This is a genomic window from Streptomyces yerevanensis (assembly GCF_000716805.1).
Classification (GTDB): domain Bacteria; phylum Actinomycetota; class Actinomycetes; order Streptomycetales; family Streptomycetaceae; genus Streptomyces; species Streptomyces flaveus.
This window is the reverse complement of record NZ_JNWJ01000012.1, coordinates 1-54,958: the sequence shown is the minus strand read 5'-3', so window position 1 is coordinate 54,958 and position 54,958 is coordinate 1. Positions and strand designations below refer to the sequence as shown.

Annotated in this window: 59 protein-coding genes and 1 tRNA gene (1 of these 60 cut by a window edge); 34 read left to right on the top strand and 26 right to left on the bottom strand. The window is 69.3% G+C overall.

From position 1 onward, the window contains the following. The 6 genes from OP79_RS14905 to OP79_RS14880 form a co-directional block, all read left to right on the top strand. Window positions 1–410: the 3' portion of a DUF3052 domain-containing protein gene (locus tag OP79_RS14905; protein ID WP_033320667.1), read on the top strand. 28 nt of this gene lie to the left of the window's left edge; 410 of the gene's 438 nt are visible here — the last part of the coding sequence; its start codon lies beyond the left edge, outside the window; it ends in the stop codon at window positions 408–410. Window positions 411–788: 378 nt separating this feature from the next. Further along, the gene (locus OP79_RS14900) at window positions 789–1,247 is read left to right on the top strand and encodes a peroxiredoxin (RefSeq protein WP_033320666.1); all 459 of its coding nucleotides are present in this window, start codon (window positions 789–791) and stop codon (window positions 1,245–1,247) included. 113 nt (window positions 1,248–1,360) lie between these two features. After that, window positions 1,361–1,936, top strand: coding sequence for a TerD family protein (locus OP79_RS14895; RefSeq protein ID WP_033320773.1), 576 nt, complete (start codon window positions 1,361–1,363; stop codon window positions 1,934–1,936). 125 nt (window positions 1,937–2,061) lie between these two features. Then, window positions 2,062–2,637 carry a TerD family protein gene (locus OP79_RS14890; protein WP_033320665.1) on the top strand — a complete coding sequence of 192 codons (576 nt, stop codon included), beginning with the start codon at window positions 2,062–2,064 and terminating at the stop codon, window positions 2,635–2,637. Between the two features lie 49 nt (window positions 2,638–2,686). Further along, window positions 2,687–3,832 (top strand): DUF475 domain-containing protein, encoded by a 1,146-nt coding sequence (locus tag OP79_RS14885; protein WP_033320664.1) that lies wholly within the window; start codon window positions 2,687–2,689, stop codon window positions 3,830–3,832. A gap of 127 nt (window positions 3,833–3,959) precedes the next feature. Beyond that, window positions 3,960–4,700 (top strand): TerD family protein, encoded by a 741-nt coding sequence (locus tag OP79_RS14880; protein WP_033320663.1) that lies wholly within the window; start codon window positions 3,960–3,962, stop codon window positions 4,698–4,700. A 43-nt stretch (window positions 4,701–4,743) separates the two neighbouring features. Here OP79_RS14880 and OP79_RS14875 read toward each other — a convergent pair whose 3' ends face one another. Beyond that, window positions 4,744–5,583, bottom strand: coding sequence for a TerD family protein (locus OP79_RS14875; RefSeq protein WP_033320662.1), 840 nt, complete (start codon window positions 5,581–5,583; stop codon window positions 4,744–4,746). A gap of 205 nt (window positions 5,584–5,788) precedes the next feature. Between OP79_RS14875 and OP79_RS14870 the strand changes: the two genes are divergently transcribed. The 3 genes from OP79_RS14870 (at window position 5,789) to OP79_RS14860 (ending at window position 10,300) form a co-directional block, all read left to right on the top strand. Continuing rightward, the gene (locus OP79_RS14870; RefSeq protein ID WP_033320661.1) at window positions 5,789–6,955 is read left to right on the top strand and encodes an HpcH/HpaI aldolase/citrate lyase family protein; all 1,167 of its coding nucleotides are present in this window, start codon (window positions 5,789–5,791) and stop codon (window positions 6,953–6,955) included. A gap of 64 nt (window positions 6,956–7,019) precedes the next feature. Beyond that, window positions 7,020–9,488 (top strand): phosphoribosyltransferase, encoded by a 2,469-nt coding sequence (locus OP79_RS14865; protein WP_033320660.1) that lies wholly within the window; start codon window positions 7,020–7,022, stop codon window positions 9,486–9,488. Then, on the top strand, window positions 9,488–10,300 hold the full coding sequence (locus tag OP79_RS14860; protein WP_033320659.1) for an HAD family hydrolase: 813 nt from the start codon (window positions 9,488–9,490) through the stop codon (window positions 10,298–10,300). The genes OP79_RS14865 and OP79_RS14860 overlap by 1 nt, the downstream gene beginning before the upstream one ends. On the opposite strand, the gene OP79_RS14855 is transcribed toward OP79_RS14860, so the two are convergent. Beyond that, a complete protein-coding gene (locus OP79_RS14855) occupies window positions 10,227–11,003 on the bottom strand; it encodes a DedA family protein (RefSeq protein WP_033320658.1) in 777 nt (258 codons plus the stop codon). The two genes, OP79_RS14860 and OP79_RS14855, sit on opposite strands and share 74 nt — an antisense overlap. Window positions 11,004–11,135: 132 nt before the next feature. On the opposite strand from OP79_RS14855, the gene OP79_RS14850 reads away from it, so the two are divergent. Together OP79_RS14850 and OP79_RS14845 are read left to right on the top strand one after the other, a co-directional pair. Further along, window positions 11,136–12,275 carry a sensor histidine kinase gene (locus OP79_RS14850; protein ID WP_106972394.1) on the top strand — a complete coding sequence of 380 codons (1,140 nt, stop codon included), beginning with the start codon at window positions 11,136–11,138 and terminating at the stop codon, window positions 12,273–12,275. After that, entirely contained in the window at window positions 12,266–12,910 is a 645-nt protein-coding gene (locus OP79_RS14845; RefSeq protein WP_033320656.1) for a response regulator transcription factor, read from the top strand. The genes OP79_RS14850 and OP79_RS14845 overlap by 10 nt, the downstream gene beginning before the upstream one ends. A gap of 20 nt (window positions 12,911–12,930) precedes the next feature. Here the strand turns inward: OP79_RS14845 and OP79_RS14840 are convergent, their stop codons facing one another. From OP79_RS14840 to OP79_RS14830, 3 genes are all read right to left on the bottom strand, one after another. Beyond that, window positions 12,931–13,152, bottom strand: a complete 222-nt coding sequence (locus OP79_RS14840; RefSeq protein ID WP_033320655.1) for an FmdB family zinc ribbon protein — start codon at window positions 13,150–13,152, stop codon at window positions 12,931–12,933. 54 nt (window positions 13,153–13,206) lie between these two features. Continuing rightward, window positions 13,207–14,634, bottom strand: a complete 1,428-nt coding sequence (locus tag OP79_RS14835) for a hypothetical protein (protein ID WP_033320654.1) — start codon at window positions 14,632–14,634, stop codon at window positions 13,207–13,209. 74 nt (window positions 14,635–14,708) lie between these two features. Next, window positions 14,709–15,476 carry a DUF4097 family beta strand repeat-containing protein gene (locus OP79_RS14830; protein ID WP_033320653.1) on the bottom strand — a complete coding sequence of 256 codons (768 nt, stop codon included), beginning with the start codon at window positions 15,474–15,476 and terminating at the stop codon, window positions 14,709–14,711. Window positions 15,477–15,704: 228 nt separating this feature from the next. On the opposite strand from OP79_RS14830, the gene OP79_RS14825 reads away from it, so the two are divergent. Continuing rightward, window positions 15,705–15,776, top strand: a tRNA-Val gene (locus tag OP79_RS14825). A gap of 91 nt (window positions 15,777–15,867) precedes the next feature. On the opposite strand, the gene OP79_RS14820 is transcribed toward OP79_RS14825, so the two are convergent. The 3 genes from OP79_RS14820 to OP79_RS14810 all read right to left on the bottom strand — a co-directional run bounded on the left by OP79_RS14820 (window position 15,868) and on the right by OP79_RS14810 (window position 19,171). After that, window positions 15,868–16,230: a hypothetical protein gene (locus tag OP79_RS14820; protein ID WP_051744665.1), complete on the bottom strand. Its 363-nt coding sequence runs from the start codon at window positions 16,228–16,230 to the stop codon at window positions 15,868–15,870. A gap of 95 nt (window positions 16,231–16,325) precedes the next feature. Further along, window positions 16,326–17,513, bottom strand: coding sequence for a M20 family metallopeptidase (locus tag OP79_RS14815; protein WP_033320652.1), 1,188 nt, complete (start codon window positions 17,511–17,513; stop codon window positions 16,326–16,328). A gap of 104 nt (window positions 17,514–17,617) precedes the next feature. Further along, a complete protein-coding gene (locus OP79_RS14810; RefSeq protein WP_033320771.1) occupies window positions 17,618–19,171 on the bottom strand; it encodes an AbgT family transporter in 1,554 nt (517 codons plus the stop codon). A 115-nt stretch (window positions 19,172–19,286) separates the two neighbouring features. Here OP79_RS14810 and OP79_RS14805 point away from each other — a divergent pair, with 115 nt between their 5' ends. From OP79_RS14805 to OP79_RS14780, 6 genes are all read left to right on the top strand, one after another. Further along, window positions 19,287–20,312, top strand: a complete 1,026-nt coding sequence (locus tag OP79_RS14805) for an Lrp/AsnC family transcriptional regulator (RefSeq protein WP_033320651.1) — start codon at window positions 19,287–19,289, stop codon at window positions 20,310–20,312. 108 nt (window positions 20,313–20,420) lie between these two features. Then, window positions 20,421–20,993 (top strand): GNAT family N-acetyltransferase, encoded by a 573-nt coding sequence (locus tag OP79_RS14800; protein WP_033320650.1) that lies wholly within the window; start codon window positions 20,421–20,423, stop codon window positions 20,991–20,993. Window positions 20,994–21,046: 53 nt separating this feature from the next. After that, window positions 21,047–21,415, top strand: a complete 369-nt coding sequence (locus OP79_RS14795) for an ArsR/SmtB family transcription factor (protein WP_033320649.1) — start codon at window positions 21,047–21,049, stop codon at window positions 21,413–21,415. Further along, entirely contained in the window at window positions 21,412–21,897 is a 486-nt protein-coding gene (locus OP79_RS14790; protein WP_033320648.1) for an SRPBCC family protein, read from the top strand. Before OP79_RS14795 ends, OP79_RS14790 begins: the two co-directional genes overlap by 4 nt. A gap of 157 nt (window positions 21,898–22,054) precedes the next feature. Continuing rightward, window positions 22,055–22,411, top strand: a complete 357-nt coding sequence (locus OP79_RS14785) for a YciI family protein (RefSeq protein ID WP_033320647.1) — start codon at window positions 22,055–22,057, stop codon at window positions 22,409–22,411. A gap of 128 nt (window positions 22,412–22,539) precedes the next feature. Next, window positions 22,540–22,773, top strand: coding sequence for a DUF2277 domain-containing protein (locus OP79_RS14780; protein WP_033320646.1), 234 nt, complete (start codon window positions 22,540–22,542; stop codon window positions 22,771–22,773). A gap of 30 nt (window positions 22,774–22,803) precedes the next feature. On the opposite strand, the gene OP79_RS14775 is transcribed toward OP79_RS14780, so the two are convergent. The 5 genes from OP79_RS14775 to OP79_RS14755 form a co-directional block, all read right to left on the bottom strand. Continuing rightward, window positions 22,804–23,421 (bottom strand): DedA family protein, encoded by a 618-nt coding sequence (locus OP79_RS14775; protein ID WP_033320645.1) that lies wholly within the window; start codon window positions 23,419–23,421, stop codon window positions 22,804–22,806. Between the two features lie 299 nt (window positions 23,422–23,720). Next, on the bottom strand, window positions 23,721–24,173 hold the full coding sequence (locus OP79_RS14770) for a DoxX family protein (RefSeq protein ID WP_033320644.1): 453 nt from the start codon (window positions 24,171–24,173) through the stop codon (window positions 23,721–23,723). 86 nt (window positions 24,174–24,259) lie between these two features. Beyond that, on the bottom strand, window positions 24,260–26,182 hold the full coding sequence (locus tag OP79_RS14765; RefSeq protein WP_051744664.1) for an FAD/NAD(P)-binding protein: 1,923 nt from the start codon (window positions 26,180–26,182) through the stop codon (window positions 24,260–24,262). Window positions 26,183–26,577: 395 nt separating this feature from the next. After that, on the bottom strand, window positions 26,578–28,287 hold the full coding sequence (locus OP79_RS14760) for an alkaline phosphatase D family protein (protein ID WP_033320643.1): 1,710 nt from the start codon (window positions 28,285–28,287) through the stop codon (window positions 26,578–26,580). A 98-nt stretch (window positions 28,288–28,385) separates the two neighbouring features. After that, a complete protein-coding gene (locus OP79_RS14755; RefSeq protein WP_033320642.1) occupies window positions 28,386–29,030 on the bottom strand; it encodes an HNH endonuclease family protein in 645 nt (214 codons plus the stop codon). A gap of 359 nt (window positions 29,031–29,389) precedes the next feature. Between OP79_RS14755 and OP79_RS14750 the strand changes: the two genes are divergently transcribed. Then, the gene (locus OP79_RS14750; RefSeq protein ID WP_033320641.1) at window positions 29,390–30,064 is read left to right on the top strand and encodes an HAD family hydrolase; all 675 of its coding nucleotides are present in this window, start codon (window positions 29,390–29,392) and stop codon (window positions 30,062–30,064) included. Window positions 30,065–30,305: 241 nt separating this feature from the next. Further along, on the top strand, window positions 30,306–30,749 hold the full coding sequence (locus OP79_RS14745; protein ID WP_051744663.1) for a GNAT family N-acetyltransferase: 444 nt from the start codon (window positions 30,306–30,308) through the stop codon (window positions 30,747–30,749). Between the two features lie 137 nt (window positions 30,750–30,886). Here OP79_RS14745 and OP79_RS55265 read toward each other — a convergent pair whose 3' ends face one another. Then, window positions 30,887–31,450, bottom strand: a complete 564-nt coding sequence (locus OP79_RS55265) for a peptidoglycan-binding domain-containing protein (RefSeq protein ID WP_245685337.1) — start codon at window positions 31,448–31,450, stop codon at window positions 30,887–30,889. A gap of 1,062 nt (window positions 31,451–32,512) precedes the next feature. Between OP79_RS55265 and OP79_RS14735 the strand changes: the two genes are divergently transcribed. Next, entirely contained in the window at window positions 32,513–34,618 is a 2,106-nt protein-coding gene (locus OP79_RS14735) for an MDR family MFS transporter (protein WP_051744662.1), read from the top strand. A 275-nt stretch (window positions 34,619–34,893) separates the two neighbouring features. On the opposite strand, the gene OP79_RS14730 is transcribed toward OP79_RS14735, so the two are convergent. Continuing rightward, a complete protein-coding gene (locus OP79_RS14730) occupies window positions 34,894–35,427 on the bottom strand; it encodes a GNAT family N-acetyltransferase (protein ID WP_063741928.1) in 534 nt (177 codons plus the stop codon). Between the two features lie 143 nt (window positions 35,428–35,570). Here OP79_RS14730 and OP79_RS14725 point away from each other — a divergent pair, with 143 nt between their 5' ends. Further along, the gene (locus tag OP79_RS14725) at window positions 35,571–36,248 is read left to right on the top strand and encodes a hypothetical protein (RefSeq protein WP_033320637.1); all 678 of its coding nucleotides are present in this window, start codon (window positions 35,571–35,573) and stop codon (window positions 36,246–36,248) included. Between the two features lie 5 nt (window positions 36,249–36,253). Further along, window positions 36,254–36,649: a hypothetical protein gene (locus OP79_RS49715; protein WP_063741926.1), complete on the top strand. Its 396-nt coding sequence runs from the start codon at window positions 36,254–36,256 to the stop codon at window positions 36,647–36,649. A 63-nt stretch (window positions 36,650–36,712) separates the two neighbouring features. Here OP79_RS49715 and OP79_RS14715 read toward each other — a convergent pair whose 3' ends face one another. Beyond that, complete coding sequence (locus tag OP79_RS14715) at window positions 36,713–37,126, bottom strand: DnaJ family domain-containing protein (RefSeq protein WP_033320768.1); 414 nt, start codon at window positions 37,124–37,126, stop codon at window positions 36,713–36,715. A gap of 125 nt (window positions 37,127–37,251) precedes the next feature. Between OP79_RS14715 and OP79_RS14710 the strand changes: the two genes are divergently transcribed. Further along, entirely contained in the window at window positions 37,252–37,647 is a 396-nt protein-coding gene (locus tag OP79_RS14710) for a hypothetical protein (protein ID WP_033320636.1), read from the top strand. A 120-nt stretch (window positions 37,648–37,767) separates the two neighbouring features. Here the strand turns inward: OP79_RS14710 and OP79_RS14705 are convergent, their stop codons facing one another. Then, window positions 37,768–38,439, bottom strand: a complete 672-nt coding sequence (locus OP79_RS14705) for an O-methyltransferase (protein WP_033320635.1) — start codon at window positions 38,437–38,439, stop codon at window positions 37,768–37,770. 301 nt (window positions 38,440–38,740) lie between these two features. On the opposite strand from OP79_RS14705, the gene OP79_RS14700 reads away from it, so the two are divergent. Then, a complete protein-coding gene (locus OP79_RS14700; protein WP_033320634.1) occupies window positions 38,741–40,792 on the top strand; it encodes a bifunctional glycosyltransferase 87/phosphatase PAP2 family protein in 2,052 nt (683 codons plus the stop codon). On the opposite strand, the gene OP79_RS14695 is transcribed toward OP79_RS14700, so the two are convergent. The 5 genes from OP79_RS14695 to OP79_RS14680 form a co-directional block, all read right to left on the bottom strand. After that, window positions 40,746–42,392 carry a photosynthetic reaction center family protein gene (locus OP79_RS14695; protein WP_106972384.1) on the bottom strand — a complete coding sequence of 549 codons (1,647 nt, stop codon included), beginning with the start codon at window positions 42,390–42,392 and terminating at the stop codon, window positions 40,746–40,748. The genes OP79_RS14700 and OP79_RS14695 overlap by 47 nt on opposite strands. Window positions 42,393–42,592: 200 nt before the next feature. Continuing rightward, a complete protein-coding gene (locus OP79_RS55260; RefSeq protein ID WP_157857315.1) occupies window positions 42,593–42,766 on the bottom strand; it encodes a hypothetical protein in 174 nt (57 codons plus the stop codon). Window positions 42,767–42,899: 133 nt separating this feature from the next. Further along, window positions 42,900–43,430, bottom strand: a complete 531-nt coding sequence (locus OP79_RS50415) for a hypothetical protein (protein WP_051744661.1) — start codon at window positions 43,428–43,430, stop codon at window positions 42,900–42,902. Beyond that, window positions 43,423–43,620: a hypothetical protein gene (locus OP79_RS14685; protein ID WP_033320633.1), complete on the bottom strand. Its 198-nt coding sequence runs from the start codon at window positions 43,618–43,620 to the stop codon at window positions 43,423–43,425. Before OP79_RS14685 ends, OP79_RS50415 begins: the two co-directional genes overlap by 8 nt. 494 nt (window positions 43,621–44,114) lie before the next feature. Next, on the bottom strand, window positions 44,115–45,350 hold the full coding sequence (locus OP79_RS14680; RefSeq protein WP_033320632.1) for a cytochrome P450: 1,236 nt from the start codon (window positions 45,348–45,350) through the stop codon (window positions 44,115–44,117). Window positions 45,351–45,659: 309 nt separating this feature from the next. On the opposite strand from OP79_RS14680, the gene OP79_RS14675 reads away from it, so the two are divergent. Next, window positions 45,660–46,829, top strand: a complete 1,170-nt coding sequence (locus OP79_RS14675) for a steroid 3-ketoacyl-CoA thiolase (protein WP_033320631.1) — start codon at window positions 45,660–45,662, stop codon at window positions 46,827–46,829. 80 nt (window positions 46,830–46,909) lie between these two features. Here the strand turns inward: OP79_RS14675 and OP79_RS14670 are convergent, their stop codons facing one another. The 3 genes from OP79_RS14670 to OP79_RS14660 all read right to left on the bottom strand — a co-directional run bounded on the left by OP79_RS14670 (window position 46,910) and on the right by OP79_RS14660 (window position 49,927). Beyond that, on the bottom strand, window positions 46,910–48,520 hold the full coding sequence (locus OP79_RS14670; RefSeq protein ID WP_245685330.1) for a carboxylesterase/lipase family protein: 1,611 nt from the start codon (window positions 48,518–48,520) through the stop codon (window positions 46,910–46,912). A gap of 314 nt (window positions 48,521–48,834) precedes the next feature. Then, entirely contained in the window at window positions 48,835–49,119 is a 285-nt protein-coding gene (locus tag OP79_RS14665) for a DUF397 domain-containing protein (protein ID WP_033320630.1), read from the bottom strand. Then, window positions 49,079–49,927, bottom strand: a complete 849-nt coding sequence (locus tag OP79_RS14660) for a helix-turn-helix domain-containing protein (RefSeq protein ID WP_033320629.1) — start codon at window positions 49,925–49,927, stop codon at window positions 49,079–49,081. The genes OP79_RS14665 and OP79_RS14660 overlap by 41 nt, the downstream gene beginning before the upstream one ends. Before the next feature lie 93 nt (window positions 49,928–50,020). Between OP79_RS14660 and OP79_RS14655 the strand changes: the two genes are divergently transcribed. From OP79_RS14655 to OP79_RS14625, 7 genes are all read left to right on the top strand, one after another. Then, window positions 50,021–50,455 (top strand): ATP-binding protein, encoded by a 435-nt coding sequence (locus OP79_RS14655; protein WP_033320628.1) that lies wholly within the window; start codon window positions 50,021–50,023, stop codon window positions 50,453–50,455. Window positions 50,456–50,500: 45 nt separating this feature from the next. Next, the gene (locus OP79_RS14650; RefSeq protein WP_033320627.1) at window positions 50,501–50,959 is read left to right on the top strand and encodes a hypothetical protein; all 459 of its coding nucleotides are present in this window, start codon (window positions 50,501–50,503) and stop codon (window positions 50,957–50,959) included. Between the two features lies 1 nt (window position 50,960). Then, window positions 50,961–51,440: a pyridoxamine 5'-phosphate oxidase family protein gene (locus tag OP79_RS14645; RefSeq protein WP_051744660.1), complete on the top strand. Its 480-nt coding sequence runs from the start codon at window positions 50,961–50,963 to the stop codon at window positions 51,438–51,440. A 179-nt stretch (window positions 51,441–51,619) separates the two neighbouring features. Further along, entirely contained in the window at window positions 51,620–52,060 is a 441-nt protein-coding gene (locus OP79_RS14640; protein ID WP_033320626.1) for a DUF6086 family protein, read from the top strand. A 95-nt stretch (window positions 52,061–52,155) separates the two neighbouring features. Beyond that, the gene (locus tag OP79_RS14635; protein WP_033320625.1) at window positions 52,156–52,446 is read left to right on the top strand and encodes a hypothetical protein; all 291 of its coding nucleotides are present in this window, start codon (window positions 52,156–52,158) and stop codon (window positions 52,444–52,446) included. 156 nt (window positions 52,447–52,602) lie between these two features. Beyond that, window positions 52,603–53,184 carry a hypothetical protein gene (locus tag OP79_RS14630; protein ID WP_033320624.1) on the top strand — a complete coding sequence of 194 codons (582 nt, stop codon included), beginning with the start codon at window positions 52,603–52,605 and terminating at the stop codon, window positions 53,182–53,184. Window positions 53,185–53,409: 225 nt separating this feature from the next. Beyond that, complete coding sequence (locus tag OP79_RS14625; protein ID WP_033320623.1) at window positions 53,410–53,670, top strand: hypothetical protein; 261 nt, start codon at window positions 53,410–53,412, stop codon at window positions 53,668–53,670. A 116-nt stretch (window positions 53,671–53,786) separates the two neighbouring features. On the opposite strand, the gene OP79_RS14620 is transcribed toward OP79_RS14625, so the two are convergent. Next, a complete protein-coding gene (locus tag OP79_RS14620; protein WP_033320622.1) occupies window positions 53,787–54,002 on the bottom strand; it encodes a hypothetical protein in 216 nt (71 codons plus the stop codon). Window positions 54,003–54,022: 20 nt separating this feature from the next. On the opposite strand from OP79_RS14620, the gene OP79_RS14615 reads away from it, so the two are divergent. After that, window positions 54,023–54,769 (top strand): phosphotransferase family protein, encoded by a 747-nt coding sequence (locus OP79_RS14615; RefSeq protein ID WP_033320621.1) that lies wholly within the window; start codon window positions 54,023–54,025, stop codon window positions 54,767–54,769. Window positions 54,770–54,958 lie beyond the last annotated feature (189 nt).

Sequence of the window (54,958 nt, the reverse complement as noted above, 5' to 3'; positions counted from 1 at the left end):
AGCGGACGAGCCTGGCCGCCAGGCTGGGATTCCAGCCCGAGCAGGTGGTCCAGGAGATCGGCTTCGACGACGACGTCGACCAGGAGCTCCGCGAGGCCATCGAGGAAGTCATTGGCAGCGAGCTCGTGGACGAGGAGTACGACGACGTCGCAGACGCCGTGGTGCTCTGGTTCCGTGACGACGACGGCGACCTGACGGATGCGCTGGTGGATGCCACCACGTACGTCGAAGAGGGCGGCGCCATTCTGCTGCTGACGCCGAAGACCGGCCGTGACGGCTACGTGGAGGCCAGCGACATCGCCGAAGCCGCGACGACCGCGGGGCTGTCCCAGACCAAGAGCATCAGCGTGGGCAAGGACTGGAGTGGCAGCCGGTTGGCTACGCCCAAGGCGGCCAAGTCGAAGAGGTGACGCTGCCGCTGGGCCGAACGTTCTCGTAGTACCGGAGGGGCTCGCTTGCGCGAGCCCCTCCGGGGTTTTAGGGCCTGTGTGGGGTTGTGATCTGGATCAGGGAGCGGGGCGTGGTGCGTGCGATCGCAAGGCGCCGGAAGGCCCTCGATGGGGGTCCCCCCGCTCGAGCGAAGCCGAGAGTGGGGGAGGAGCTACTAGGGCATTTCGGTAACGCGGCGAGTGTGCGTGCCACGCCCCGCGAGCCCAGATCACAACCCCACACAGGCCCTACGGGCCCACAGCCGAGAAACGACCCACTCGAGGGGGCCTGGGGGCGCAGCCCCGGTGATCGTAAGGTGGGGTCTGCCCGACGAACCCCCAGGAAGGGATGGCAGGACCATGGCGATCGAGGTTGGGACCAAGGCGCCGGAGTTCGAGTTGAAGGACAACCACGGGGCCACCGTGACGCTCTCCCGGTTCCGCGGAGCGAAGAACGTGGTGTTGCTCTTCTATCCCTTCGCCTTCACCGGCGTGTGCACCGGCGAGCTGTGTGCCCTGCGCGACAACCTGCCGAAGTTCTCCGAGCGCGACACCCAGCTGCTCGCCGTGTCCAACGACTCCATCCACACGCTGCGCGTCTTCGGCGAGCAGGAGGAACTGGAGTACCCGCTGCTGTCCGACTTCTGGCCGCACGGCGAGGTCTCGCGCGCGTACGGCGTCTTCGACGAGGACAAGGGCTGCGCGGTGCGCGGGACCTTCATCATCGACAAGGAGGGCGTCGTCCGCTGGACCGTCGTGAACGGGCTGCCGGACGCGCGTGACCTGAACGAGTACGTGAAGGCGCTGGACACTCTGTGATTCTTCGGGCGCAGGGCCTGCGTCAACAGGGAACCCCTCACTAGGATCGACACGTTGATCCGATAGCAACGCACTACGGGGCACCCCGCCCCTGGACACGAATGGGAGGACTCGTGGGAGTCAGCCTCAGCAAGGGCGGCAACGTATCGCTTTCCAAGGAGGCGCCTGGCCTTACCGCGGTCATCGTCGGTCTGGGGTGGGACGTCCGCACCACCACCGGCACCGACTTCGACCTCGACGCCAGCGCCATCCTGACGAATGCGGAGGGCAAGGTCAGCAGCGACGCCAACTTCGTGTTCTTCAACAACCTCAAGAGCCAGGACGGCTCGGTCGAGCACACCGGTGACAACCTCACCGGTGAGGGTGAGGGCGACGACGAGCAGATCAAGGTCAATCTCGCCGGTGTGCCGGCGGACGTGGAGAAGATCGTGTTCCCGGTCTCGATCTACGACGCCGAGAACCGCCAGCAGTCGTTCGGCCAGGTCCGCAACGCGTTCATCCGCGTGGTGAACCAGGCGGGCGGCGCGGAGATCGCGCGGTACGACCTCTCCGAGGACGCCTCGACGGAGACCGCGATGGTCTTCGGCGAGCTGTACCGTCACGGCGCGGAGTGGAAGTTCCGTGCCATCGGCCAGGGCTACGCCTCGGGCCTGCGCGGCATCGCGCAGGACTTCGGCGTCAACGTCTGAGCTTTTTCGGTTCCTGTCGCAGAAGGCAGGACCTACCGCTTCACCTCCCGTCCGGCGTCGCACACCACTAGTGCGGCGCCGGACGCGCTCGACAACTGAAGGCTTGACCGGGGAGGAACAGGAACATGGGCGTCACGCTCGCCAAGGGGGGCAATGTCTCCCTCTCCAAGGCCGCACCGAACCTCACGCAGGTGTTGATCGGGCTCGGCTGGGATGCGCGCTCCACCACCGGAGCCGACTTCGACCTCGACGCCAGCGCACTGCTGTGCAACTCGGGGAGGGTGCTCGGCGACGAGTGGTTCATCTTCTACAACCAGCTCAAGAGTCCGGACGGCTCGGTCGAGCACACCGGGGACAACCTCACGGGTGAGGGCGAGGGAGACGACGAGTCCATCCTGATCGACCTCTCCAAGGTGCCCGCCAACGTCGACAAGATCATCTTCCCGGTCTCGATCCACGACGCCGACAACCGCGGCCAGACCTTCGGCCAGGTCAGCAACGCCTTCATCCGCGTCGTCAACCAGGCCGACGGCCAGGAACTGGCTCGCTACGACCTCTCCGAGGACGCCTCCACGGAGACCGCGATGATCTTCGGCGAGGTCTACCGATATGGCGCGGAATGGAAGTTCCGAGCCGTGGGACAGGGGTACGCGTCGGGGCTGCGGGGCATCGCTCTAGACTTCGGAGTCAACGTTTCGTAAAGCCGCGCGCGGCGCGGGGGAGACCCGTACACAGATGATTGGGTAGCCAGTGGTTCTGAAAACCTTCGGCTGGTCGTTCGCGGTCACCGCGCTCGGCTTGGTCGCAGCGGTGCTGTTCGGCGGATGGGGCGCGTTCGGGGTCGTGCTGATCCTTTCCATCCTCGAGATCTCGCTGTCCTTCGACAACGCGGTGGTCAACGCCGGAATCCTGAAGAAGATGAACGCCTTCTGGCAGAAGATCTTCCTCACCGTCGGCATTCTGATCGCCGTCTTCGGAATGCGGCTGGTCTTCCCCGTGGTGATCGTGGCGGTCAGCGCCTCGCTCGGCCCCATCGAGGCCGTCGACCTGGCGCTGAACAACCCGGACCGCTATGAGGAGTTGGTGACCGACGCCCATCCGTCGATCGCGGCCTTCGGCGGCATGTTCCTGCTGATGATCTTCCTCGACTTCATCTTCGAGGACCGTGACATCAAGTGGCTGGGCTGGCTCGAGCGTCCGCTGGCCAAGCTCGGCAAGGTCGACATGCTCTCGGCCTGCATCGCACTGATCGTCCTGCTGGGCGTCTCGCTGACCTTCGCCAAGAACGCGCACCTGCACGCCGGGCACGCCGACAAGGCGGAAACGGTGCTGCTCTCCGGCGTCGCCGGTCTCATCACATACATGGTGGTGGGCGGTCTCTCCGGCTTCTTCGAGAATCGGCTCGAGGAATCGGAAGAGCGCGAGCACGAGGCCGAGGAGGAGGCCAAGAAGGCCGGCAAGCCGGTCTCCGCGGTGGCGATGGCCGGCAAAGCGGCCTTCTTCATGTTCCTCTACCTGGAGGTCCTGGACGCCTCGTTCTCCTTCGACGGTGTCATCGGCGCCTTCGCCATCACCAACGACATCGTGCTGATGGCGCTCGGCCTCGGTATCGGTGCCATGTACGTCCGGTCGCTCACCGTCTACCTGGTCCGCGAGGGCACGCTTGACGACTACGTCTACCTGGAGCACGGCGCGCACTACGCGATCGGCGCGCTCGCCGCGATCCTGCTGATCACCATCCAGTACGAGATCAACGAGATCATCACCGGTCTCATCGGCGTCGTCCTGATCGGCTGGTCCTTCTGGTCCTCGGTCCGCCGCAACCGCGCACTGGCGGCAGCCGAGGGAAAAGCTGACGCCTCGGACGACAAGGCAGAAGTCTCGTCCGGGGTGTGACACCCCTCCCGGTGAGGAACGCTTTGAGGCGGGGCGGCCACGAGGAAGTCCTCATGGCCGCCCCGTCGTCGTATCCGTTGTATTCGTCTGTTGTTCGTCGGGGTGAACACCTAACCGTGGGGGTGGAATGAGCTTCTGGGACGGTCTGTGGCGTGGGGGACGATCGACGCAGTTCGATTCGGGGAGCGCGGCGACCAACGCCATCACGCTGACCAAGCGGAACCAGTCGGTCTCGCTCACCAAACAGGGCGCGGCCACCGGTAATCTGCGTATCAACCTGTCCTGGCGGATGCGCACCTCCGACATAGGCGGCGGCCGGCGCAGCAGCCTGCTGCGTCACCCCTTCCAGGCGTTCAAGCCCGAAGTGGTGCAGGCGCACACCGAGAGCATGGTCAACGTCGACCTCGACCTGGGGTGCCTGTACGAGCTGACGGACGGCACCAAGGGCGTCGTACAGCCGCTGGGCAGCTTCTACGGAGAGCTCAACGGACCGCCGTACGTGAAACTCAGCGGCGACGACCGCTTCGGCTCGGGCTCGGGCGAGACGATCTTCATCAACCTCGACCATCGGGAGCAGATCAAGCGGCTCCTGGTCTTCGTCTACATCTACGACCAGACCCCGGCCTTCGACCGTACGCACGCCATCGTGACCCTCTACCCGAGCAACGGCCCGCGGATCGAGGTCGGCCTCGACGAGCGCCACCCGCAGGCCCGTTCCTGCGCGGTGGTCATGATCGAGAACGTCAAGAACGAGCTGATCGTGCGGCGTGAGGTGAAGTTCGTGTACGGGTTCCAGGCCGAACTCGACCGGCTGTACGGGTGGGGGCTTCAGTGGGGCCGCGGTTACAAGGCGAAGGCCGACCGTTGAGCACCGCTCTCCTGAAACGGGTGTGCCGACCCCGAAGCCCTGCTCACCGCCCGACGAACTGCGGTCCCTGCGGCGGCAGCCTGAACTCCGGGTCGGGCATGGCCGGGACCGGATGCGGATAGCCGTACGCGGGCTGGGCGGTCGCCGCGGCGGGCTGGGGCGGTGCGGCTTGCGGATAGGCGTACGAGCCAGGGGAGGCCGGCTGCGGATAGCCGTACGCCGGCTGGGTCGCGGACTCCGGGGGGTAGCCGTAGGCGGGCTGCGCGGGTTGCTGGGGCAGACCGGGGGCGGCGGGCTGCTCGGGCGGCAGCGGCGCCGAGTTGCCCGCGGACGCGGGCTCGGACTCGTCCACCTCGATTCCGAAGTCGCCCGCCAGACCCTCGATGCCGTTCGCATAGCCCTCGCCGAGCGCCCGGAACTTCCAGCCCTCCCCGCGCCGGTACAGCTCACCGCAGATCAGCGCGGTCTCCTCGCCGGTCTCCGGCTTGATGTCGAAGTACGCCAGCGGCTCACCGTCCGCGAGGGCGGCGTCGTACAGCAGGATCCGCAGGGCGCGGACGCGGTCGAAGGTCTTGCCGTCCGCCGAGGCGACCAGGAGGATCCGCGTCACGGCCTTTTCGACACCCGCCAGATCCGACTGGATCGTGTCGGTGAGCCCCTCGGCGACCCGCTTCTTGCCGAGCCGCCAGACCTTGCCCGAGGGGTGGCGGGGCTGGTTGTAGAAGACGAAGTCCTCGTCGGATCGCACACGATCGTCGGGCCCGAGGAGCAGCGCCGAGGCGTCCACCTCGGGAACGCCCTGCCCCGGCGCCCAGCGCAGCACGGACCGTACCGCCTTGGCGTTCAGCGGTACGTTCGACCCCTTCAGCATCGCGTGCGTCATGCGGTCATCCTGCCTTCTCAGTCTTGGTCACGACAATGCGGGGTGCGCCCCGGCCCGTTCGGTGTGAGGCTGGAGGATATGGCTGTGTTCGGCTGTGTTCATCTGCGTAACCTGAATTTCATGCCGGGTGGGAACCCCGGACATGGGTCTCTACGTACTATTACCGGCCACATATCGTCAGGCCTCAGCCGCCCCGGGGAGTCTCATGCGTCATTTCGGGCACATCGCTCCGGAGGTGCGGCAGCGCCTCTTCCATCAGGAACCCTGCGTCTTCACCGCGGAATCCCCGGCCCGGATGCTCTCCGTGGCCCTCGGCGCCACGCTGTACAGCCCCGCGACCAGACCGCGGCTGGCCGAGGACATCGTGAAGCAGATCGACCGCGGCGTCGTCTCGATGGTGCTGTGCCTGGAGGACTCCATAGACGACTCGGAGGTTCCGGGCGCCGAGGAGAACCTGGTCCGGCAGTTCGGGGTCCTGGCTGATAGCTGTCCGGATACGGAGCTGCCGCTGCTGTTCGTCCGCGTCCGTACGCCGGAGCAGATCCCGGACCTCGTCCAGCGGCTCGGCGGCTCGGCCCGGCTGCTGTCCGGTTTCGTACTGCCGAAGTTCACCGAAGAGCGGGGCGTGCCGTTCCTGGAGGCGCTCACCGCGGCCGAGGCCGCGAGCGGGCGGCGGCTGTTCGCCATGCCCGTCCTCGAATCGCCGGACCTGCTGTACCGCGAGTCGCGCGTGGACACCCTCGCGGGAATCTTCCGCGCTGTCGACAAGTACCGCGACCGGGTCCTCGCACTCAGGCTCGGCGTCACCGACTTCTGCTCCTCGTACGGGCTGCGCCGGGCGCCCGACATGACCGCGTACGACGTACAGATCGTGGCCTCCGTGATCGCCGACGTGGTGAACGTGCTGGGACGGGCCGACGGCACCGGATTCACGGTGACGGGGCCCGTGTGGGAGTACTTCCGGGTCCAGGAGCGCATGTTCAAGCCGCAGCTGCGCCGCAGCCCCTTCACCCCGGAGGCCGAGGACCTGCGCAACGCACTGATCGAGCACGACATGGACGGGCTGCTGCGCGAGATCTCCCTCGACCGCGCCAACGGTCTGCTCGGCAAGACCTGCATCCACCCCTCGCACGTACTGCCCGTGCACGCCCTCTCCGTGGTCAGCCACGAGGAGTACAGCGACGCCCAGGACATACTGCGTCCGGAGCGTGGCGGCGGAGGCGTCCTGCGGTCCGCGTACACGAACAAGATGAACGAGGTGAAGCCGCACCGCGCCTGGGCCGAGCGCACCCTGCAGCGCGCCGAGGTCTTCGGCGTCGCGAACGAGGACATCGGCTTCGTGGAGCTGCTCGCCGCCGGGCTGCCCGGCTGACCGGTCTGCCCGGCCGAGCACAGGGATTCAGCCGCCGGGTTCCCCGGCCGAACACAGGGACTCAATGGAAAACGTGGTGTGGACAGGGGCCTGGGTCGCCGAGCGGCTCGGCGTCGAGCTCGTCGGTGACGAGAAGCTGAGCGAGCTGCTGGGGCTTGCCCTGCGGCGCAACCCCAAGCGCGCGCATCTGCTGGTGTCGAACGTGCTGGGCAAGCACGTGCCGCAGAGCCCGCGCAGGGTGTGGCAGGCCGGGTACGAATTGGGCCACCGGGTGCGTGAGTTGCTCGGCGACGCAGCGGCGAGCCGTGCCGTGGTGCTCGGCTACGCGGAGACGGCGACGGGCCTCGGCCACTCGGTCGCGGACGGCCTGGGCCTCGCGCCCTACCTGCACTCGACGCGGCGCCCCGTCGAGGGAGTCGAGCGCGCGGGCGGCTTCGAGGAGTCCCACTCGCACGCCACCTCGCATCTGCTGCTGCCGGAGAAGCCCCGGCTGCTCGCGGGCGACGGTGCGCTGGTCCTCGTGGACGACGAGTTCTCCACGGGCAACACCGTGCTCAACACGATCCGCGCGCTGCACGAACGCTACCCGCGCGGGCACTACGTGATCGTCGCGCTCGTCGACATGCGCTCCCCGGCCGACCAGTGCCGCCTCGACGCCTTCGCCCGCGAGATCGGCGCGCGCGTGGACCTGGTGGCGGCGGCCTCGGGGACGGTTCGGCTGCCCGACGGCGTACTGGAGAAGGGGCAGGCACTGGTCGCCGAGTACGAGACGGCCCCGGAACAGCTTCCGGAGCTGCCGGGACTTCCGGGGCTTGTGGAGCACGGCACCGTCGCGCGCATGGAACTCGGCTGGCCGCACGACCTGCCCGACGGCGGCCGGCACGGCTTCACCCCCGAGCACCGCATACGCCTGGAGGGCGCCCTGCCCGCCATGGCCGCGCGGCTCGCGGACGCGCTGCCGGGCGGGGCGCGCCGCGTACTCGTCCTCGGCTTCGAGGAGTTGATGTACGCGCCGCTGCGGCTCGGCGTCGCGCTGGAGGAGCTGACCGACGCCGAAGTCCGCTACTCCACCACGACCCGTTCCCCCGTCCTCGCCGTCGACGACCCCGGCTACGCGATCCGCAGCCGTCTCGTCTTCCCCGCCCACGACCAGCCGGGCGACGGCCCTGACGAGCGCTACGCCTACAACGTCGCGGGCGCCGGATTCGACGCCGTCGTCGCAGTGGTCGACTCGGTCGCCGACACACCCGAACTGCACGCCCCGGACGGCCTGTTGGCGCGGCTCGCCGCCCACACCCCGAGCGTGCTGCTCGCAGTCGTCCCCTCCTACATACCGTCGTACGCCCCCACCCCGCAGCTGTCCGAAAGGCCCTCCATGCTGCCCGAGCCCCTTCGCGGCCCCGACTTCTCCTCATACGCCCCTGACGAGGTCGGCTGGCTGCTCCAGGACCTCTCGGACGTGACGCTGGAGGCGCCGACGGAGGAGCGCGAGGAAGCGATCCAGAGCGGGGGCGCGCACTACGCGGAGTCGCTGCCGGTGGAGTACCAGCCGAGCGACCGGTACCAGGAGCTGTTCCGCGCCGCGCTGGACACCTCGGCCGTGCGCATCGCCCAGGCGGCGGGCGCCGTCACCGAGACCGTGCTGGCGGAGCGGTCGCCGCGCCCCGTCCTCGTGTCGCTCGCCCGCGCCGGCACACCCATCGGCATCCTGATGCGCCGCTGGGCCAAGCACCGGCACGGGCTCGACCTGCCGCACTACGCCGTCTCCATCGTGCGCGGGCGCGGCATCGACGCCAACGCGCTGCGCTGGCTGGCCGCCCACCACGACCCGGCCGACATCGTCTTCGTGGACGGCTGGACCGGCAAGGGCGCCATCACCCGCGAACTCGCCCAGGCCATCGAGGAGTTCGAGGCCTCCGACGGCATCACCGGCTTCGACCCGGAGATCGCGGTGCTCGCCGATCCCGGCTCCTGCGTACGCACCTACGGCACCCGCGAGGACTTCCTCATCCCCTCCGCCTGCCTCAACTCAACGGTCTCCGGGCTCATTTCGCGTACGGTGCTGCGGGCCGACCTGGTCGGGAAGCACGACTTCCACGGCGCGAAGTTCTACCGTGAGCTCGCCGGCGCGGACGTCTCCGTCGACTTCCTGGACGCCATCTCCGACCGCTTCGACGAGGTCGGCGACGCGGTCGACACCCTGGTCAAGGAACTGCTCTCCATGGACCGCAGCCCGAGCTGGGAGGGCTGGGCGGCTGTCGAGCGGATCAGCGAGGAGTACGGCATCCATGACGTGAACCTCGTCAAGCCGGGTGTCGGCGAGACGACCCGCGTACTGCTGCGCCGCGTCCCGTGGAAGATCCTCGCCCGCGCGGGAGCGGGCGCCGACCTGGCTCACGTACGCCTGCTCGCCGAGCAGCGGGGCGTGCCCGTCGAGGAGGTCGCCGAACTCCCGTACACCTGCGTCGGGTTGATCCACCCCAAGTACACGCGCGGGGCGACCGGCGCCGACGGCAAGACGGTGACGGTCTGATGTCCTCGCCGAAGGTGCTCGTGGCCAGCGACCTCGACCGCACACTCATCTACTCCGCCGCCGCACTCGCGCTGCCCCTGCCGGACGAGCGGGCGCCCCGGCTGCTGTGCGTCGAGGTGTACGAGAGCAAGCCGCTGTCGTACATGACGGAGACCGCGGCAGGACTGCTCGCCGAACTCGGCGAGGCAGCCGTCTTCGTGCCCACCACGACCCGTACGCGTCAGCAGTACCGGCGCATCCAACTCCCCGGCCCCGCACCGAAGTTCGCGATCTGCGCCAACGGCGGCCATCTCCTCGTCGACGGTGCCTCGGACCCGGAGTGGCACGCGCAGGTCACCGCCCGGCTGGCCGGCGAGTGCGCCCCGCTCGCCGAGGTGCGGGCCCATATGACGGCCACCGCCGACCCCGCCTGGGTGCGCAAGCACCGCGTCGCCGAGGACCTCTTCGCCTATGTCGTCGTCGAGCGCGAACTGCTCCCCGAGGACTGGGTGAAGGAACTGGCCGCCTGGGCGGAGAACCTCGGCTGGACGGTCTCTCTCCAGGGCCGCAAGATCTACGCCGTACCGAAGCCGCTCACCAAGAGCGCCGCCATGCGCGAGATCGCCCGCCGCACCGGAGCCGACCGCACCCTCGCGGCAGGTGACTCCCTCCTCGACGCCGACCTCCTCCTCGCCGCCGACCGCGGCTGGCGCCCGGGCCACGGCGAACTGGCCGACGTGGGCTGGACGGCCCCCGGGGTCACCTCTCTTCCGGAACGGGGTGTCGCCGCGGGCGAGCGGATTCTGCGGGAGTTCCTGCGGGAGGCCCGGTAGGGACCTCAACGGTGGCTGCGGCGGACGAGGCCATGGACGCTTCCTGCTCCTTGGCGCGCCGTCGCCCGCCCCGCCCCGGCCTGAACAGCCGTACGCCCGCGAAGAACAGCACCGCGAGCACCGCCGCGACCAGGACCACCTTCGAGTAGGCCGACACATAGCCGCTGACCTCCGTCCAGTTCTCGCCGAGCAGATAGCCGGCCAGGACGAAGATGGTGTTCCAGATCGCGCTGCCCAGTGTGGTCAGGCAGAGGAAGACGGGCAGGCGCATGCGCTCGACGCCCGCGGGCACGGATATCAGGCTGCGGAAGATCGGAATCATGCGTCCGAAGAACACGGCTTTGGTGCCGTGCCGCTGGAACCAGGCCTCTGTCCTCTCTATGTCCGAGACCTTCACCAGCGGCAGCCGGGCCGCGATCGCCACCGTGCGGTCGCGGCCGAGCAGCGCCCCCACGCCATACAGCGCGAGCGCGCCTATGACGGAACCCGCCGTCGTCCACAGCAGCGCCGCGAACAGATTCATCTGTCCGGTGCTCGCCGCGAACCCCGCGAGCGGCAGGATGACCTCGCTCGGCAGAGGCGGGAAGAGGTTCTCCAGAGCGATGGCGATGCCCGCGCCCGGCGCGCCGAGCGTATCCATGAGGCTGTTGATCCACTGAGGCGCGCCGCTGTCCTCCGCGACGCCGGCTGCGATGGCTGTCATGCCACACACGCTAGAAAACCGAACCTGAAGAGACCCTGAGGCCGACCGCAAGATTCCAGGCGGTCAACCGCAGCTCGGAATTACGGTTTTCCGCAGTGCACGCAGACCCGACGCCCGGCTAGCGTGGCGATCATGCGAGACGTGGCACGACGTGGGGTGTGGTGCGGGGTGGGGCTCATGACCGGAGCCGCCTCGGCCGCCGTCGAGCTGCTCTTCACCGTTCTGTCGGGCCTCGCCCTGTTACCCGTACTGGCCTGGCCGCGCGGTCGGCAGGCCGTGCTCCGACCCGTGTTCGCGGGTGCGCGGAGGCTGACGCAGTTCGAGCGCCGACGGCTCGGGACCTGGTTGAGCGTGTCCGTCTCTCCCGTGTATGAGGACGCGCGCGCCCTGCGTTACATCGCGTGCCGCTGGGCGCTCGGGGCGTTGGGTGCGATTGTGCTGCTGTCGGTGGCGGCTGGGCTCATTTACAGCACGTACTGGATGTTCGCTTGGATCGTCGGCGACGTCGAGCACCCCTGGGCGATCGTCTTCTCGGCCTTCGGTGGTCTGTTCCTGCTCTTCCTGGCGGTGCAGGGCGTCATCGGAGTCGCCGAGCTGGAGCGGCAGCTGGCCCGGCACTTCCTCGGACCCAGCCACCAGGAGGAGTTGGAGCGGCGGATCGTGGAGCTGGCCGCGAGCCGCGCCGCGGTGGTGGACGCCGTCGACGACGAACGGCGCCGTATCGAGCGGGACCTGCACGACGGCGTGCAGCAGCGGCTCGTCGCCCTCGGCATGCTGCTCGGCCGCGCCCTGCGCAGCCAGGATCCGGAGCGCGCGGACCGGCTGCTGCGCCAGGCACACGACGAGAGCCGGCAGGCGCTGACCGAGCTGCGCGAGGTGGCCTGGCGGATCTACCCGACCACGCTGGACGAGGCGGGACTGCGAGCGGCCCTGGAGACGGTCGCCGAGCGTTCGTCCGTGCCGGTGAGAGTGGAGTACGAGCTGGCTGCGGAGCCGGAGAAGGCGACGGCGTCCGTCGCGTACTTCGTGGTCTGCGAGGCCGTGACCAACGCGGTCAAGCACGCGGCGGCGAGCCATATCACCGTCCACCTGTGGGCGGCCGAGGGCGCCCTGTGCGTACGAATCGAGGACGACGGCATGGGTGGCGCGAATCCCACGGGCAGCGGGCTGTTCGGGCTGGCCCGGCGGGTCGACGCCCTCGACGGGCGGTTCACTGTGCTCAGCCCGACGGGCGGGCCCACCGTCATCTCTGCGGAGCTGCCGTGCGCGTAATCCTGGCCGAGGACTCGACCCTGCTCAGAGAGGGGCTCGTGCGCCTGCTCGCCGAGGAGGGCCACGAGGTGCTGGCCGCGGTCGGCGACGCCGAGCGGCTGCTGGCGGCCGTCGCCGAGGAGCAGCCGGACGTGGTGGTGGCAGACGTACGCATGCCTCCCACCCACAGCGACGAGGGCCTGCGCGCGGCTCTGGAGATTCGTGAGCGCTGGCCGGACGTGGGCGTGCTGGTGCTCTCGCAGTACGTCGAGAAGCGGTACGCGACGGAGCTGTTGACCGGAGACTCGGAGGGCGTCGGCTATCTGCTCAAGGACCGTGTCGTCCAAGTCGACGAGTTTCTGGACGCGTTGGAGCGGGTGAGTCAGGGGAGGGCGGCCTTCGACCCCGAGGTCGTGCGTCAGCTCCTCGGGCGCAGCGAGCGCGCGGACCTGCTGGACCGGCTCACCCCGCGAGAGCGGGACGTGCTGGCGGAGATGGCGCAGGGGCATACGAACGCGGCCATCGCGCGACGGATGCACATATCCCTCAGCGGGGTCGAGAAGCACATCAACGCGATCTTCGACAAGCTCGAGTTGACCGGAGGCGAGGGCTACTCCCGCAGGGTGCTGGCCGTACTTCGCTATCTGGGGAGCTGAGGGAGCCGAGGAACCTGCCGTCAGCCGCAGCAGCCCCCGCCGCAGCACCCTCCGCCGCTCGCCTTGGGCGTCGGTGCGGTCGCGGGTGCCGAGGCCGAGCCGCCGACCGCGACCGTCGACAGCAGCTTCACCGTGTCGTCGTGCCCGGCCGGGCAGGCGGCGGGGGCGGACGATTCGGCCATGGGGCGGCTCTTCTCGAAGGTGTCACCGCAGGTCCGGCAGCGGTATTCGTAGCGAGGCATACGGACAGATTAGCGGGCGGCCGTGGGCCGAAGGGACGCGCACTTCAATGCACGTCAGGCGGAGTGCCCCCGCTCCTCACGGATCTGCGACACCACCCGGGACACCGTCCGCCGCACCGCCTCCGTCTCGGTCAGGAAGTGCCAGTAATCGGGGTGCCGCCCCTCCAGGGTGGCGACGGCCCGCTCCAGACGGCCCACCGAGTCGTCGAGCGGTCGGGCGTGACGCGGGTCGGGCGTATGGCGGCCTGCCATCGCCAGCCGTTGGGCGTCACGGATCGCGAAGCGCGTACGGTCGATCTCCCGCTGGGGGTCCTTCTGCACCTCGTTCAGCCGCCGCAGCCGGTCCCCGGCCGCGGACACGGCCTCGTCGGTCGTGTTCAGCGAGGCCCGCACCGTCGACAGCAGCGCCGTCGCGTCCGCCCAGCGCTGCTCGTCGCGCGCGGCCTTGGCCTCCGTCAGCTTCGCCTCGGCCTGTCGTACGGTCTCGGCGGCCTGGTCCGGTACGTGCTGAAGGTCCTGCCAGCACGCGGCCGTGAACCGCCGCCGCAGCTCGCTCAGCACCGGATCCACCTGCCCGGACCGGGTGGTGAGCGCCTGCGCGCGCGTACGCAGCGAGACCAGGCGCCGGTCGATCTCGGCGGCCCGCTCCGGCAGCCGCTCCGCCTCCGCGCGCACCCCCTCGGCATCGCGCGCGACCCGGTCGGCGCGCTCCAGCGTCTCCGGGACGCCGTGCTGCCCGGCGCCCTGATTGAGCTTGGTCAGCTCGGGGCCGAGGGCGGCGAGCCGGGCGGCCAGGTCGTCGGCCTTGAGCCCTGAGCCTCGTACGGCGTCAAGGGCGTTCGAGGCGGCGAGCAGGGCCTGGCGGGCGCGCTCGACGGCCGGGGCGAGGCGGGCCAGCTGGGTCTCGGCCTTGCCGAGCAGCGGGCCGAGCCCGTCGGTGAACCGGTCCAGCTCCTGCTTGACGCGGGCCAGCTCGTCCTTCGCCTTGGTCAGCTCCGTACGCGCCCGGGCCGCGACGGAGGCCTCCAGGTCGTCGCGGTCGAGGTCGTGGGCGTCGACCGCGTTGATGTACGTATGGCTGACCTCGTCTATACGACGCCCCAGCGCGTCGAAGTCGGAGACCGCGCGCCGGGCCGCAGGGGAGTCGTCGACGGCCGTGATGGTCTCGATCGAGATGCGCAGATCGCGCTGCGCGGTGTCGAGTTCGTAGAACGCGGCCGCCGCGGCGTCCTTGGCCGCCTGCGCCTCGGCCCGCTGGCTCTCGGAACGGCCGCCGAACCACCGCCGCGTCCCCCCGCCGGTGAACGCGGCGGGGAGCGTGAGCGCGAGCAGCGGAAGCGGAAGGAGCACCAGAGTCAGCAGGTCACGGGCGGCGCTGCGGGTCCCGGCAGCCCTCGCGGCCCCCAAATCGGCACGGTGGCGAGGTAGTTGCTGTGCCCGTGGCACAAACGGCGTGTACGGCTGTGAAGGTGTCGCCGTCACATCCCTCTCCCGTGCTGTGGTCCACCCTGCCCGGTGTCATTCTCCCACCACGTAGGGACGAACACACGGCCCGGTCAGTTCGCCGTACGCACCGTGACTTTCCCGTCCCGTGTGTGGGCGGACACCTCGTGTGCGCTGCGCTCGTCGCGGGGCACCGACACATCGACGCTTCCGTCGCCGGTCTTGGTGTCCACGCGGTACGTCGCCTCAGCGGGCAGCTCGATGGTGACGGAGCCGTCGTGGCTGCGTGAGACGACCCGGTCCGGTACGGCGGCGAGGCCGAGCCGCACGGAACCGTCCCGCGTGTGCACGTCCACGCGCCGGGAGTCGACGCCGGTCGCGGTGACCGAACCGTCGCCGGTGCGCAGGGTCAGCGGCCCGCTGGAGTCCTTGACGTGCACGGAACCGTCGCCCGTGCGGACGTTCAGCGCCTCCTCGAAGCCGCTCGCCCGTACGCTGCCGTCCCCGTCCTTCACGGTGACCGCGATGCCGCGCGGCACCTCGATCCGGTGCCTGGCCGAGCAGTCGGCGACCACGCCCGTGCACTTCATCCGCAGCGTGAGCCTGTCGTCCTCCATCGCCCAGGTCACCTTGGGGTCCCCGCCGACGACGACGCTGCCCTGGAACCACCGGGTGACCTTCACCTTGTCGACGTCGGCGGGGACCAGTTCGAGCGCGGAGTCGTCGGAGTCGACGGTCAGCGTGCGGCCCTCGAGCGCGAACGAACGCTGCTCGGGTTCGTCGTCGTCCCCGGCGCTTGCACCGCACCCGGCGGCGAGCAGGGTGACGGCGGCGACGGCCACGGTGGCCACGGCTGCGGAACGGCGGATACGTACGGCCATGATGGGTTCCCCCTGATGTCGGGCGCCCCGACCGTGGACTTCCTGGTCCTACGGCTCTGCCCGGGACGCTCTTCGACCGTACGGAGCGGGGGCTCAGAGCGGGATCCGGCCCGCTCCCGGATCCCGGGTGGGGAAAACCCCCGCATCGCGCGAGCCCGGGACCCGATGGGCACCCGATACGCGTTTGCCGGGCACTGCCCCTGGCAAGGTAGGCTGTCGACTCGTCACGGGTGCGTAGCTCAGGGGTAGAGCGCCTGCCTTACAAGCAGGATGTCGGCGGTTCGAAACCGTCCGCGCCCACCGGGCCTAAGTAGCGAGGAACCCCGGCCGATCATGGCCGGGGTTTTTCGCTGTCCGGTGATGCGCCGCCGCTCCCGGGACTCCCGAACGGTCACGCCTCCGAGGCAGGCTCCTCCGCCCGCGCACGTACGTCCTCATGTACGTGCTTCAGGCGCATCCTCGCGTCCACCTTCTCCGCAACCGTGACCTCAGCCCAGAAACGGTGGCAGGTCACGAAGACGGCCAGCTCGCGCTCACGCTCACGGAGCTTCTCCACCTCGGCCTGTTCGTCGGCACTCCAGCCGGGTGAGGCGGGCAGCTCCACCTTGCGCCAGCCGTGGTTGTCGCTGAAGCCGTCCATGGGTTCGACCGACCAGGGGAGCCGCTTCAGCAGGGCCAGCAGCTCGGCCCGGACCTGATGCAACTCCTCCTGACCGGCCAGGAGGTCACTCGGAAAGTCGTAGGTCTCAGCCACACGGCAATGCTACGCCTGTTCGAATTTGGGATGCGAGTTTCTTGGGGGACTTCACACGGACGGGTGTGACGCGGGTACGGCAGACCGGCGATGACTCAGCCCCGCAGCGGCTGTGCCAGTCGTCCCAGCAGTCCCGCGACCAGGGCGGTCTGGGCAGGCACCGTGTCGGGGTGGATGAACTCGCCCCGGGCGTGGGCACCGTCGCCGACCGCGCCCATGCCGCACAGGACCGGCAGGCCGAGGGCGGCGACGAAGTTGGCGTCGCTGGCGCCGCCTACGGCGGCGTCGGGCAGGTCGTCGCGGCCCTGTTCGCGGGCGACCTCGCGGGCCAGGTCGAGGAGCGGGGCGGAGGCGGCGTTGAGGGTCATCGGAGGCCGGTTCCAGGCGTGGTCGATCTCGATGCGGATGCGGGGATCGCTGACCTTGATGGCGTCGAACTCGGCGTCCACACGGACCTGTTCGGCTTCGCTGCTGACCCGGATATCGACACTGGCGGTGGCCTGCCCGGCGACGACGTTGGTGGCCGAGCCGCCCTTGATGAGCCCGGTGTTGACCGTCGTACCCCTCTCGGGGGCGGCGACGGCCGCGGCGGCGACCACGAACTCGGACAGCGCGGTGATCGCGCTCGCCCCGTCCTCGGGCGCGAGCCCGGCGTGCGCCGCCACGCCGGTCGCGGTGACCCGGAAGATCCCGGAGCCCTTGCGGGCGGTCTTGACCGCGCCGTGGGCGGACGGCTCCAGCACCAGCGTGACGTCGGCCTTCTGCGCGACCTCCTCGATCACCGGGCGGGAGGACAGGGAGCCGATCTCCTCGTCGCCGTTGAAGAGGAAGGTGACGGTGGGCAGGGGTGCGCCACACTCCCGGGCCAGCTTCAGGGCCCAAATGCCTTGGGCCAGGCCGGTCTTCATGTCGAAGATGCCCGGCCCGCTGAGCTTGTCCCGACTGTCGTCGGACGCCTCCGGATGCTCCCAGCCGGCGAGGGTGCCGGTCGGCCACACGGTGTCGTAGTGGCCGACGAGCGCGACGTGCCCGGCGCCAGTGCCAGTGCCGGTGTAGGTCAGCGTGAGGGTGTCGCCGCACTCGCCGCCGGGGTGGCGCTGTTCGTGATCGGGCCGACCGAGCCGGTGAACGGCCAGCTCGCGCAGGAGGTCCAGACCCGCCGCGAGTCCGGCCAGGTCGTAGCTGCTGGTCTCGTGGCGTACGAGGGTCAGGATGTCGGTGACGATCTCCGGCGAGACCTCCTGGGCGCGGGCGGTGAGGGCGGCAGCGGGCGATGCGGTCATGATCTGCTTTCTCGTGTCTCTGGTACGAAGCGGCTCGTACTTCTCGTACGAAGGAGGCTTCTCGTACGAAGTGGGGGGTGGCGTTCCTTGACGGAAGGACGGGGTCATCTGATGCCGAACGGGATGCCCAGCAGGTACCAGGCCACGAAGAACGCGACCCAGACGACCCAGACGACGGCGGCGATCGGGATCGTGAAGGAGGCCAGGGTGCCGATGCCGGCGGACTTGCGGTACTGCTGGATGAAGCCCAGCGCCATCACGAAGTACGGGCTCATCGGGGTGACGCAGTTGGTGACCGAGTCGGCGACGCGGTAGACGGCCTGGGTGGTCTCGGGCTCGATGCCGATGAGCATCAGCATGGGCACGATCACCGGCGCGGCCAGCGCCCACAGGGCGGAGCCGCTGGTGATGACGAGGTTCATGAACGTGATCAGCACGGCGACGCCGACCAGCACGGTCCAGCCGCTCATGTCCAGGTCACGCAGCGTCTCGGCGCCCTTGACGGCGAGAATGTCGCCGATGTTCGTCCACTTGAAGTAGGCGAGGAACTGCGAGATCGCGAAGAAGAGGACGAGGATCGGGGCCATCGAGCGGGTGCCGTCGACCATCGCGGCGATGATGTCGCGGGAGGCGGAGAAGGTGCCGGTCATCCGGCCGTAGACGGTGCCGAGCACGGCGAAGAACAGGCCCAGGACGAGCGCCATCCCGCCGATCAGCGAGGAGTCGACGATGCCGCCGTGCTCGCCGCGCAGCGGTGAGGACGAAGGGATCATCGCCACCACCAGGAACGCGATGAAGCCCAGGGCGACCAGCCCGGTCACGCGCAGGGCACGGCGCTGCTGCTCGGTGACCTCGATCGCCTCCAGCTCGTCGGCGTTCAGTGCGGCGACCGGCTCGTCGGGCTCCAGGTCCGTACGGCGGGCGAGGACCTTGTCGACGACGAGCGTGATCACCAGGGCCACGAGGACCGACGAGGCGAGCCCGAAGAAGTAGTTGGCCACCGGGGTGACGACGTAGTCCGCGTCGATGGTGTGGGCGGCGGCGGTGGAGATCCCCGACAGCAGTACGTCGGTGGTGGTGAGCGAGGGGGAGGCGTCGTAGCCGGCGGAGATCGAGACGTACGCGACGATGCAGCCGAGCACCGGGCTGCGGCCCGCCGCACGGAAGACCAGTGCGCCGAGCGGGATGAGGGTGACGTAGGCGGCGTCGCCGGCCACATGGCTGACCATGGCCGTCATCGACAGCACGAAGGTCAGGTACTTGCCCGGCACCCGCGCGACCATCCGGCGCAGCAGGGCCGAGAACAGTCCGCTCTTCTCGGCGACGGCGATGCCGAACATCACGGTGAGGATGGTGGCCAGCGGCGGGAAGGCCGCGAAGTTGTCGACGGCCCCCTCGACCGCCATGGTGATGCCGTCCCTGCTGAGCAGGTTCTCCACCTTGATGGTCTCGTCCGTGCCGGGGTGCACGGCGCTGACGCCGACCGCCGCCAGTACGGCGCTGAGGACGGCGACGACCCCCGCGAGGATCCAGAACAGCCAGAACGGGTTGGGGAGTTTGTTGCCGACCTTCTCGATCCCCGCGAACGCGCGGAACGCGGCGCGCAGGACTCTCGACTGTGGCTCGGTCGGCTGGGGTGGGGTCGCGGTGGCACTCATCGGTACCTCTTCGGGCATTCGAGGGATGTTCCTGCGAACAATGGCAGTCGAATGAGAGATTCTCTATACCTTGGATGTAACAGTGGGATTAATCGGCAGTCTAAGGTGAGGCACTATGACCCGCCCCCTCCTCGACGATCTCGACCGGCGCCTCATCGGCGCGCTGCACCTGGCGCCCCGGGCCACCTGGGACGACATCGGCGGGATCCTGTCCGCCGACGCCAGCACGCTGAAGCGCCGTTACGACCGGCTGTACGAGGCCCGGATGGTCCGCGTGATCGGACAGGCCGACTGGGGCATGCACTCCACGGCGATGCCGGTCCACGTCTTCCTGGACATCACCGGCGAAACCCCGCTCGCCGTCCTCCGCCGGCTCCAAGACCTGCCCCACCTTCAGCTCCTGGCGCAGATCTCCGGCGACCACCCCCTCTACGCCGTCGTCCACGCCCCCTCCGAGGCGGCCACCAGCGAGGCGATCGACCGGATGTACTCCGTCCCCGGCGTACGCCGCGTCAAAGCCCTGCCCGCCCTCAGCACTCATCGCCGGGGCCACACCTGGGACCCTCAGTTCCTCACCGACACCGAAAGGGCGGAGCTGCTGAAACTCGCCGGCGCCCGCCCCGAGGGCACCGCGACCGCGACACCCCCCGCCAAACCGCTCAGCGAGGCCGAACGCACCGTCGTCGCCCAGCTGATGCAGGACAGCCGCGCATCTGCCGCGAGCATCGCCCGAGCCGCCGGCCTGGCCACCTCCACCGCACACCGCGTCGTCCGCAGGGTCCTCGACGAGGGATGGGTCAAACCGCGCCTGGAGATCGTGTCGGAATGGCTCGGCTTCCAGACCCCCTTCATGCTCCGCCTGCGAGTAGCCCCAGGCGAGACCCCCGACGTCATGCGCCGTATCGACCAGCTCCCCCAGACCAGGCTCGCCGCCCACGTCGCCAGCGACATGTCCGTACTCGCCACCGGCCTGGTCACCGACCGCTCCGCCGTGGCGCACTTCATCGACAACGAGCTGGCCAGGATCCCCGGCATCATCACCGTCAGCGTCGACGTCATGCTCGCCGAACCGCGCCGCTACTGGCTGGACCGGGACCTGGCCTCCGGTCTCGGCGAATTCCACGCGCCGACGCTGCTGTAAGCCCCCGGCTGCTCAGTCACGAAGGGCGCGAAGGGTGTGACTCCACGCCGCCGACGACGGAGACGGAAGGAGCGGCGGCGCCCCCGTACGCCGTGGCATCGTGGTGCCATGGTCATCGAGGTTCGCCCGGCTTCGGTCTTCGAGGACGTCCGTGCTCTGGTCGGGCCGAAGTCGCCCGGGGCCAACGTCTGTTGGTGTCTGAGCTACCGGATCCCGTCCAAGCTCAACAACGAGCTTCGCGGACCGGCCCGAGGTGAGTACGTCGCCGGACTGTGCCGTACGGAACCCCCTCCGGGAGTGCTCGCCTACGACGGTGACGAGCCGGTCGGCTGGGCGGCCGTGGCGCCACGCGCGGATACGTCCTTCGCCCGCAACCGCAAGATCCCGCACGTCGACGACCTGCTGGTCTGGTCGCTGTGGTGCATCCGCGTACGCCCCGGTCACCGGAAGCAGGGCATCTCGCACGCCCTCATCGCCGGTGCCGTCGAGTTCGCCCGCGCCCATGGTGCGCCCGCGATCGAGGCGTACCCCCTCGACAACGGCGACGCCAAGGTCGACCTGACGATGGCGTACGCCGGGATCCGGAAGAACTTCGAACGCGCCGGGTTCGTCCACGCCGCCGACACCACCTCCGTGCTGGCCGGTCATCCCCGGGTCCTGATGCGGCTCGACCTGCGCTGACAGATGTGTGAACCCCTGTGCAAGGTGGGCGCCTTCCGCTAACGTACAACCAAATGGTTGTAGATGGCGTGACTGACGAGACCGTGGACCGCCTGTTCCACGCGCTGGCCGACACCACGCGCCGTGACATCCTCCGCCGCTGTGTGCGGGGCGAGATGTCGGTGTCACGGCTGGCCGAGGCCTACCCGATGAGCTTCGCCGCGGTGCAGAAGCACGTCGCGGTACTGGAGCGGGCCGGACTCGTCACCAAGCAGCGCCGCGGACGGGAGCAGCTCGTGCGTATGGACCCCGATGCGGTGGGCCGCGCGCGGCAGGCGCTCGACGAGCTCGAGACGGCCTGGCGCGGGAGGGTGGACAGGATGTCCCGTCTGCTCGCACAGGACCCCGAGGAGAACGACCCTACGGAAGGACCGGACAGATGACCGTCACCAGTGTGGACAAGGACCTCGACAACCTCACCCTCACCCTGGTCGCCGACTTCTCCGCACCCGTCGAGCGGGTGTGGCAGCTGTGGGCCGACCCGCGGCAGCTGGAGCGCTGGTGGGGACCGCCGACGTACCCGGCGACCGTGGAGCAGTACGACCTCACCCCCGGCGGGGACGTCAGCTACTTCATGACCAGCCCCGAGGGCGAGAAGTACTACGGCTGGTGGCGTATCACCTCGGTCACCTCGCCGACGTCCCTGGAGTTCACCGACGGCTTCGCCGACCAGGACGGCAAGCCGAGCCCCGACCAGCCGACCACCAACATGCGGGTGCAGCTCACCGAGCGCGACGGCGGAACCCGGATGGAGCTGCGCTCGACCTTCGACTCCCGGGAACAGATGGAGCAGATGGCGAACATGGGCATGGTCGAGGGTCTGCAGGAGGCGGTCGGCCAGATCGACGCGATCCTCGCCGACTGACGAGCCTCACCGGCTGACGAGGCCAAGCCCTCGACACGTCCTCAAAAAAATCTCCGGGTGGTTGTCGATTCCGCCGTCGCCCGCTCGACGCAGAGGTGAAAGGCGGGGAGAAGCCCCGTCCTTGTCGCCGAGCGACCGAGATGACCAAGGAGTCACCATGCCGCGATTTCTGACGCTGGTCCGTATCGAGGAGAACGACGTTCCCGCCGGAGGGCTGGGCCCGGAGTTCGATGAGCGTATGGGCGCATTGCTCGAGGAGATCACCAAAGCCGGGGTCATGCTGGACACGGCCGGACTGCACCCGACCGCCGAGGGCACCCGGATCACCTGGACCGGCGGCAAGTTCGACCAGGTCGACGGGCCGTTCACCGAGACCAAGGAAGTGATCGGCGGCTACTCCATCACCCAGTGCAAGGACAAGGCCGAAGCCATGGAGTGGGCCAAGCGCTTCCTCGAGATCCACCCGGCGGAGTTCACACTCACGGTCGAGGTCCGCGAGATCGCCGAGGGCTGACCGGCACGGGGTGAGGGCGGCGGTACGTCCCTGCAGGCGTACCGCCGCTCCCGGTTCCAGCAGGTGCAGCTGTTCCCGCCCCCACGATCCCCGCCCCACGATCCCCGGACACGCGCGAAACTGGACCCATGTGCCGAAGCATCAAGACTCTCCGCCCGCCCGTACTCCCCGAAGAGGCCACCGAGGAGGACATCCGGGCCGCCGCCCTTCAGTACGTCCGCAAGGTGTCCGGCTTCCGGGCCCCGGCTGCCCGCAACCGTGAGGTGTTCGACCGGGCGGTCGACGCGATCACGGAGGCGACGGCCGAGCTGCTGGACGGGCTCGAGGTGCGGGGGCAGACGGCCGCGCGCCGGGCCGGCTGACGGCGTACGCACGCACCAGCCGCGTACGCCTCAGACGCCCGTGCCCGTCTCTGCCACCGGTCGCCGTATCAGGTACGCCGCTCCCGCGCCCGCCCCGAACAGCGCGAGCAGCGAAACGCCCGTGGCGAGCCACGTCGTGCCCAGCAGATGGCCGCCGAAGTAGCCGAGGGCGACGCTGTACGCGGCCCAGGCCAGGCCCGCGAGGATCGACCAGGGCAGGAACTCGCGGACGCGGCGCTGAGCGGCGCCCGCGCCGAGCGAGACGAGTGAGCGGCCCGCGGGCGCGAAGCGGGCGATGACGACCAGGGCGCCGCCGCCGCGTGCGAGGGCGGCGCCGAGACGTTCCTGCGCGCCGGTCAGGCGGCGGGAGCGGGCGAGGGCCCGGTCGAGGCGCTCGCCGCCGCGCCGGGCCAGCCGGTACGCGATCAGGTCGCCGAGGACCGAGGCGGTGGCCGCGCTGAGGGTCAGCGGCAGGAGGTCCGGTACGTTCCCGGTCGCCGCCTCGGAGCCGGCCGCGGCCGCCGTCGCCGCCGCGATGACGAGGACCCCGCTCGGGAGCACCGGCACGAACACGTCGAACAGCACGGACAAGGCCACCACGGCGTAGATCCATGGGCTGCCCGTCAGCAGCCCCACACTCTCAAGCACCCGAACTCCCCTGTGTCTCCCCCGTAAGCCCGAACCGTGCCGAGAGCCGCGATGTCGCGGGGGAGCGGCAGGAGCGGCTTGTGACAGCCATACAGCGTACGCCGGGGGTTGGAGAGGAGATCCACAGGGGGCACGTGTGATCGCTACACCACGTTCACGCGGCTGTCGCCTCCCGTCCTGGAGGCGGCCCGGTCCGGTCTCCCGTGCGAACGGCCTGACACGACGACGGCGCCCGCCCCCGATGCGAAGGGGGCGGGCGCCGTTTCGTACCGCTCTCGTACGGTCAGCAGCCGCGGGCGTCAGGCCGCGACGGGCTCCGAACTGCGGCTGCTCGTCGTGGACGAGGAGGTGCGCCGCGAGAAGAGCCGGTCGAGGCCGAGCGCGCCCGAGCCGGTGAAGACCAGCAGGAACATCGACCAGCAGTACATGGCCGCGCCTTCACCCTGGTTCTCGATCGGCCAGAGCGCCTGGGGCTGGTGGACCTTGAAGTACGCGTAGGCCATGGCGCCCGAGGCGATGAACGCCGCGAACCGGGTACCGAGGCCGAGCAGGACCAGGCTGCCGCCTACGAGCTCGATGACGGCCGCGTACCAGTTCGGCCAGGCTCCCATCTCGGCGGTGCCGCCCTTGCCGTCGGCGCCGCCGAACTCGCCGAAGAGCGACATGACGCCGTGGCAGGCGAAGAGCAGACCGATGACGATGCGGAACAGGCCGATGGCGTACGGCTGGGCGCTGTTTAAGCGTCCGGTCATGGTGGGGGAACTCCTTCGGTCTGGTGCGGCCCCGGGGGACCGCTGTTGGGGACGTAAACCGAGCGAGTGATCGACGGTAGGCTAGCCTAATCGATCGTTGCAAGTTCAACCTTCGGCCGGATTTCAGCCGCGTCTTCCGGCGTCGACGCAGTTGAGACCGTCCGCAGCACCACCCGCGCCACCGCGTCCGTGTCGGAGAGTGTGACTGAGTCCACGCCTGGCCTGACCCCCGCGGCGGTCACCCAGTGCACACCCTCCGTGGGCACGCCGAGCGCGAACCGCCGGGGGTGCGCGCGTCCTTGGCGGTCCATCAGGCGGTACGGGCGCGGTGTCACGTCAAGCCCTCCGGTTTCGTAACCGTCCACCGTGTGCGGCCGGCACTGACCGGTCTTGAGCAGCCGGGCGAGCAGGTCGTCGGCGGTCCGCCGCAGTTCCGGTTCCGGCAGCCGCGCCTCGACGAGGGTGGCCGCCCGGATCGTCGAGCCGGGCACGTCGGGGGAGTGCGCCACCCACGCCCCGTCCTCGGCCCGCACCTCCAGGCGCGGGCCGAGGACCTCCAGGACGCCCGCCTCGATCAGCGCGATCATCTCCTCGATACGGCGCCGGGGCGGCCCGATCGACAGGAACGCGTTGAGCGGCGTGTACCAGCGGTCCAGGTGCTCCCGCCGCGAGGCGCCCGCAAGCCCGCCGTGGTCGACGATCAGCCGCACCTCGTTGCGCAGGTCGCGCAGCACGTCGAGGGCTGCCTTGAGAGGGCCGTGCACATTGCCGAGCGCCGCCTGCTCGGCGTCCTCGCGCAGATACTCCAGCAGCCAACTCCGGAAGCCTTCCGGACAGTTGAAGACCTGTCCCGTATGCGGGCGCGAAATGCGGTCCCAGGACCAGCGTTCGGCCTCCGTGATGCCGAACTCGTCGAGAAGCAGGGCCTCTTGGGGGTCGCGGTGGGGAATGGCGAGAAAACGCTCACGGAAGTCCCGTGCGGTCGCCGCGTCGCCTGGTGCCGCAGTGTCGCCCCGTGCGGCCGTCTCACTCCGTGCCGCCGTCTCGCCCCGCCCCAACAGCGCCTCGTAGTAGACCGTTTCGACTTCCTTCGCGACCAACGGCCATATCTCCGCGAGGAAGTCGGGCGCGTCACCGTTGTCCGTGCGCTTACGGAAGGCGGAGATGACGTCCGGGGTGAGGACGCGAGGGAGGTGACGGCCGTACGGGCCCTTCGCGTTGTCGCCGCGGGCCTGGTACGGGATGCCGCGCCGGGAACCCGCGTACAGACGCGGCTCGCGGCCCGACGCCGCATACCGCAGACCACCTTGCTCCGTGCGGAGGAAACGGCCGCCGCGGGCCGTCGTCAACAGGGCCATGTGATCGAAGAAGTTGAGGCCCAGGCCGCGCAGCAGTACGGGTTCGCCGGGGGCGAGCGGGGAGAGGTCGAGGTCGGCCGGGTTGGCGGGCGGGACGTGGCGCAGACCGTGGCGGTCGGCGTACTCGGCGAGGCGCTGCTGCGTCTGGTCCGCGACCGTCGGCAGGTGGCCCTGGGCGAGGACCACGGCGGTCAGGTCGCGCAGGGTGCGGCCGTTGTCGAGTACGAGCATCTGGTGGCCGTCGGGCGCGTCGTCGAGCCGTATCGCACGGGCCCGGTGCGTCTCGACGCGGACCGAGGGCGGCGCCCCGCGCACGACTTCGGCGAAGACCCACTCCAGATAGTGGCCGTACTGGGCGCGGGTCGGGTACTCGTCCGGGCCCAGCTCGCCGCGGGCCCAGGCATGCAGGCTCGGGCCCGGGCGGATCGGGCCCGAGCAGTCCACGCTGTCGTCGGTGAAGAGGGTCACCTGACAGGACACGGTGTTCATCAGCAGCTCGGCCGGCTGGTCGGTCCGCCATACGCGGCCCGGACCGGGCGGCGAGGGGTCGACGACGTGGACCGTCAGACGCGTCCCGGACGCGAGGAGTTCGGGTGCGGAGGCGCAGAGGCGTTCCAGGACGCTGGTGCCGCGCGGGCCTGCGCCGACCACGGCGACGGAGCGCTCCGCGGGGAGGGCGGTACGAAAGCTGCGGGCCGTCTGTGGCTGGTCGCGCTCACGATGGGGGTCCCCCCGCTCGAGCGAAGCCGAGAGTGGGGGAGGAGCCGCATGTGTCACGGCCCCGCGCCCCTGAAGGGGCGCGGTACAGCACCCGACTTCGCTGAATCCGCTTGGGTCCGCGGTCGCTGCAGACAAAGGTGTGACTCCCGGGCATCTGGGACGCTGAGCGGCAAACCGCCCACTGGAAGCGGACGGTCCGCATCATCATGCCGTCGCAGGGCACGGGAGCCGAGCACTTGAGCGGATCCTCGGCACCCCGTGTGGGATGCCTCACGAGCATCAGGGGCAACAGGCGCGATAGCCGGGCAACATACGCCGAGGATGAGTTATGGGGTGAGCTCGGACTCGACGACCGTCCGCAGCCGGGCGCCGCCGCCCTTCTCCTGCCGCGCCTGGTCGAGCCGCAGTCGTGCCGAGCGCCCGCGCAGGGTCAGCGTCATCAGCTGGTTGCCGAACCAGGGGCCGCCCGTTCTGCGCCAGTCGACCGGCGGGCGCGGGACGCCGCCGTGCCCGGCGAAACGGCGGCCGAGAGCTCGGCCCACCCTGCTCCAGCCGAAGTGGAAGCCGAGTTTGATGGACATCGGGATGGAGTTGTGGACGGGCGAGCAGGTCAGTTGCAGCACCCGCGCGTCGGGCCCGGAGGTGCCCTTGGGCCACGAGGGTTCGGCGATGTACGCGTGGTGCACGTCCCCGGACAGCACGCACACCGTCGCCGGCGCCTCGGGCCCCGACCCGACCTCGGCGATGAGCGAGGCCAGCGCGTCGAACGACGCCGGAAACGCCGACCAGTGCTCCAGATCGGCCCGCCGCCGCAGATCCTCCCCGAACCGTGCCCACCGCTCCCCACGCTCCCCCCGGCACAACGCGGCGTTCCACGCCTCGGCGTCGTGCACGAGGTGGGGGAGCAGCCACGGGAGAGACGTACCGATGAGGAGGTGGTCGTAGGGGGCGGGGGAGTCCGCAGGGGGTGTGGCCGTCCCGTTCGCTCCGCTCGGCACGGGTGCCGGGGCACCCCGCCCCTCCAGCACCTGCTCCCGCAGCCACGCGTGCTCGCTGGGCGCGAGCATCGCCCGATTGCCCTCGTCGAGGACGCGCGCCGCCCGCGTATCGATCATCAGCAGACGTACGCGGCCGAAGTCGCGGCGGTAGCTCCAGCGGACCGAGCTGGGGTTCGCGTCGGCCTCGGAGGCGAAGGTGCGCAGGACGTCCGTGCCGTCCGGGGTGGCGCATACGGCGGCGTAGAGGGGGTCGGTGGCGAGGCGCTCGGGTGGGAGGTTGCCGAGGTGCTGGTGGACCCAGTACGACATCAGGCCACTCAGCAGGCGCTCGCGCCACCAGGGCGTGGCCCGCATGTCGGCGAGCCAGGAGGCGCTGGTGTTCCAGTCGTCGATCACGTCGTGGTCGTCGAAGATCATGCAACTGGGCACCGTGGACAGCAGCCAGCGGACCTCGGGGTCGAGCCACGATTCGTAGTAGAGGCGCGTGTACTCCTCGTAGTCCGCGACCTCGTTGCCCGGCGGGTCCTTGAGATCGCGGCGGGCCGCCAGCCAGCGGCGGGTGGCCTTGGAGGTCTCGTCCGCGTACACCTGGTCGCCCAACAGCACCAGTACGTCGGGCCGTTCGGCCCCCGGATCCGAGGCGAGGCGTGCGGCCAGTGTGTCCAGCGCGTCCGGGCCCACCGGGTCCTTCTCGTCGGCGGGCGGAGCCGCCCAACGGCAGGAGCCGAAGGCCACCCGCACGGGCGCGTGCTCGTAGGCCGGGGCGTGGATGAGCGAGGGCGGGAACGGCGAGCCGGGCAGCGGCCAGACGGTCGTACCGTCGAGCAGCACCTCGTACGCGGTCGATGTGCCCGGCGTGAGTCCGGTCACCGGAATGAGGGCGTAGTGATGGCCCGCGACCTGAAAGGTGCGCGTCTCGCCGCCGGCGCCGTCCGCGCAGCGCACCTCGGCGGCGCACGGACGGCTCGCCTCGACCCAGACGGTCGCGGACGAGCCGTCGACGTACCTCAGCAGTGGTCCCAGCCGCAGCCTCGCCACGTGATCACCCTCCTCCGTCGCCCCGTACGGTACGGAACGACGGAGGTCAGTGGCGAGGTTCCGGTGGAGGTTCTCGGACTTCTCGGACTGCGGACGGGTCAGCAGCCGTTCAGTACCGAGGTCAGCTTGCTCTTCTCGGCGGAGTCGACGGAGAGGTCGTAGTAGTACTTCACCTGGACCCAGGCGCGTACGTACGTGCAGGCGTACGAGCTGATCGACGGCATCCACTCCGCCGGGTCCTTGTCGCCCTTCGCCTGGTTCACGTTGTCCGTGACCGCGATGAGTTGCGGGCGGGTCAGGTCGTTGGCGAAGGACTGGCGCCGTGCGGTGGTCCAGCTGTCGGCGCCGGAGTCCCAGGCCTCGGCGAGCGGGACGAAGTGGTCGATGTCGACGTCGGAGGCGGCGGTCCAGGTGGCGCCGTCGTAGACGGAGTACCAGCTGCCGCTGGTCGCGGCGCAGGAGGAGTTCTGTACGACGTTCGTGCCGTCGCGCTTCAGGACGACCTCACGGGTGTTGCAGGCGCCGGACTGGGTGATCCAGTGCGGGAAGAGGTCGCGGTCGTAGCCGGTGCGGTCCTCGGTGGCCACGGTGAGCTCGGACAGGTAGGAGCGGGCGGTGGCGGCGCTCACGGGGGTGGGCAGGGCGGCGGAGGCGGTCGGACCGTTGAACAGCCCGACCAGGGCTATCAATCCGCCTGCGGCGGCCAGTATGCTGAGCCGTCGACGCGCGTAGACCTTCGGCATGCGAACTCCCTTAGGGGGGTGGGAAGTTGACGGTGCGTGCGAATACTTGCGGTGCCGCGTTTCGGGGAGATGTGCGCCGGGTGAGAATTTAATGTCGTGACCATGACATAACAAGGGGTGCGGCGCCGGGGTCGGCGGAGCTTTGGGTGCGTGCGTGCCTTTGTTGGGCTTTTGGTCGGCCCTTTGTTACGCGAAGTTCCGTGAAACCGGGTCCTCTGGGTGCTGGCGGGATTGCCTCTTTGTTTTGTACCGTGGGGGAACAAAGTGGCTCCCGCCCGCTTTCCCTGACCGGTGGGCGGGGCCACCTTGTCCCTGGGGCCGGGCTTGCGCCCTCGGCCCCCTCTCCCACGCTTTGGAGCATGCCGATGACGGCCACGACCGTGCTGACCGCCCGTGCCCTGCTGCTGGACATGGACGGCACCCTCGTCAACTCCGATGCCGTCGTCGAGCGCGTCTGGCACCGGTGGGCCGAGCGGAACGGGCTGGACGGGGCCGAGATCATGAAGGTCGTTCACGGGCGGCAGGGGCATGCGTCGATGGCCCAGCTGCTGCCTCACAGGCCCATGGAGAAGAACATCGCGGACAACGAGCGCATGCTGGCCGAGGAGACGGCCGACATGGAGGGCGTCGTCGCGATTCCCGGAGCCGCGGAACTCCTCGCCTCACTGCGGGGGCTGGGGTTGCCGCATGCGCTGGTGACTTCCGCCGACGTGCCGTTGTCGACCGCGCGGATGGCTGCCGCCGGGCTACCGCTGCCCGACGTCCGGGTCACCGCCGAGTCCGTCGGAGCGAGCAAGCCGGATCCTGAGGGGTTCTTGAAGGGGGCGGCCGAGTTGGGAGTCGCGCCTTCCGAGTGTGTGGTGTTCGAGGACTCGGGGGCGGGGATCGCGGCGGGGCGCTCCGCGGGGATGCGGGTTGTGGGGGTCGGGGAGCGGGCGGGGTTTCATCGGCCTGATGTGGTGGTGCGGGATCTTGCGCAGGTGCGGGTTTCGGCTTTGAGGGATGGGGAGATTCGGGTGAGCGTCGGCGCCTGAGGGCTCGGGTTGGGCGGTGGGTCGGCGGCTGCGGGTTGGGTGTTGCTGCAGTCCCCGGGAAATGCGACATGGCGCGCGTCAGGAACTGCTGCGTGCCCGGTCGGTAAACAATCTTGCTGCGTACATGGCCACAGCGAACCGTTGAGATACTCCGGCCGTGGATACGAGTGCGATGGCGGACGGGATACGGCCGGGCCGACCGGCGCCGGGGACCGAGTCGGGCTGTCCCATGGAATGGGCCATGCGCCCCGCAGAGCAGGCAGATGTCGAGGCGATCGCGGAGCTGCGGGCAACGGTGATGCGCCCGGACCTGGAGCGGTTGGGACGGTTCGACGAGCATCGGGTCCGGCAGCGGCTGCGGGATTCTTTCTCCGCGCAGCACACGTCGGTCATCGTGGCCGATGGCGTCTTCGCGGGCTGCGTCACTGTGCGCCCGGCCGAGGACGGGCGGTGGCTGGAGCATTTCTATCTCTCCCCGGGCCTGCAGGGCCGGGGGCTCGGATCGGCTGTCCTGAGAACACTGCTGAAGCGGACCGATGCCGACGGCGTGCTCGTCCGCCTGAACGTCCTGCAGGGCAGCGCCGCCCGGCGGCTGTACGAGCGCCACGGGTTCACCGCGGAGGTTCAGGACCTGATCGACGTCTACATGGTGCGACGGCCGGGTGCGGGCTCCCTCGGAACCTGAAGAGGGCAGCGAATCCGAAGAGGGCAGCGGGTGTTCATGTCGAACTCGTTCTTCATCCGCGCCGCTGCCCACTGACGTCCCACCAGGAGAGCCCCGGCAAGGTCGGCACGTCCAAACCGTATTCGCTCACACCCTCGTTACGGTTCGTCCGTCTCCGACTCCAGGCTTTCTCGCGTCGGTTCGCCGTAGATGCCCAGTTCGTCGTCGACGCCTCGGGAGCCCTGGAAGCTCCGTACGGAGTTTTCCGTCTGGTCGTCGTACGTGCCCGTGGTGGGGCCTGCGTAGAGGAAGAGCTGGCGTAGGCGGAGTTGGAGTTCCGTGACGTCGTCGCCGGAGTCGCCGGGGCGTAGGACCTGCTGGTTGCTGCGCTCGCCGCCTTCGCCGGAGTCGGGGGGCGCCGAGTCGGCGGGGGGCTTGGTCGACGGTGGGCGGGTCGAGGGAGTCTCGCGGGGCGGGGTGGTCCGGTCCGTCGGCTCCTGGGTCGGCGGGGAGGTGCTCGGGGTGGCTGGTTCGGACGGCTCGGCCGGTGGGGTCGACGGGGGTGGCTGGGCCGGCGGTGTCGTCTTCGACGGGGACGGTGACGGCGGCTCCGGCGAGACCGCGTCCGGGATGCTCGCGCGCATGTCGCCCGGAGGGCCCGCGCTGTCCCGCGACGGCGTGTCGTACGAGAACAGCCCGCTCGCGAACCCGGCGGCGGTCATCACCACGACGCCGACCGCGGTACCGACGAAGGCGAGTCGACGCCGACGGCCGCCCCTGCGAGCGGGCTGCTCGGGCTCGGGCAGGGGCAGAGGGCCGGTAACGGGGTCCGGGCCTGGGGCCTGCGCTCCGAACCGGTGGAGGTCCGTCAGGTGGAGGTCGGTCGTCGGGGCGTCGTAGGCCGAGGGAGCTTGGGCCGCCGCCGACGGGCCCTGAGCCGCCGAAGACGGGACCTGGGTCCCCGAAGACGGAACCCGGCCCCTCGAAGTCGGGGCCTGGCCACCCGAAGTCGGGATCTGAGCCGCCGGAGGCGAGTTCGGCACCGCCGGAGGCTCGGACCACTGCTCCCCTGCGAGCGGTTCGGGCGAATGCCGCCCCGCGGGCGTCTCGGACGGCCACGGCGGGGCCGCGGGCGGGCCCGGCTCACCGGGCTCGACCAGCGGGTCGCCCGACGCCGGGGAGTTGTGCTCGACGAACGGGTCAGCCGCCCCCGAGGACGTGTGCTCGACCAGCGGGTCAGCCGCCCGGGAGGCCCCGGCCGCGCCCAGCGCATCGCCGGCCGCCGAGGACCCGGGCTCGCTTAACGACCCAGGCGGCCCCATGCCCGACCCGGCCCCTGAACCCGAGCTCGCTCCCGAGCCTGAGCCCGCCCAAGCCCCCGCCGCCGGGCCCTCCTCGGCATCGGGGCCGACCTCGACCTCGATCGCCTCCAGATCCACATAGGGCCGTATCCGCAACGGATCGAAGTCCTCCGCCGCGGCAGTCTCCGCGTAGCGGGTCTCCAGCAGTTCGTCCGCCGCCCGTTGCGCGCACGCGCACGACGGCGCACCTCCCGGCTCACGCGGTGTCCCGCATTCCGGGCAGACGTGCACACTCCGGTCACTCACGTATGGATCCCTCCCCAAAACGAACTTCAGCGATTATGCAGACCTCCTCCACACCATCTCCCAGTTACCGCCGGAATCTCGAACTCCTCTGCGGATTCAACAGGCCATAACCGGTCACTCCGACCAGAATGCAAGGACAACGGGGACCCAGGGGACCCTCGCGGCCGGGAGGTCTGCATGGCCGAGGAAGCGCACCGCACGAACGCCCACGAGACGGCGGACGGGGACCACCTGCCACCGCCCCGTGACCACACACGTGGCGCCCTCGGTGAGGAATACGTACGGGGCGGCGTCCTTGTCTCGATCGGCGCCCTGCTGCTGGGCATGCTGCTCGCGGCGCTGGACCAGACGATCGTGTCGACGGCGCTGCCGACCATCGTCAGCGAACTCGGCGGCCTGGACCATCTGTCCTGGGTGGTCACGGCGTATCTGCTCGCCGCCACCGCCGCCACCCCGCTCTGGGGCAAGCTCGGTGACCAGTACGGACGCAAGAAGCTGTTCCAGACGGCGATTGTGATCTTTCTCATCGGCTCGGCGCTCTGCGGAATGGCGCAGAACATGCCCCAGTTGATCGGCTTCCGGGCGCTCCAGGGCCTGGGCGGCGGCGGGTTGATGGTGCTGTCGATGGCGATCGTCGGCGACCTCGTCCCGCCCCGCGAACGGGGCAAGTACCAGGGCCTGTTCGGTGCCGTCTTCGGCGCGACCAGTGTGCTCGGCCCGCTGCTCGGCGGGCTGTTCACCGAGCATCTGAGCTGGCGCTGGGTCTTCTACGTCAACCTTCCCGTCGGCGTGGTCGCGCTCGCCGTCATCGCCACCGTCCTGCGCATCCCGGTCCGGACGACGCGGCACACGATCGACTATCTCGGTACGTTCCTGATCGCGGCCGTCGCCGCCTGCCTCGTCCTCGTCGCCTCGCTCGGCGGCACCACCTGGGGCTGGGCCTCGCCGCAGATCATCGGCCTCGCGGTACTGGCCGTCGTGCTGGCCGTGGCCTTCGTGTCCGTCGAACGGAGAGCCGCCGAGCCCGTACTCCCCCTGAAACTCTTCCGTATCCGTACCTTCACCCTCTCCGCCGTGATCAGCCTGATCGTGGGCTTCGCGATGTTCGGCGCGCTGACGTACCTGCCGACGTTCCTGCAAGTCGTCCAGGGCGTCTCGCCCACCATGTCGGGCGTGCACATGCTGCCGGTGGTGGCCGGTCTGCTGCTCTCCTCGACCGTGTCCGGCCAGATCGTCAGCCGTACCGGCCGCTGGAAGGTGTTCCCGATCGCGGGCACGGGCGTCACCACAGTCGGCCTGCTGCTGCTCCATCAGCTCGACGAGAACAGCTCCACGTTCGAGATGAGCGCGTACTTCGCCGTGTTCGGCCTCGGTCTTGGACTGGTCATGCAGGTCCTGGTGCTGATCGTGCAGAACGCCGTCTCGTACGAGGATCTCGGCGTCGCCACCTCCGGCGCCACCTTCTTCCGCTCCATCGGCGCCGCGTTCGGCGTCGCCATCTTCGGCACGATCTTCGCGAGCCGTCTCGCCGACAAGCTGACGACCGCGCTCGCCGGGCAGCCGCTGCCGCCCGGCATCACCCCGGACGCCCTCGAGAGCGACCCGCGCGGCATCGCCGAACTCCCTTCCGCGCTGCGCCTGTCGGCCGTGCAGTCGTACGCCTCGGCGATCACGGACGTCTTCCTGTACGCGGCTCCCGTCGCCGTACTCGGCTTCGTACTGGCCTGGTTCCTGCGCGAGGACAAGCTGCGGGGCTCGGTGACGGTGCCCGACGCCACGGAGACGCTGGCCAGCAATCCGGTGGAGCGCTCCTCGTACGACGAGGTCTGCCGCGCACTGTCCGTGCTCGGCACGCGCGAGGGGCGGCGCGCGATCTACGAGAAGATCACCGCCCGCGCCGGTTACGACCTGCTGCCCGCCGCGAGTTGGCTGCTGCTGCGCATCCGGCGCTACGGCTGGGCCGAGCCCGCCGTCCTCGCCGAACACAGCGCCGTCCCGCTGCACGTCATCATGGAAGCGTCCCGCCAGGTCGAGGAACGCCGCCTGGCCCTGCGCGAGGGCCTCGACCTCGTCCTCACCGCCGAGGGCCGCAAAGTCGCCGACCAACTCACCACGGCCCGCGAGGAATCCCTCGCCGAACTGCTCGGCGACTGGTGGACCCCGGACCGGCCCACGGACCTGGCCCAGCTCATCAAGGAACTGAACGCGGAGATGTGCGGCTCGGATGCGGAGCGGCCGCGGACTTGGCCATCTCCGGGACGTACACGCGCGCCCGGCCCATGACCCTGTCTCGCAAAAGCGTGAACACCCGGGGCGAGCGTGTCCTCAAGGCACTCAAATGAGCGCCGCGTGAACACCACGGGGAGAAGTGCTCACGCTCTGCGACTCGGCACCCGCCCCCTGGGCCACCAACCGAGCCGCTGCCCCTCGGCGCACCCGCCGCACGCGCACGGGCGCCTCGGAGCGCGGGGTCGGTCGGTGTGCGGGGCGGTCGGTATGCGGCTCCGCCGCGATGGGGAGCGGCCAGCCACAACGAACCCTCCGCTTCAAAGCGGATCTCAAGCAGAGCGCAGTTCCTTGGCGAACCAATGCTCGGCGTACTCCTCGTCGTTGTACCGCTCGATCTCCACGTACCCGTGCCGTGCGTACATCGCCCGTGCCTCGACGAGGTCGTTGCGGGTGTCGAGCACGAGACGTTCCACGCCGAGCCCGTGCGCAGCCTCCTCGGCTGCCTTGAGGAGTACGGAGCCGCCGCCCTTGCCGCGCATTTCCTTCCGTACGAACATCCGCTTGAGTTCGCCCGTGCCCGCGATGGAGGTTCCTTCGCGCATGAGCAGGCGCACGCCCACCGTGCCGGCCGGCTCGCCGTCGTACCGGGCGAGCAGTAACAGCCCGGTGGGTGGGGCGAGTTCGGCCCCGGTCTCGGCGGCGATCTCGCGCTCCAGCTCTGCCGGGGCGGTGGCGTGCCCCTCGTGGAGCAGGTACCAGCGGTCGCTGACCTCCGTGTAGTACGCCCTCCAGAGGGCAGCCGCGGCGGGTGAGTCGAAGGGCTCGGGGGCGACGCTCCAGGACGTCTCGGTACGAGTGGTCATGGCGGGCATTGTCGGTACGTACGGTCCGCCGTCCGCAAGCCAATTACCGGAGCCCTCGGCCCGCGGCAGAGTCGTTTGGGCGGCGTTCTGAGGGCAACTCGGGCAGGGAGCCGGCCCAACGGGCCGTAACCGGAAGGTATTCCATGTCCACAGGCGTGATCATCGTTCTGATCGTGGTCGCGGCGATCATCATCGGCGCGGCCGTCTGGCTTGCCATGTCCCGCGGAGCGGGCGGCGGCGGGCGTAACCTGCGGCGGCGCTTCGGGCCCGAGTACGACCGGGCCGTAGCCCAGCACGACGGCGACGCCAAGGCCGCCGAACGCGAGCTCGCGGACCGGGAGAAGCGGCACGGTTCACTGCGCAGGCAGCCGCTGGAGCCCGCGGCGCGGGAGCGGTACGAGGCGCGCTGGGCCGCCGCCCAGGAGCGGTTCGTCGACTCGCCGCGGGAGGCCGTGGCCGAGGCGGACCGGCTGCTCGGCGAACTGGCCGGCGCCCGCGGTTTCCCCGCCGGCGACCGCTACGACGAGCAGCTCGCCGCACTCTCCGTGCACCACGCACACCACGTCCACGGCTACCGGCGCATCCACCGGGCCGCACACGCGCCCCTCGCCGACGGCGACGAGAGCCGCACCGGTACGGAGGAACTCCGCGAAGCCATGATCGAGGCCCGCGCCCTCTTCGAGGACCTGGTGACACCGGGCCGCGAGGACACGACGCGGCACCGCGCGGGCGACGAGCCCGCCCCCGCCCGCTCCAACCGCCTCGGCGAACGCCTGCACACACCCTGGGCGTTCAACAGGCGCCATGCGAAGGGGAGTTGAGACGTATGACCGACAACATGGCCGGTCTGCCGGCGAAGCAGCCGGAGCGTGAGAGCACGGTCGGTCCCGACACGACGATCGGCTCCGGCAAGACGGTCGACACCGGCAAGACGATCGGCGGCTCCACCGGCCGACTGATGTCCCACGACGAGTCCGACAAGTGGACGCTGCGGCTGCAGCACGCGGTCTCCGGCTTCGTCGACGGCCCGCGGGAGTCCCTCGAAGAAGCGGACCAGGTACTGGATGAGGTCACGGCCCGCTTCACGGACGCCGTCACCCAGCGCCGCCGCACCCTGCGCACGTCCTGGCAGACCACCGGCGACGAAAAGGCCGACACCGAGCAACTACGGCTCGCCCTGCGCGACTACCGGGAGCTCGCGGAACGCCTCCTGCGTATCTGAACTCCCGTACACAGCACAGCAACCCGCGTACGCAGCACAGTCTGCGTACGCGGGTTGTGCGCGTCAGCCCTCGTGCCGCCCACGCCGCTCGCGCCAGTCCCGTACGATCTCCTCCACGTCGTACGGCTTCAAACCCAGCGGCGGCCCCGGCGGCGGCTTGAACATCACGTCACGGATCTTCACGTTGATCGCCGTGATGATCTCCCGAACCACCCGCTCCGAAGGGGCGTCCAACGCCCGCGCAAGCTCGTCCTCCGCCTCCTTGCGCAACGCCAGCGTCGGCGGCAGCACGGACAGCCCCTCGCGGGCCATCTTCTGCTTGATCCACCACAGTTCGTCGTACGTGGTGTCGCTGGTGGCAGGCAGCGGCTTACCGGCACCGGGGAGTTGATCGAACTCCCCACGCGCCTCCGCCTCGCGGATCTGCTTGTCGATCCAGGACTCGAAGCTGACACCGGGAGGTTTTCGCTCGGTCATGTAGCCCAGTGTGCCGGACAGCATGTCACCCGGGCGATCTATCATTCGGCCGCGATACATCGTCGCCGGTGCGCCACCATGCTCCGGCGCCGAACCATTGGATTGCGGGAACCGAAGGAGCGCACGTGCTCGAGCTCACCATGGCCACGGTGTCGGAGGCGGACGCGGGCGCCACGGCCGGGATGCAGATGGCCGACTCGCCCAGCGAACCGGGGGCCGTGTTGCGGGTGGGGCGGGACCGGGGCTTCTGCCGCCTCGCGACGCCCGACGACTGGCTGTTCGTCTCGCGGGTGCATCTGGAGTTCCTGTGCGGGCCCGACGGGACGTGGCAGGTGACGTGGCTGCGGGGCTCGCACGCCGACCCCTCCTCCGAGGTGCGGCTCGTGCTGGTCGGCGGGACCCCGCAGCCCCTGCCGTACGGCGGGACGGCGAAGCTGCCCCGGAACGGTTCCGGCGAACTGGTCATCCAGGACCGCACCGCCCCGCGCAGCGTGAACGTGGGCTTCTACCACGAGGCCTGAGGCCGGGCGCGTAAGGGGTCCTTGCACTATGAGCGCCCGATCAGGCCGCGCGACCCGGGCGGGCATAGTGCAAGGACCCCTCAGGCCAGGCGGCGTAGGTCCGGGCGGCTGACGGGCGGTTTACGGCAGTACGCGCGCCAGCGCAAACCCGTCGTACCCCTTCACGCCCACCGTCTGGATCGCCGTGGCGTCCAGCTTCGGGTGGGAGGCGAAGAGTTCGAGGGCTGCGCGGGTGCCTCGGATGCTCGGGTCGTCGCCGGTGGCGTCGGTGACGGCGCCGCCGCGTACGACGTTGTCGAGGACGATCAGGCTGCCGGGACGGGTGAGTTTGACGGCCCACTCGACGTAGTGCGGGTTGTTCACCTTGTCCGCGTCGATGAAGACCAGGTCGAAGGGATCGGGGCGCTCGTCGGCCAGTTCCGCCAGCGAGTCCAGGGCGGGGCCCACCCGCACCTCGGTGATCTTGTCGAGGCCGGCCCGGGCGAGGTTGCGGCGGGCCACCTCCGCGTGCTTCTCGGCGTACTCGAGGCTGATCAGGCGCCCGTCCGCCGGGAGGGCGCGGCCCAGCCAGATGGTGCTGTAGCCGCCGAGGGTGCCGATCTCCAGGACGCGGCGGGCGCCCTGGATCACGGCGAGCAGGTGCAGCAGCTTGCCGTGGGTCGGGGCGACGTTGATGTGCGGCAGCCCGGCGGCGTCGCTGTCGCGCAGCGCGGCGGACAGGGCGTCGTCGGGCGGAGCGAGGAGAGCGGTGAAGTAGTCGTCCACGTCGTTCCACAGTCGTGGCTCGGTCATGCACCATGCCTTTCGTCTGCCTAGTTAGAGGAGCTAACTAGTTCTCCGTCGAATATAGCCCGCCACCACCGGATCCGCCCGGCAGTGACGCAGGGTCGCGTAATCCGCCGGGAGGCCACCGCAACCTCCGGTCGCGTCACACCCTCTTCCGGACAAAAGATGGAAGGACGTCAGGTAAAGCGGGGGTTGCCTGCGTCTCTCCGCGGGGGTAGTGCGAGCCTCATAGAGTTCGCACATTGACAACGAACAGATGACACCCACGGGACACGGGTGACCAACGGGGCGGGAGGGCCGACGGGGCGTGGCGAATGTGGAGCACGGCGGGCGACCAGGCGAGGCCTTCGCGGCGGGAGCCGCGGGCACGGCGAAGGCACGACTGGGCATGGTGCGCGCGGCCCTGTGGCTGGTAGCCGCCGTACTGGCGATACGACAGGTCGCCGTCGTCCTGAGCACGCCGAAGGGGGAACGCCTGACGGATCTGGAGACCTGGGTCGGCCCGGGCGGCGTGCTGCATGTGAACGGATCCTTGTACGACTCGACGCGCTTCACGGGCACACCGTTCGGCGGGCTCGTCCTCAAACCGCTCACGCGCGCGGCCGAGCAGGCCCTCGGCTGGGGCTGGACCTTCGGCACCCTGCTGCTGGTCGTCGCGCTCGGCCTGGTCGCGGCCCGTGCCCTGCCGCAGCCCGTGAGCAGACGCACGGCCCTGCTCGCCGCGCCCGTGACGATCAGCCTGCTGATGTTGTCGCTCCCGGTGCGCAACACGCTGCATCTGGGCCAGACCAGCATCATCCCCGTGCTGTTGGTGCTGCTCGGCTGCTTCGCGGTTCGGGGGGAGCGGACCAGCGGGCTGCTGATCGGCGTCGCCGCCGCCCTCCAGCCGACCGTGCTGCTCTTCGCCCCGCTGCTGTGGTTCACCGGCCGCCGCCGGGCCGCGCTCTCCACCGGCGTCACCTTCGCCGCGACCACGGCGCTGGCCTGGGCGGCGATGCCGCACGACTCGTACACGTACTGGGTGAACCACCTGGCCGGAGTCGGCCTCGGCCGGCCCGCCGACGACCTCGCCAACCAGTCGCTGCACGGCGCGCTGCTGCGGTTCGGCCTGACCGGGCCGCTGGAGATCACCCTCTTCCTGCTGCTTGGCGCGGCCGTCGCCGTCATCGGCCTGCGCCGCGCCGTGCGCTACGCGCGCGACGGGCAGCTGCTGCTCGCCGTCGCGGTGACCGGCTGTGTCGCGATCGTGGTGTCGCCCACCACCTGGCAGCACCAGCTGCTGTGGGTACTGCTCGCCCTGGTCGGCCGGGTCGGCAAGAAGGCCTCGGACCGGTACGTATGGCCGATCGCCGTCGTCCTGGTGATGACGCTCCCGGCGAAGATGATGCTGCCGAACATGCCGGTGCTCCACCCGCTGCGTGACAACGTCGTCCTGCTCGCCGCGCTCACCGCCGCCTGCGCCGTTCCGTTCCTGTCCCGCACCTCGCCGCACTACCAGGTCCCGATCCCCACGCAGTACGCGCCACCGGTCGAGGCCCGCTGGAAACACGTACCCCTGCTGCCCTTCCTGCGCCGGGTCCTGTACCGCCCGAACCTGCTCCTCGAACTGCTGCTGATCCGCGTCGGCTACTCCGCGTACCAGCAGGTCAGGCTGGAGGCGCACGGCGGCTCCAACGAGGCGGCCCGGGCCACCGCCGAGCAGCACGGCGAGCAGATCCTGGCGATCGAGAAGTTCCTGTTCCTGGACATCGAGCACTGGGTCAACCACACGGTGGTGAACGTCGACTGGCTGCGCGCCTTCTTCGACTTCTACTACACGTCGTTCCACTTCGTGGTCCCGCTCAGCGTCCTCGGCGTCCTCTACGTGCGCCGCCCCGCCGAGTACCGCTGGGCCCGCTCGGCGCTCGGTTTCGCCACGATCCTCGCGCTGCTCGGCTTCTGGCTCTATCCGCTGGCCCCGCCGCGCCTGATGCCGGGCCTCGGCTACATCGACACCGTGCACGGCGTGCAGGACTTCTCCCAGCCGGACTACGGGACGCTGACCGCACTGACGAACCAGTACGCGGCGATGCCCTCGCTGCACTTCGGCTGGTCACTGTGGTGCGGTCTGGTGATCGCGATCCTCGCGCCGAAGTGGTGGATGAAGGCGCTAGGTCTCCTGCATCCGCTGTTCACGATCGCGGCGATCGTGGCGACCGCCAACCACTGGGTGCTGGACGCGGCGGGCGGCGCGACCGTCGTGGGCGCCGGCTTCGCGCTGACCTACCTGCTCCAGGGACCCCGGGTCAGCTCGCGCGGCAAGCCCACCGAGGTCAGCATCGCGGAGCCGGACCAGGCGAAGGACCGTACCCCGAGCTGATCCGGAACACGCCCGGCTCGGTCACCGTCAGCCGCGTGAACTCGCCCCGCTTCTTGAGGCAGCCGCCCTCGGCGTACAGCCACGGCGAGTAGGCGACGCGCACGGTGACCGAACCGGGCCTCGGCATCCGTACGACGACCTCGGCGCTGGAGGCCCGTACGACGGAGCCGGGCGACGTCACCAGGGGCACCGCGTCGCGCACCCGGTACACCTGCCAGTGCGCGTCCTGCCAGACCGGCTCCAGCCAGGCGGGCCGGCTCCTGACCAGGCGCGCCTCGTCCTCGGCGAAGCCGTCCGGCTTCCCGGCGGGCAGCACGACGAAGCCGACGGCCCAGCGGTCCAGCCAGGCCCGGTACGTCGACTCCGAGAACGTTCCGTCGTAGAAGAGCCGCCCGCGCTCGATGTCCAGCTGCCGGTTCCAGCCGCGGGCGAGGTTCACATGCGGGGCGAGCGCGGTGGCCTCGCGGTGGTTACGGGCCGGGACCACCTCGACCCGGGTGCGCTCGGCGCCGAGCCGGTCCAGGGCGCGGACGACACCGCGCGTGTCGGCGGCCCAGGCGGGCACGCTGGTGGACACCCGCAGATCGTCGGCGGTCTTCGTGCCCACCCAGGCCACGGAGAAGACCAGCGTCGCGGTGAGAGCGAGACGTCTGTATCTCGGCCCCTTCTGCCCCTTCTGCGCGAGCAGCGCGGCGAGCAGGGCGGTGGGTGCGAACAGCTCGGCCAGCCGCTCCACGTTCGTGCCGATCGGCGAGGGGATGAGATACGTCAGCACCGTCCCGGCCGCGTACACCAGAGCGCCCCACCGCAGCACCCACCAGCGGCGCGGAGCGAAGACCAGCAGTACGACACCGAACAGGACGGGCGGCCAGATCCGGGCAGCGGGCATCAAGTGCTCGCCCTTGAACGGGAACAGCAACGTGGTCACCGCGACCACCACGAACGGCGGCGCGATGAGAGCGGCGGCCCGCCCCCAGTCCCGTACGAGGACGTAACCGGCCCCCGCCACCACCAGGAACAGCCCCGCCACCGGGCTCGCCATGGTCGCAAGCGCCGCGTACGCCACGGCCAGCGGCAGCCGCCGCTCCCGCGTGAGCGGCACCAGGGCCGCGAGCCCGAAGGCGACGCCGAGCGCGAAGGTCGTACGGCCGGACGCGACGTTGCACCACAGCGCGAGCGACGCGAGGAGCGCGGGGCCGAGGGGACGGCGGATCCCCGTACGCACGAGCAGCACCGCGGCCAGCCAGGTCGCGAGCAGCCCGGCGGCGACCGTGACCGTGCGCACACCGAAGGTGGCCATCAGGTACGGCGAGATCAGGCTGTAGTTGGCGGTGTGCATCCCGCCGTACCAGAAGAGGCTGTACGCCGAGTCCCCGTGCCGCGACACGAACTGGGCCCACGCCTCCTGCGCCGCGAGATCCCCGCCACCGGTGGCGAGAAACGCGAACCACAGCCCGTACAGCGGAACGGTCGGGAGCGTGGCGAGCAGCGGCACACGATGCCGCCGGCAGAACCCTTTGAACTCCCGGAACGGCTCCTTCCGTGTACCGGCAGCCGGTTCGACCGGACGGGCGGGGGACAGCTCGGCGGCAGAGCCCACGATCAGCGTTTCCGTTCGAAGTCTTCGAGGCTGTGTGCTTGCTGTGTCAGGTGCGAAGACGCGAATTCGAACAAAAACGTTCTCTGATTTCCGGCCAGAGGCCCGGAGGCCCGGGGGCTCAGGAGGCTCGCACTCACGAGCCGTGCAACGACTCATCCCAACCGTGGTCACCAGCCGGTACTCCAAATCACCGGTGAGGTTCAAGGGACCAGGAAGGCGACGAACAAGGCGAGCGGCATGAAGACGGAGCCCGCGGCCATCAGCCAGCCCACCTTCCATGACGTCTTGGCACCGACTTTGACGCAGAGCAGCGTCATCAGAGCGAGATAGAGGAACAGCGGCATCGCGATGATGACGCTTGCGCCGGACCCCATGGATGATTCCCTTTCAGTGCGGTACCGGGGCCGCCGTGCGGCGGCCCCGGTCGTGTGCGGTTTTACGGCGTGCGTATGCGCGCTACGGCGTCATGTTCTCGGCGAAGCGAGCCGTCGGAAGGCCGCCGGTCGGTCAGCGAGAGTCGCCCAACGGGTAGTTGTCCTTGGTCACCGTCAGGCTGATCTTCGTGTCCTCGGGGACCCAGACCCCGGGAGCGCTGATGTCGGCCTTGGTCGGCCAGGTCGTGCCGGAGGCCACGTTGAGGGCCTTCTTCGTCACCGTCACCGGAGCACCCCTCTCGCCTCTGTCGGCCGTAACCGTGACCGTGTAGGACGCACGCTTTTCGCCTGTGTTGTGCATCGTGAGGGGCACGACCACGCGGCGGTTGTCCAGGCGCGGCACGTAGGCGACGACCTCTCCGTTGTGCGCCGTGGCCGCCGGAGGGCCGAAGTCGAAGTCCTCGGCCTCGAGGACGTCGGTTTTGCTGGGCCCGGCGGATTCGCCGTCCGCGGGAACCGCCGCATCCGCCGTGGACCTGCTCTCCGCCACACCTTCGTCCTGGAATCCGCAGGCCGTCAGGACGAGCGGTGCGGTCACCAGGGCGAGGAGCAGAGAACGTACGGACTTCCGGTTCCGGGACCGGCCGGACGTACCGTCAGCCACAGGGGAACACACGGCTGGACTTGTAGTCGATGTAGAGGCTGCTGGACGTCTGCCCCATCTTGGCGGTCACCGGTGCGCAGGCGAAGCTTGAGACGTACACAGTGGCGGCAGCTGCCTCCGAGGCGGCCGACGCCTGCGGGGCAGCCAGCCCCAAGGCTGCCATCGCGACCGCCGCGACGGTCGCGCACATGGTCGATCTCCTGAAGATGGACATAGGTATCCCCCTGGTGTCTGCACATGGATGACTGAACAGCCCGGCGAACCGGGCTCATCCGCCCGCTGCACGCAGAGCGCGTGAGGTCCCGCGGGCGAGGCAGCCACAACTTACGCACAGGTTGGCCCCGAAGGAAAAGGTGTATACCAGTCAACCGACGGCGAACTGTAAAGCTCGCCGCGCGAACCGTAGCGATGTGTATTGATCAACAGGCGAAGATGTGAACTTCTGTCACGTCTTCTCCCTGCGATCTCCACAACTCAAAGTGAGTCCGTGACTCCGGTCACGGACTGAGTCGGATCGCGGCAACGGGCATTTGTTCAGACAAAGGCTCGACGGTTACCGGTCAATTGGCGTGTTTATTCCTCTCGCACCGCCGGAGCCGACTGCCTTCGTCGGCGCGGCGGCAGGAGGCGGGGGCGGGGCGTAGGGGGGATGCCCCCGCCTCCTGATCTGCGAGACCCCGTGGGTCAACTGGCGCTGACCTGGAGCTCCTTGACGCCGTTCACCCAGGCGGAGCGCAGACGGCGTGGGTCGCCGACGAGGCGGAGGCCGGGCATGGCGTCGGCGATGGCGTTGAAGATGAGGTCGATCTCGAGGGTGGCCAGCGACTTGCCGAGGCAGTAGTGCGGTCCGCCGCCACCGAAACCGAGGTGGGGGTTCGGGTCGCGGGTGATGTCGAGGACCTCCGGGGAGTCGAAGACGGCGGGGTCGTTGTTCGCGGAGGAGTAGAAGAGGCCTACGCGGTCGCCCTTCTTGATCTGCTGTCCGCCGAGTTCCGTGTCCTGGGTCGCGGTGCGCTGGAAGGACACGATGGGGGTCGCCCAGCGGACCAGCTCCTCGGCCGTGGTCGAGGGGCGTTCCCTCTTGTAGAGGTCCCACTGGTCGGGGTGAGTGAGCAACGCGTGCATGCCGTGCGTGATCGCGTTACGAGTCGTCTCGTTGCCCGCGACGGCCAGCATGAGGACGAAGAAGCCGAACTCGTCCGAGGTGAGGTTGCCCTCGTCCTCGGCCGCCACCAGCCGCGTCACGATGTCCTTGGCGGGACACTGTTTACGGTCGGCGGCCATGTTCATGGCGTACGAGATGAGTTCGGTGGCCGACTCCTGGCCGACCTCTTCGGTGATCGCGTACTCCGGATCGTCGTACGAGATCATCTTGTTGGACCAGTCGAAGATCTTGAGGCGGTCCTCCTGCGGGATGCCGATGAGCTCGGCTATCGCCTGGAGCGGCAGTTCGCAGGCGACCTGGGTGACGAAGTCGAAGGGGCCGGTCTGCGCGACGGCCTCCTGGACGATCGAGTGGGCGCGCCGGCGCAGCGTGTCCTCCAGGGCGCGGATCGCGCGCGGGGTGAAGCCGCGCTGCACGATGCCGCGGACGCGGGTGTGTTCGGGCGGGTCCATGTTGAGCAGGATCAGCCGCTGGACCTCGATGGCGTCGCGCGGGATGTGCTCGTTGAAGCGGATGATCGCGGTGTTGAGCCAGGAGGAGAACAGCTCGGGGTGCGTGGAGACGTACTTGACGTCCGCATGCCGCGTGACGGCCCAGTAACCCTCGTCCTCGAAGCCCGCGATACCGGGCTGTTGGGGGATCCAGTGGACCGGTTCGGCCTGACGCAGCTCGGCGAACTCCGGGAGAGGCACGCGGTGGTGCAGCAGATCGGGATCGGTGAAATCGAACCCGTCGGGCAGCGCTGGACAGGGCATCGGCAACTCCGAAGTCGTACGACGGTCGGGTTCTGGAGGTCGGAATCGTTGGCGGTCTGGAGCTCTGGAGGGTCGGAAGCGCTCGGGGGCGATCGAGGTTCTGACGGTCCATCAGGAACTGTGAATTGCCGTGAAGGTAGTAACGGGTTCTAGAAGTAGCAAGAGGCACGACAGGGCTAATTGCGTGCGGAGTTCGTGCAGATCGCGACTTCGGAGCGTGCAAGACCCTTGCGGTGTCGGGTGCCCGCTCAGCAGACTGCACTGAGAACTAGTACGCGTTCTAGTTCGGCGCAAGGAAGGGGCGAGAGCATGGTCGCGGAACCCGTCATCGTCGAAGCCGTACGCACTCCGATCGGCAAGCGCGGTGGCGCGCTCGCCAATCTGCATCCCGCCTATCTCCTGGGCGAGACCTACCGTGAACTGCTGGGCCGTACGAACATCCCCGCCGACTGCGTAGAGCAGATCGTCGGCGGCGCCGTCACCCACGCCGGCGAACAGTCGGGCAACCCCGCCCGTACCGCGTGGCTCGCCATGGGCCTGCCCTACGAGACGGCCGCGACGACCGTGAACGCCCAGTGCGGCTCCTCGCAGCAGGCCTCCCACATGGTTGCCAACATGATCGCGGCCGGGGTCGTGGACGTCGGCATCAGCTGCGGCGTCGAGGCCATGTCCCGGGTGCCGCTCGGCTCGGCCTCCAAGCACGGGCCCGGAAAACCGACGCCCGACGAGTGGAACGTAGACCTCCCGAACCAGTTCGAGGCGGCGGAGCGGATCGCTCGGCACCGCGGGCTGACGCGCGAGAACGTGGACGCGCTGGGGCTGATATCGCAGGAGCGGGCCGCGAACGCCTGGTCCGAGGAACGCTTCAAGCGGGAGACGTTCGCCGTTCAGGTCCCGACCACGGAGGACGAGCAGCGGGCCGGTCAGGGCATGTGGCGGCTCGTCGACCGGGACGAGGGCTTGCGGGACACGTCCATGGAGGCGCTGGCCGGCCTGAAGCCGGTCATGCCGACGGCGGTCCATACGGCGGGGAACTCGTCGCAGATCTCCGACGGCGCCTCGGCCCTGATGTGGGCGTCCAAGCGGATGGCGCGGGCGCTGAAACTCCGGCCGCGGGCGCGGATCGTCGCCCAGGCACTGGTGGGCTCGGACCCGCACTTCCACCTGGACGGGCCGATCGACGCGACGCGGGCCGTGCTCGGCAAGGCGGGCATGTCGCTGAAGGACATCGACGTCGTCGAGATCAACGAAGCGTTCGCTTCAGTGGTGTTGAGCTGGGCGCAGGTCTTCGAGCAGGACCTGGAGAAGGTGAACGTGAACGGCGGGGCTATTGCGCTGGGGCATCCGGTGGGTGCCACGGGGGCGCGGCTCCTGACGACCGCGCTTCATGAACTGGAGCGCAGGGACAAGGAGTTCGCGCTCGTCACCATGTGCGCGGGTGGGGCGCTGGCGACGGGGACGATCATCCAGCGCCTGTAGGACGATCATCCAGCGCCTGTAGAGGAAAGGCGGCGGCCCAGGGATCGAAGGCCGCCGCCACAGTGTCTCGTCACACGTCTCTAAGGACGGTCCCGGTCCCACAGGTCGCACTGATGCTCACGATGGACAGTCGTGCTCTGGCTGTTGCCGCCGTGGGAGGCGGTTCGCAGGGAGAGTACCTTCTCCTGGCCGTCCGGCATCGTCGGCTGGCCGTCGGCACGCGGCACGCCGTTCCGGATGAACGACCCCCAGTACTGGATCATCTGCCGCGAGAGCACCCGCTGCTCGGCGTTCAGCGGAGACTTCAGACCGAAGTGCTTGAAGAGGTACTGCACCTCGTTCACATGGGTCGCGCCGAAGTCGAAGTCCGTGCCGAGGTTCCGCAGCGAGGCGAAGGGCGGCGAGGTGCGGTCGGCGAACTCGTACGCGTAGACCGGTCCGCGGGCCACGAGCACGTCGTCGAGCCGGAGCGCCGGGCAGGCAAACAGGTAGTCGCCGTAGGCGGCGGCGTACGCGAGGGTCGGCGACGCGTGGTCCGACAGCGGGTAGCGTCGGAGCACCCGCTCGCCCTGCTCGGCACCGAACACGGCGCGTACCACCTGGGGATACTGCTCGGCCGTGAGCGGGGTGCCGTTGTTGTCGAACTGGGCGAAAGCGAACATCCGCCCCTCGTCCTGGTTGGCTCCGTTGAGTACCGGGACGCGGGCAGCCGCTCCGTTCGCGTACGCCTCGAAGGGCTGCACCGGCAGGAAGTCGCCGCCGACCACGGGCCCCCAGTCGAAGTCGGCCTGGGCGGCGAGGACTTCCTTGGCGGGCTTGCCGCGCACACACGCGACGCTCGCGCACCCCAGCTTCTCCATGAAGTCGGCGCCCTGAGCCACCGCCTCCTTGTGCGTGCGAGCCGCGCAGTCGGCGTACGCACCACTCTGGACGATCCCCGCGTGGAACAGGCCCCTTGCGGTCGGCGAGGCCATCTGCGTGCAGACCGAGCGGCCGCCCGCGGACTCGCCCGCGATGGTGACGCGGCCTGAATCGCCGCCGAAGCGGCCGATGTTGGCCCGCACCCAGCGCAGGGCCGCCTGCTGGTCGAGCATCCCGAAGTTGCCCGAGACGCGGTCGCGCGCCTCGCGGTCGAGACCGGAGGTAGCGAGGAAACCCATCGCGCCCAGGCGGTAGTTGACGGTCACCACGACCGCGCCGGTCTGCCGCGCGAAGGTGTCCGGCACGATGTCCTCACCCGCGCCGGCGGTGAGCCCGCCGCCGTGCAGCCAGACCATGACCGGCCGCTGTGCGGAGCCGACGGAGCCGACGGCGCCTTCGGGGACGTACACATTCAGATCGAGGCAGTCCTCGATGTGGCTGGGCTTCTCGTAGCCGGGGTCCCAACTCGCCGTCTGCACACAGCGGTTGCCGAAGTCGCTTGCGGCGCGCACGCCGGACCACGGCTCGACGGGCCGTGGGGCTCGCCAGCGGAGGTCGCCGACGGGCGGCTGCGCGTAGGGGATGCCGAGGAACTGCCGCCCCTCGGCGGTGGCCTCCCCGCGGATCCAGCCGGACTCGGTCCGGACGAGTGGGGGGTTCTGAGGGGTCGGGGTGGGCGCCGCGGCGGCGGGCCCGGCGGCCGTGAGGACGGTGGTGGCCAGTGCGGTCAGTAAGACGGTGAGACGACGCACGGTGAGACGAGGCTTCAAGCGTGCACCTCCGTGACCGTACGCGGGCGTATTTCGCCGGACACGGTGTCGGACATGGGGCCGTCACTCCTTCGGTGTGCGGGCACGGCGTTGTGGGACTGCGTGTACACGTGCCAACAGCAGCCGACGTTCGACCCTTGAACCCACTGTGGGGCCAGGGCGATTGACGTGCCATCAGGTGCCACGAGTACGCGGCGGAAACTATGGCCACAGATGACTCGTGTCAACGAAGTGAACCGAAGACGCCTGAACTCCCCACAAGAAACGAAGGAATCACGCCACGGAGCGATGGTGCTGGTCGCCGGGACGATCGTTCAGCGGCTGTAGTCGTCCAGCGTCGTCCAGCCGATGAAGGTGGTGAACGCGGCGGGGGCGAAGGTGAGATGGGGCCCCGCCGGGTTCTTTGAGTCGCGTACGGCGATGGTGGTGTTGGGAGTTTCGGCGATCTCTAGGCAGTTGCCACCCTGGTCGCTGCTGTACGTCGACTTGCGCCAAGCCAGGGGGCCGAGGGGTGCGCACTCGACGCAGGAGCCGCCCTGGTCGCTGCTGAAGCTGGACTTACGCCACTGGATCCTGGTCGGAATCGCGTTGCTCTCCATAGCGTTCCTCCATCGTGCGCCGAATCAACTCCGCCGAGTCCCTTAGGGAGAGGGCGGCGGCCTGGAGATGATCGTAACGGAGTGAGCAGTCCTTGACGGTGTCCGGGTTGGCGGTCGGATGCCCGCTTCCGTAGCCCTCGGTGTAGACGATGTCTGGGTCGCTCGCGAAGCGGAAGAGGTCGAACGAGCCTGTCATTCCCGCGTGTGCTCCGGCCGAGTACGGCAGCACCTGGATGTTGATCCGGGGATTGCCCTGGAATGACAACAGGCGAGCCAGTTGCCCCCGCATGGTCTCCGGGCCGCCGATGTCCTGGTGCAGCGCGGCCTCGCTGATGACCGCCCAAAAGACCGGCGGCTCGTTCTTCTCGAAGATGCGCTGACGTGCGAGGCGTGCGGCGGTGCGGTCGTCGAGGTCGGTCTGGACCAGCGCGCCGAGCACGGCACGCGCGTACGCCTCGGTTTGGAGGAGCCCGTGCACCAGGTGCGTGTGGAAGGTGCAGATTTCGATGGCCCGCGCCTCCAACTCCGCCACCTGTTGGAACCAGGCCGGAAGTTGACTGCGCATCACAAGATCGACCAGCCGCGTCAGCAGCCCGCCCGTCCCCAGTGCCGCGTCCACCCGCTCGCTGAACGTCGGGGTCGGAAGCTTGCGGGCGGTCTCGATCTGGCCGATCAATGAGCCGGTGTAGTTGACGATTTCGCCGAGCTGTTTCTGCGTCAGCCCGGCGGCTTCGCGGTGGCGGCGCAGCTCGAAGCCGTAGTAGTCGAGCGGTGAGGCGCCCGGGTCGAGGATGTTGATGTGGGTCACGCGGCGATCCCCTCTCGCGCAACTCGGCCCACTGCGGGACCGGTTGTATCCGTTCCGTAGCCGAGAGTAGTTGCGCTGGGCCATTCTCGTGGCGTGAACGAACACATTCCTCCCACGCTCCCGGGCTTCCTCGTGGGCCCCCGCCCCGCCCAGTACCGCATGCGACTCACCGCAGGCGACCACTCGGCGCTGTACATCCGCCGCATCGTCCGCTCGCTTCTCGACGATTGGGACATGGCCGAGTTGTCCGACGCCGTGGAACTCGGCGTGACCGAGCTGATCGCCAATGTCGTACGCCATGTCCCGGACCGGCGCTGCGAGTTGCTGTTGCTGCGGCAGGGGGCGGCGGGGGTGCGGGTGGAGGTCACGGATGGTTCGCCCCAACTGCCAGCCGTGTCAGTCGAGTTGTCGATGGAGTCGGAGGGTGGGCGCGGGCTGGTCCTGCTCGATGCGGTGGTCGCGAAGTGGGGAGTGTGGCCGGAAGCCGGGGGCGGCAAGACGGTGTGGTTCGAGTGTGGGGAGCGATGAGTTTTCCTTGCCGCTGCCGTCATATACGACGAGGAGGTGTTGGCAATGAGCGAATCGGCACGGCAGGAAGTCCTGGAGAGGCTGGACGTTCTGGTCGGCGAATGGGAGGTGGAGGCCGACTTTCCCGGTCTGGCCACCCCTGCCGCACGCAGCGTGTTCGAGTGGACACTGGACGGACGTTTCCTGGTCCAGCGCACGGAGATCTCGCTGGCCGAGGCCCCGGACAGCATGGCGATCGTCGCGGTCGACCCGGAGACGGGCGCGTACACGCAGCACTACTTCGACTCGCGGGGCGTCGTACGGGTGTATGCGATGACCTTCGCCGACGGGGTGTGGCGGCTGCTGCGGGAGACGCCGGACTTCTCGCCACTGGCGTTCCGGCAGCGGTTCACCGGGCAGGTCGGCGACGACGGCAATACGATCCGTGGCGTCTGGGAGATGTCGTCGGACGGCTCGGCGGCATGGGAGAAGGACTTCGAGCTCACGTACCGAAGGAGCAGCTGAGATGAGTCCCGGCACATCATCTGGATCACCTGCCGAGATCGCCCGCGGCGTCGTCGACGCGAGCCTGTACATGGTGCTGGCCACCGCCGACGCGGCCGGACGGCCGTGGAGTTCGCCGGTGTACTTCGCTCACGCGGGATACCGCGAGTTCTTCTGGCTCTCCTCGCCCGCGGCCGTCCATTCACGCAACATCGCGGTACGCCCCCAGGTGGGCATCGCGATCTTCGACTCGTCGGCCCCGATCGGCACCGGCCAAGGCGTCTACATGCCCGCCGTCGCCGAACCGGTGGACGGCCCCGGGCTCGAGCGCGCGATAGAGGTGTTCTCCCGCCGCTCCCTCTCACACGGAGACCGCGCCTGGACAGCCGCCGACGTGGACGACGCCTCTGGCCTGAGGCTGTACCGCGCGGTGGCCGACGACCACTCGATCCTGGCCAAGGACGGCCAACCGGACCATCGAATCCCGGTCGACCTCGCTTGACCTACTCCGTACCTGACGTACTCCGTCTCACCAGCCGACCGGGCGCACCTGGGGCAGGCCGCGTCCGCGGGCATGGTGTACAGGCTGAGAATGTGACAGTGACGGGAGATCTGTAATATTCGTAGATCTACCTGCCTGTGGGCAGCCGCCGTACACCACCTGGGTAAGGCCCCCCCGAGATGAGCCAGTACTTCGACCTGGGCAACGAGACCCTGTGGAATCCGTCCAACGGGGCCTCCCGCCTGTTCCAGCGGCAAGTGGCGGTCTTCGAGGCAGAGTTGGGGCTCTCATCGGGCATCGGGCCGATGGAGAACGACGAGTGCCAGATCGACCCGATCACCTTCGAGACCTTCGTCAACACCCTGCTGGCGCAGCACCGAAGAACGACCCACGCCATTGTGCTGGCCCTCTCCGAAGGCTTCATCGCCACAGTGCTGGTTCTCGCAGAGCGCGCCGGAATCAAGGTGAACTGGGCACGGCTCGGCGCCACCCCGGACGGCCCGCTTGAAGACGTGCAGGTCTCGGTCCTTACAGGGATGTCCGCCCCGGCGGAAGCCGGAGCCTGGGGATCGGGACTGCGCGAGAAAGCACGGCAGCTGGGTCGGCGCATGCCGCGTTGAGCCCACTGCCTCACCATCGTGGTGAGCGTGCACGGGGGTCTGGTGACGAGGTACCCGATTTCTCCAACACCCTGAAACGAGGTAGGAGAGCAGACATGGGCCTAGGAATGCGGAGGCTGAACCGCGCGCAGGATGTCGTAGAGGAGTTCGGTGACGATGTGGAGGATTCGTTCCTTGCCTTGTGCGCTCGAGCGCCGGGGAACAGCCTGCGGCGGGGCATCTCGCCGTACGACCTGACGATGTTCAACACCCCCCAGTTGGAGCGCCTTGTCGTCGAGCTCGAAGAGTTGCGAGAGGAGGAGAAGACCTCTGTGGTGAGGCGTGTCATCGAGCAGGCTCACCAGGCGATCCTCCGCTCGGGCTACCTGCTCTTCATCGGGGACTAGTCACTCGTGCGTGAGGGATCCGACAACTTGCGGTCGGACCCCTCCGGCCGTTCGGAGTGCCGGGCCGGGGACGGGTCGCGGATCGGCCATCAAGCAGGCCAAGAAGGTCTTCGGAGAAGAAAATGTGCACATCTTCACGCTGCCGAGCTGCTAGCCATGGCTGACGGATTCATCCGGTGGTATCGGGAGTCGGGGGCCACGTCGGTCTTCGCCGAACAGGTGGAGATGTTCGAGGCACACGGCATGAGGCTCGTGCACTCGGTCAGAGGTGCGGCCGTGGTGCTCGACATCGAAGGGGAACAGGTCCTCATGCGCCCTCAGGAGCTGGGCCGTCTTCTGGGCCTGCGCATTGCGTCCATCACGATGGAATGGTGGTTCTCTGCCGACATCAACGTCATCGACGCGTACGCGTACGAACCGCTCGGGTGCGAGATCCAGACACTCTGGCTGGACGGCCTCACACTGCAGCAGGCCGACGCGGTCGAGGCGGCCGTCGTCGCAGCGGCGACGGGGCTTCCGACGCCGACCCGCGCCGTGATCGTCGACCGGCGGGGCAGGGGCGACCCCGATGACTGGGATTCGGCCGTGCTCTACGGCGGGGAGGCGCTGCCGGTCATCGCGGACCGGGTGCTGGTACGCGACCCGCTCAGGGAGAGGCTCCTGAGGTCGTCGCCGGATCTGAGGAGCGAGGAGATCGGAGCAGGTCTGACCTTGCTTGCTCCCGCCCGTCCGTTCTGACACAAAAAGCCTGTTATGCCCATGGGTTCGCTCGGGCCGGAGCTCGCGTTCCTCCGCGTGAGGAGCCGAAGCCACGCTCGGGTCGAAGCTGGCGTCTCTCAATCCTCACGGGCCAGTTCCTGGAGCTCTTCAAGAGACTTGGTGATCTCAGACTGGCCGGCTGAAGGAATTCAACGACCTCACCGTCAAGCGTGAGTGGCTGAAGGGCAAGGAGGACTGACGGCCATGGACTATCTCTTGCACTATGAAGTCGACGTCACAGTGGTCGCCGCCCGCCCGTGGGGTCTGGAGGTCGAATCGGGACATGGTGCCCGTGGCTTCATCGACAACACCAAGAGCCCGGCGTGGCCGTCGGGCGATCAGCAGGCTCTGGTCGGCACCGTCCTGAGTGCCGTCGTCATTGACGACCGGCGGGACCCGGTCCGGCTGAGCACCCTCGGCATGGACATGCAGGTCGCCCGCGAGAAGAGGAGCCGTTCCTCCTAGGAACAGCAGCTCACCAGGACCCAGCGGCCGGGACGCCGGTGGGGCCCTCGCGCGCGGCCTGATGACCAAGCTGCACCTGGCCGTCGAACAGGGCCAGAAGCCCATGTCCATCGTGATCACTCGCGGCCATCAACGAGTGGCTTTGACTGGCCGGTTGTGACAACCCCGGGCTTTTCCCACTCTGCCTTCGCCGCACGGAGCGAGTAGACCTGCGGGACGCGTAGCCCTGTGGGAAGGCGGAAGAGGTCGGTGTCGTGCATGAGGCCGCCGGGTAGCGGGACGCGGTCAGCCGCGTAATCGCACGCGATAAACCTGGCGATGTCGGCGATCACCCCCGGGATACTGGTCGCCCATGGATGAGGTCAAAGTCGTCGTCGCCCATTCCGAGCGCGCGACTCTGCGCGTCGGTGACGTGTTCTTGAAGGTGGACGCCGATCAGGCGCGCATCGACGTCGAGGTCGAGGCGATGGCCCTGGCGCCGGTCCCGACCCCGGAGGTCCTGTGGTGCAAGCCGCCCGTGCTCGCGATCGCCGCACTCCCGGGGACGACGCTTGGGCGCCTCGGCGGGCCGTCGACCGGGTCGCCGACGGCGTGGGCCGCGGCGGGTGCCGCCATCCGGAAGCTGCACGAAGCGCCCCTGCCGCCCCTGCCGGGCCGGGCTGGCAGGAGCATCGTCGCGCTGGCGGCGGAACTCGACGACGAGTGCGAGTTGCTCGTGACGAACGGTGTCCTGCCCGCCGACGTGGTCACCCGCAACCGCCAGGTCGCCGAGGCCGCGCTCCGGCCGTGGACTCCGGCGTTCACGCACGGTGACCTGCAGATCGCGCACGTCTTCGTCGACGGCGACGAGGTCACCGGCATCATCGACTGGTCCGAGGCGGGCCAGGGGGATGCCCTGTACGACCTCGCCACCTTCACGCTCGGACACGAGGAGCACCTCGACGACGTCATCGCCGGCTATGGCACCGACATCGACCTCGACGTGATCCACGCGTGGTGGTCGTTGCGAAGCCTGCTGGCGGTTCGCTGGCTGATCGAGCACGGCTTCGACCCGTTCGCGCCGGGCTGTGAGGTCGACGTGCTGAGATCCCGGATGTAGCGACCGATACGCGAACGCAGAAGTACTGCCATCGAGGACGAGGAGGCGCACATGCGGGTGGGGATGACGGTATTGCCGGAGTATTCCGGGGAATCCGCCCGGAAGATCTGGGCAAGCGTCGAAGAGTACGGGTTCGACCACGGCTGGACTTTCGACCATCTCGGCTGGGACGGGCTGCTCGACGGCCCG

Excerpts from the sequence above, each read along its gene's own strand:
- OP79_RS14705 (WP_033320635.1), bottom strand. The coding sequence starts at position 38,439 with ATGACCGAGCCACGACTGTGGAACGACGTGGACGACTACTTCACCGCT.
- OP79_RS14810 (WP_033320771.1), bottom strand. The coding sequence starts at position 19,171 with ATGAGTGCCACCGCGACCCCACCCCAGCCGACCGAGCCACAGTCGAGA.
- OP79_RS14675 (WP_033320631.1), top strand. The coding sequence starts at position 45,660 with ATGGTCGCGGAACCCGTCATCGTCGAAGCCGTACGCACTCCGATCGGC.
- OP79_RS14755 (WP_033320642.1), bottom strand. The coding sequence starts at position 29,030 with ATGCCGAAGGTCTACGCGCGTCGACGGCTCAGCATACTGGCCGCCGCA.
- OP79_RS14865 (WP_033320660.1), top strand. The coding sequence starts at position 7,020 with ATGGAAAACGTGGTGTGGACAGGGGCCTGGGTCGCCGAGCGGCTCGGC.
- OP79_RS14855 (WP_033320658.1), bottom strand. The coding sequence starts at position 11,003 with ATGACAGCCATCGCAGCCGGCGTCGCGGAGGACAGCGGCGCGCCTCAG.
- OP79_RS14840 (WP_033320655.1), bottom strand. The coding sequence starts at position 13,152 with ATGCCTCGCTACGAATACCGCTGCCGGACCTGCGGTGACACCTTCGAG.
- OP79_RS14900 (WP_033320666.1), top strand. The coding sequence starts at position 789 with ATGGCGATCGAGGTTGGGACCAAGGCGCCGGAGTTCGAGTTGAAGGAC.
- OP79_RS14860 (WP_033320659.1), top strand. The coding sequence starts at position 9,488 with ATGTCCTCGCCGAAGGTGCTCGTGGCCAGCGACCTCGACCGCACACTC.
- OP79_RS14870 (WP_033320661.1), top strand. The coding sequence starts at position 5,789 with ATGCGTCATTTCGGGCACATCGCTCCGGAGGTGCGGCAGCGCCTCTTC.
- OP79_RS14665 (WP_033320630.1), bottom strand. The coding sequence starts at position 49,119 with ATGGAGAGCAACGCGATTCCGACCAGGATCCAGTGGCGTAAGTCCAGC.
- OP79_RS14815 (WP_033320652.1), bottom strand. The coding sequence starts at position 17,513 with ATGACCGCATCGCCCGCTGCCGCCCTCACCGCCCGCGCCCAGGAGGTC.
- OP79_RS14685 (WP_033320633.1), bottom strand. The coding sequence starts at position 43,620 with ATGTGCGCGACCGTCGCGGCGGTCGCGATGGCAGCCTTGGGGCTGGCT.
- OP79_RS14715 (WP_033320768.1), bottom strand. The coding sequence starts at position 37,126 with ATGACCGAGCGAAAACCTCCCGGTGTCAGCTTCGAGTCCTGGATCGAC.
- OP79_RS14725 (WP_033320637.1), top strand. The coding sequence starts at position 35,571 with ATGTCCACAGGCGTGATCATCGTTCTGATCGTGGTCGCGGCGATCATC.
- OP79_RS14650 (WP_033320627.1), top strand. The coding sequence starts at position 50,501 with ATGAGCGAATCGGCACGGCAGGAAGTCCTGGAGAGGCTGGACGTTCTG.
- OP79_RS14795 (WP_033320649.1), top strand. The coding sequence starts at position 21,047 with ATGGTTGTAGATGGCGTGACTGACGAGACCGTGGACCGCCTGTTCCAC.
- OP79_RS14805 (WP_033320651.1), top strand. The coding sequence starts at position 19,287 with ATGACCCGCCCCCTCCTCGACGATCTCGACCGGCGCCTCATCGGCGCG.
- OP79_RS14785 (WP_033320647.1), top strand. The coding sequence starts at position 22,055 with ATGCCGCGATTTCTGACGCTGGTCCGTATCGAGGAGAACGACGTTCCC.
- OP79_RS55265 (WP_245685337.1), bottom strand. The coding sequence starts at position 31,450 with ATGACCGCCGCCGGGTTCGCGAGCGGGCTGTTCTCGTACGACACGCCG.
- OP79_RS14880 (WP_033320663.1), top strand. The coding sequence starts at position 3,960 with ATGAGCTTCTGGGACGGTCTGTGGCGTGGGGGACGATCGACGCAGTTC.
- OP79_RS49715 (WP_063741926.1), top strand. The coding sequence starts at position 36,254 with ATGACCGACAACATGGCCGGTCTGCCGGCGAAGCAGCCGGAGCGTGAG.
- OP79_RS14680 (WP_033320632.1), bottom strand. The coding sequence starts at position 45,350 with ATGCCCTGTCCAGCGCTGCCCGACGGGTTCGATTTCACCGATCCCGAT.
- OP79_RS14615 (WP_033320621.1), top strand. The coding sequence starts at position 54,023 with ATGGATGAGGTCAAAGTCGTCGTCGCCCATTCCGAGCGCGCGACTCTG.
- OP79_RS14850 (WP_106972394.1), top strand. The coding sequence starts at position 11,136 with ATGCGAGACGTGGCACGACGTGGGGTGTGGTGCGGGGTGGGGCTCATG.
- OP79_RS14745 (WP_051744663.1), top strand. The coding sequence starts at position 30,306 with ATGCGCCCCGCAGAGCAGGCAGATGTCGAGGCGATCGCGGAGCTGCGG.
- OP79_RS14830 (WP_033320653.1), bottom strand. The coding sequence starts at position 15,476 with ATGGCCGTACGTATCCGCCGTTCCGCAGCCGTGGCCACCGTGGCCGTC.
- OP79_RS55260 (WP_157857315.1), bottom strand. The coding sequence starts at position 42,766 with ATGGGGTCCGGCGCAAGCGTCATCATCGCGATGCCGCTGTTCCTCTAT.
- OP79_RS14730 (WP_063741928.1), bottom strand. The coding sequence starts at position 35,427 with ATGACCACTCGTACCGAGACGTCCTGGAGCGTCGCCCCCGAGCCCTTC.
- OP79_RS14780 (WP_033320646.1), top strand. The coding sequence starts at position 22,540 with ATGTGCCGAAGCATCAAGACTCTCCGCCCGCCCGTACTCCCCGAAGAG.
- OP79_RS14800 (WP_033320650.1), top strand. The coding sequence starts at position 20,421 with ATGGTCATCGAGGTTCGCCCGGCTTCGGTCTTCGAGGACGTCCGTGCT.
- OP79_RS14625 (WP_033320623.1), top strand. The coding sequence starts at position 53,410 with ATGGACTATCTCTTGCACTATGAAGTCGACGTCACAGTGGTCGCCGCC.
- OP79_RS14635 (WP_033320625.1), top strand. The coding sequence starts at position 52,156 with ATGGGCCTAGGAATGCGGAGGCTGAACCGCGCGCAGGATGTCGTAGAG.
- OP79_RS14875 (WP_033320662.1), bottom strand. The coding sequence starts at position 5,583 with ATGACGCACGCGATGCTGAAGGGGTCGAACGTACCGCTGAACGCCAAG.
- OP79_RS14645 (WP_051744660.1), top strand. The coding sequence starts at position 50,961 with ATGAGTCCCGGCACATCATCTGGATCACCTGCCGAGATCGCCCGCGGC.
- OP79_RS14735 (WP_051744662.1), top strand. The coding sequence starts at position 32,513 with ATGGCCGAGGAAGCGCACCGCACGAACGCCCACGAGACGGCGGACGGG.
- OP79_RS14750 (WP_033320641.1), top strand. The coding sequence starts at position 29,390 with ATGCCGATGACGGCCACGACCGTGCTGACCGCCCGTGCCCTGCTGCTG.
- OP79_RS14630 (WP_033320624.1), top strand. The coding sequence starts at position 52,603 with ATGGCTGACGGATTCATCCGGTGGTATCGGGAGTCGGGGGCCACGTCG.
- OP79_RS14770 (WP_033320644.1), bottom strand. The coding sequence starts at position 24,173 with ATGACCGGACGCTTAAACAGCGCCCAGCCGTACGCCATCGGCCTGTTC.
- OP79_RS14790 (WP_033320648.1), top strand. The coding sequence starts at position 21,412 with ATGACCGTCACCAGTGTGGACAAGGACCTCGACAACCTCACCCTCACC.
- OP79_RS14890 (WP_033320665.1), top strand. The coding sequence starts at position 2,062 with ATGGGCGTCACGCTCGCCAAGGGGGGCAATGTCTCCCTCTCCAAGGCC.
- OP79_RS14640 (WP_033320626.1), top strand. The coding sequence starts at position 51,620 with ATGAGCCAGTACTTCGACCTGGGCAACGAGACCCTGTGGAATCCGTCC.